The organism is Microbacterium sp. FG3 (genome assembly GCF_057809335.1).
In genome coordinates this window covers 1-54,752 of sequence record NZ_JBMDJT010000016.1, presented here as the reverse complement: position 1 = coordinate 54,752, position 54,752 = coordinate 1, and the positions used below count along the sequence as shown (strand labels likewise).

General features: G+C 70.3%; 58 protein-coding genes and 2 pseudogenes (1 of these 60 running past the window's edge). 27 read left to right on the top strand and 33 right to left on the bottom strand.

Annotated features, from left to right (window positions below; genetic code table 11):
- Together ACODR5_RS07445 and ACODR5_RS07440 are read left to right on the top strand one after the other, a co-directional pair.
- A pseudogene (locus tag ACODR5_RS07445) lies at nt 1–310 on the top strand (protein kinase domain-containing protein); its annotated part reaches 50 nt to the left of the window's first position; the annotation flags it as partial.
- Between the two features lie 285 nt (nt 311–595).
- A complete protein-coding gene (locus ACODR5_RS07440; RefSeq protein ID WP_488983211.1) occupies nt 596–1,768 on the top strand; it encodes a hypothetical protein in 1,173 nt (390 codons plus the stop codon).
- A 97-nt stretch (nt 1,769–1,865) separates the two neighbouring features.
- On the opposite strand, the gene ACODR5_RS07435 is transcribed toward ACODR5_RS07440, so the two are convergent.
- The 3 genes from ACODR5_RS07435 to leuS all read right to left on the bottom strand — a co-directional run bounded on the left by ACODR5_RS07435 (nt 1,866) and on the right by leuS (nt 6,012).
- Nucleotides 1,866–2,627, bottom strand: coding sequence for a hypothetical protein (locus ACODR5_RS07435; RefSeq protein ID WP_488983210.1), 762 nt, complete (start codon nt 2,625–2,627; stop codon nt 1,866–1,868).
- An 89-nt stretch (nt 2,628–2,716) separates the two neighbouring features.
- Nucleotides 2,717–3,361, bottom strand: coding sequence for a ComEA family DNA-binding protein (locus ACODR5_RS07430; protein WP_488983209.1), 645 nt, complete (start codon nt 3,359–3,361; stop codon nt 2,717–2,719).
- 101 nt (nt 3,362–3,462) lie between these two features.
- Nucleotides 3,463–6,012, bottom strand: a complete 2,550-nt coding sequence (gene leuS / locus ACODR5_RS07425) for a leucine--tRNA ligase (protein WP_488983208.1) — start codon at nt 6,010–6,012, stop codon at nt 3,463–3,465.
- Between the two features lie 153 nt (nt 6,013–6,165).
- On the opposite strand from leuS, the gene ACODR5_RS07420 reads away from it, so the two are divergent.
- The 5 genes from ACODR5_RS07420 (at nt 6,166) to ACODR5_RS07400 (ending at nt 10,670) form a co-directional block, all read left to right on the top strand.
- A complete protein-coding gene (locus tag ACODR5_RS07420; protein ID WP_460818200.1) occupies nt 6,166–6,846 on the top strand; it encodes a DedA family protein in 681 nt (226 codons plus the stop codon).
- Nucleotides 6,847–6,896: 50 nt separating this feature from the next.
- Nucleotides 6,897–7,928, top strand: a complete 1,032-nt coding sequence (locus ACODR5_RS07415) for an App1 family protein phosphatidate phosphatase (RefSeq protein ID WP_488983207.1) — start codon at nt 6,897–6,899, stop codon at nt 7,926–7,928.
- A 66-nt stretch (nt 7,929–7,994) separates the two neighbouring features.
- A complete protein-coding gene (locus ACODR5_RS07410; protein ID WP_488983206.1) occupies nt 7,995–9,275 on the top strand; it encodes a M18 family aminopeptidase in 1,281 nt (426 codons plus the stop codon).
- A gap of 4 nt (nt 9,276–9,279) precedes the next feature.
- Complete coding sequence (locus ACODR5_RS07405) at nt 9,280–10,170, top strand: 3-methyladenine DNA glycosylase (protein WP_488983205.1); 891 nt, start codon at nt 9,280–9,282, stop codon at nt 10,168–10,170.
- Nucleotides 10,167–10,670, top strand: coding sequence for a helix-turn-helix domain-containing protein (locus ACODR5_RS07400; RefSeq protein ID WP_488983204.1), 504 nt, complete (start codon nt 10,167–10,169; stop codon nt 10,668–10,670). Before ACODR5_RS07405 ends, ACODR5_RS07400 begins: the two co-directional genes overlap by 4 nt.
- A gap of 49 nt (nt 10,671–10,719) precedes the next feature.
- On the opposite strand, the gene ACODR5_RS07395 is transcribed toward ACODR5_RS07400, so the two are convergent.
- The 10 genes from ACODR5_RS07395 to ACODR5_RS07350 all read right to left on the bottom strand — a co-directional run bounded on the left by ACODR5_RS07395 (nt 10,720) and on the right by ACODR5_RS07350 (nt 20,282).
- Nucleotides 10,720–11,394 (bottom strand): copper resistance CopC family protein, encoded by a 675-nt coding sequence (locus ACODR5_RS07395; protein ID WP_449853667.1) that lies wholly within the window; start codon nt 11,392–11,394, stop codon nt 10,720–10,722.
- Nucleotides 11,395–11,456: 62 nt separating this feature from the next.
- Nucleotides 11,457–12,059 carry a hypothetical protein gene (locus ACODR5_RS07390; protein ID WP_449853668.1) on the bottom strand — a complete coding sequence of 201 codons (603 nt, stop codon included), beginning with the start codon at nt 12,057–12,059 and terminating at the stop codon, nt 11,457–11,459.
- Between the two features lie 20 nt (nt 12,060–12,079).
- Entirely contained in the window at nt 12,080–13,912 is a 1,833-nt protein-coding gene (locus ACODR5_RS07385; RefSeq protein ID WP_449853669.1) for a bifunctional copper resistance protein CopD/cytochrome c oxidase assembly protein, read from the bottom strand.
- Complete coding sequence (locus ACODR5_RS07380) at nt 13,909–14,394, bottom strand: DUF3515 family protein (protein ID WP_449853670.1); 486 nt, start codon at nt 14,392–14,394, stop codon at nt 13,909–13,911. Before ACODR5_RS07380 ends, ACODR5_RS07385 begins: the two co-directional genes overlap by 4 nt.
- Before the next feature lie 4 nt (nt 14,395–14,398).
- The gene (lnt, locus tag ACODR5_RS07375; protein ID WP_488983203.1) at nt 14,399–15,868 is read right to left on the bottom strand and encodes an apolipoprotein N-acyltransferase; all 1,470 of its coding nucleotides are present in this window, start codon (nt 15,866–15,868) and stop codon (nt 14,399–14,401) included.
- 85 nt (nt 15,869–15,953) lie between these two features.
- Nucleotides 15,954–16,634: a DsbA family protein gene (locus tag ACODR5_RS07370; protein WP_449853672.1), complete on the bottom strand. Its 681-nt coding sequence runs from the start codon at nt 16,632–16,634 to the stop codon at nt 15,954–15,956.
- Entirely contained in the window at nt 16,631–18,361 is a 1,731-nt protein-coding gene (resB, locus tag ACODR5_RS07365) for a cytochrome c biogenesis protein ResB (protein ID WP_449853673.1), read from the bottom strand. The genes ACODR5_RS07370 and resB overlap by 4 nt, the downstream gene beginning before the upstream one ends.
- The gene (locus tag ACODR5_RS07360; RefSeq protein ID WP_488983202.1) at nt 18,342–19,082 is read right to left on the bottom strand and encodes a cytochrome c biogenesis CcdA family protein; all 741 of its coding nucleotides are present in this window, start codon (nt 19,080–19,082) and stop codon (nt 18,342–18,344) included. Before ACODR5_RS07360 ends, resB begins: the two co-directional genes overlap by 20 nt.
- A 1-nt stretch (nt 19,083) precedes the next feature.
- Nucleotides 19,084–19,698 carry a TlpA family protein disulfide reductase gene (locus ACODR5_RS07355; RefSeq protein WP_488983201.1) on the bottom strand — a complete coding sequence of 205 codons (615 nt, stop codon included), beginning with the start codon at nt 19,696–19,698 and terminating at the stop codon, nt 19,084–19,086.
- 143 nt (nt 19,699–19,841) lie between these two features.
- Nucleotides 19,842–20,282, bottom strand: a complete 441-nt coding sequence (locus ACODR5_RS07350; protein ID WP_488983200.1) for a hypothetical protein — start codon at nt 20,280–20,282, stop codon at nt 19,842–19,844.
- Between the two features lie 492 nt (nt 20,283–20,774).
- Between ACODR5_RS07350 and cmtR (ACODR5_RS07345) the strand changes: the two genes are divergently transcribed.
- Genes cmtR (ACODR5_RS07345) through ACODR5_RS07330 form a run of 4 tightly spaced genes read left to right on the top strand, consistent with a single transcriptional unit; the run spans nt 20,775 to nt 23,927 of the window.
- Entirely contained in the window at nt 20,775–21,134 is a 360-nt protein-coding gene (gene cmtR, locus ACODR5_RS07345; protein ID WP_342336443.1) for a Cd(II)/Pb(II)-sensing metalloregulatory transcriptional regulator CmtR, read from the top strand.
- Nucleotides 21,131–23,041 carry a heavy metal translocating P-type ATPase gene (locus ACODR5_RS07340; protein ID WP_488983199.1) on the top strand — a complete coding sequence of 637 codons (1,911 nt, stop codon included), beginning with the start codon at nt 21,131–21,133 and terminating at the stop codon, nt 23,039–23,041. The genes cmtR (ACODR5_RS07345) and ACODR5_RS07340 overlap by 4 nt, the downstream gene beginning before the upstream one ends.
- Before the next feature lie 2 nt (nt 23,042–23,043).
- The gene (lspA, locus tag ACODR5_RS07335; RefSeq protein ID WP_488983198.1) at nt 23,044–23,625 is read left to right on the top strand and encodes a signal peptidase II; all 582 of its coding nucleotides are present in this window, start codon (nt 23,044–23,046) and stop codon (nt 23,623–23,625) included.
- Nucleotides 23,622–23,927, top strand: a complete 306-nt coding sequence (locus ACODR5_RS07330) for a thioredoxin family protein (RefSeq protein WP_488983197.1) — start codon at nt 23,622–23,624, stop codon at nt 23,925–23,927. Before lspA ends, ACODR5_RS07330 begins: the two co-directional genes overlap by 4 nt.
- 50 nt (nt 23,928–23,977) lie before the next feature.
- Here ACODR5_RS07330 and ACODR5_RS07325 read toward each other — a convergent pair whose 3' ends face one another.
- The 5 genes from ACODR5_RS07325 to ACODR5_RS07305 all read right to left on the bottom strand — a co-directional run bounded on the left by ACODR5_RS07325 (nt 23,978) and on the right by ACODR5_RS07305 (nt 28,147).
- The gene (locus tag ACODR5_RS07325; protein WP_488983196.1) at nt 23,978–24,922 is read right to left on the bottom strand and encodes a cytochrome c oxidase assembly protein; all 945 of its coding nucleotides are present in this window, start codon (nt 24,920–24,922) and stop codon (nt 23,978–23,980) included.
- A gap of 5 nt (nt 24,923–24,927) precedes the next feature.
- Nucleotides 24,928–25,263, bottom strand: coding sequence for a DUF6804 family protein (locus tag ACODR5_RS07320; RefSeq protein ID WP_488983195.1), 336 nt, complete (start codon nt 25,261–25,263; stop codon nt 24,928–24,930).
- Nucleotides 25,264–25,266: 3 nt separating this feature from the next.
- Nucleotides 25,267–25,797 carry a signal peptidase II gene (locus tag ACODR5_RS07315; protein ID WP_488983194.1) on the bottom strand — a complete coding sequence of 177 codons (531 nt, stop codon included), beginning with the start codon at nt 25,795–25,797 and terminating at the stop codon, nt 25,267–25,269.
- Nucleotides 25,798–26,180: 383 nt separating this feature from the next.
- Nucleotides 26,181–27,086 (bottom strand): cation diffusion facilitator family transporter, encoded by a 906-nt coding sequence (locus tag ACODR5_RS07310; RefSeq protein WP_488983193.1) that lies wholly within the window; start codon nt 27,084–27,086, stop codon nt 26,181–26,183.
- Nucleotides 27,087–27,115: 29 nt separating this feature from the next.
- The gene (locus ACODR5_RS07305) at nt 27,116–28,147 is read right to left on the bottom strand and encodes an NAD(P)-binding domain-containing protein (RefSeq protein ID WP_488983192.1); all 1,032 of its coding nucleotides are present in this window, start codon (nt 28,145–28,147) and stop codon (nt 27,116–27,118) included.
- A gap of 749 nt (nt 28,148–28,896) precedes the next feature.
- Between ACODR5_RS07305 and cmtR (ACODR5_RS07300) the strand changes: the two genes are divergently transcribed.
- The 4 genes from cmtR (ACODR5_RS07300) to ACODR5_RS07285 all read left to right on the top strand — a co-directional run bounded on the left by cmtR (ACODR5_RS07300) (nt 28,897) and on the right by ACODR5_RS07285 (nt 31,039).
- Complete coding sequence (cmtR, locus tag ACODR5_RS07300) at nt 28,897–29,256, top strand: Cd(II)/Pb(II)-sensing metalloregulatory transcriptional regulator CmtR (RefSeq protein WP_488983191.1); 360 nt, start codon at nt 28,897–28,899, stop codon at nt 29,254–29,256.
- On the top strand, nt 29,253–29,924 hold the full coding sequence (locus ACODR5_RS07295; RefSeq protein WP_488983190.1) for a cation diffusion facilitator family transporter: 672 nt from the start codon (nt 29,253–29,255) through the stop codon (nt 29,922–29,924). Before cmtR (ACODR5_RS07300) ends, ACODR5_RS07295 begins: the two co-directional genes overlap by 4 nt.
- Nucleotides 29,921–30,241 (top strand): hypothetical protein, encoded by a 321-nt coding sequence (locus tag ACODR5_RS07290; RefSeq protein ID WP_488983189.1) that lies wholly within the window; start codon nt 29,921–29,923, stop codon nt 30,239–30,241. The genes ACODR5_RS07295 and ACODR5_RS07290 overlap by 4 nt, the downstream gene beginning before the upstream one ends.
- A gap of 507 nt (nt 30,242–30,748) precedes the next feature.
- Nucleotides 30,749–31,039 carry a CPBP family glutamic-type intramembrane protease gene (locus ACODR5_RS07285; RefSeq protein ID WP_488983188.1) on the top strand — a complete coding sequence of 97 codons (291 nt, stop codon included), beginning with the start codon at nt 30,749–30,751 and terminating at the stop codon, nt 31,037–31,039.
- A gap of 4 nt (nt 31,040–31,043) precedes the next feature.
- Here the strand turns inward: ACODR5_RS07285 and ACODR5_RS07280 are convergent, their stop codons facing one another.
- Entirely contained in the window at nt 31,044–31,412 is a 369-nt protein-coding gene (locus ACODR5_RS07280) for a hypothetical protein (RefSeq protein WP_488983187.1), read from the bottom strand.
- Between the two features lie 228 nt (nt 31,413–31,640).
- On the opposite strand from ACODR5_RS07280, the gene ACODR5_RS07275 reads away from it, so the two are divergent.
- The 5 genes from ACODR5_RS07275 to ACODR5_RS07255 all read left to right on the top strand — a co-directional run bounded on the left by ACODR5_RS07275 (nt 31,641) and on the right by ACODR5_RS07255 (nt 34,500).
- The gene (locus ACODR5_RS07275; protein ID WP_488983186.1) at nt 31,641–31,814 is read left to right on the top strand and encodes a hypothetical protein; all 174 of its coding nucleotides are present in this window, start codon (nt 31,641–31,643) and stop codon (nt 31,812–31,814) included.
- Between the two features lie 78 nt (nt 31,815–31,892).
- Nucleotides 31,893–32,624: a hypothetical protein gene (locus ACODR5_RS07270; RefSeq protein WP_488983185.1), complete on the top strand. Its 732-nt coding sequence runs from the start codon at nt 31,893–31,895 to the stop codon at nt 32,622–32,624.
- A 56-nt stretch (nt 32,625–32,680) separates the two neighbouring features.
- The gene (locus tag ACODR5_RS07265) at nt 32,681–33,139 is read left to right on the top strand and encodes a helix-turn-helix domain-containing protein (RefSeq protein ID WP_488983184.1); all 459 of its coding nucleotides are present in this window, start codon (nt 32,681–32,683) and stop codon (nt 33,137–33,139) included.
- The gene (locus ACODR5_RS07260; protein WP_488983183.1) at nt 33,139–34,251 is read left to right on the top strand and encodes a zeta toxin family protein; all 1,113 of its coding nucleotides are present in this window, start codon (nt 33,139–33,141) and stop codon (nt 34,249–34,251) included. The genes ACODR5_RS07265 and ACODR5_RS07260 overlap by 1 nt, the downstream gene beginning before the upstream one ends.
- 3 nt (nt 34,252–34,254) lie before the next feature.
- The gene (locus tag ACODR5_RS07255) at nt 34,255–34,500 is read left to right on the top strand and encodes a hypothetical protein (RefSeq protein ID WP_488983182.1); all 246 of its coding nucleotides are present in this window, start codon (nt 34,255–34,257) and stop codon (nt 34,498–34,500) included.
- 14 nt (nt 34,501–34,514) lie between these two features.
- Here ACODR5_RS07255 and ACODR5_RS07250 read toward each other — a convergent pair whose 3' ends face one another.
- On the bottom strand, nt 34,515–34,901 hold the full coding sequence (locus ACODR5_RS07250; protein WP_488983181.1) for a hypothetical protein: 387 nt from the start codon (nt 34,899–34,901) through the stop codon (nt 34,515–34,517).
- A gap of 551 nt (nt 34,902–35,452) precedes the next feature.
- Here ACODR5_RS07250 and ACODR5_RS07245 point away from each other — a divergent pair.
- Nucleotides 35,453–35,752, top strand: a complete 300-nt coding sequence (locus ACODR5_RS07245; RefSeq protein WP_344005162.1) for a hypothetical protein — start codon at nt 35,453–35,455, stop codon at nt 35,750–35,752.
- An 884-nt stretch (nt 35,753–36,636) separates the two neighbouring features.
- On the opposite strand, the gene ACODR5_RS07240 is transcribed toward ACODR5_RS07245, so the two are convergent.
- A complete protein-coding gene (locus ACODR5_RS07240) occupies nt 36,637–37,860 on the bottom strand; it encodes a glycoside hydrolase family 3 N-terminal domain-containing protein (RefSeq protein WP_488983180.1) in 1,224 nt (407 codons plus the stop codon).
- A gap of 56 nt (nt 37,861–37,916) precedes the next feature.
- Here ACODR5_RS07240 and ACODR5_RS07235 point away from each other — a divergent pair, with 56 nt between their 5' ends.
- Complete coding sequence (locus tag ACODR5_RS07235; RefSeq protein ID WP_449854247.1) at nt 37,917–38,597, top strand: NUDIX hydrolase; 681 nt, start codon at nt 37,917–37,919, stop codon at nt 38,595–38,597.
- A 27-nt stretch (nt 38,598–38,624) separates the two neighbouring features.
- Here ACODR5_RS07235 and ACODR5_RS07230 read toward each other — a convergent pair whose 3' ends face one another.
- From ACODR5_RS07230 to ACODR5_RS07210, 5 genes are all read right to left on the bottom strand, one after another.
- Nucleotides 38,625–39,872 carry a DUF6716 putative glycosyltransferase gene (locus ACODR5_RS07230; protein ID WP_488983179.1) on the bottom strand — a complete coding sequence of 416 codons (1,248 nt, stop codon included), beginning with the start codon at nt 39,870–39,872 and terminating at the stop codon, nt 38,625–38,627.
- The gene (locus tag ACODR5_RS07225; protein ID WP_488983178.1) at nt 39,869–40,741 is read right to left on the bottom strand and encodes an N-acetylneuraminate synthase family protein; all 873 of its coding nucleotides are present in this window, start codon (nt 40,739–40,741) and stop codon (nt 39,869–39,871) included. Before ACODR5_RS07225 ends, ACODR5_RS07230 begins: the two co-directional genes overlap by 4 nt.
- Entirely contained in the window at nt 40,738–41,949 is a 1,212-nt protein-coding gene (locus ACODR5_RS07220) for a cytidylyltransferase domain-containing protein (protein ID WP_488983177.1), read from the bottom strand. Before ACODR5_RS07220 ends, ACODR5_RS07225 begins: the two co-directional genes overlap by 4 nt.
- On the bottom strand, nt 41,946–42,878 hold the full coding sequence (locus ACODR5_RS07215; RefSeq protein WP_488983176.1) for a hypothetical protein: 933 nt from the start codon (nt 42,876–42,878) through the stop codon (nt 41,946–41,948). Before ACODR5_RS07215 ends, ACODR5_RS07220 begins: the two co-directional genes overlap by 4 nt.
- 97 nt (nt 42,879–42,975) lie before the next feature.
- On the bottom strand, nt 42,976–43,731 hold the full coding sequence (locus ACODR5_RS07210) for a lytic murein transglycosylase (RefSeq protein ID WP_488983175.1): 756 nt from the start codon (nt 43,729–43,731) through the stop codon (nt 42,976–42,978).
- A gap of 220 nt (nt 43,732–43,951) precedes the next feature.
- Between ACODR5_RS07210 and ACODR5_RS07205 the strand changes: the two genes are divergently transcribed.
- Both ACODR5_RS07205 and ACODR5_RS07200 read left to right on the top strand, forming a co-directional pair.
- Nucleotides 43,952–45,331 carry a serine/threonine-protein kinase gene (locus ACODR5_RS07205; RefSeq protein WP_488983174.1) on the top strand — a complete coding sequence of 460 codons (1,380 nt, stop codon included), beginning with the start codon at nt 43,952–43,954 and terminating at the stop codon, nt 45,329–45,331.
- Between the two features lie 15 nt (nt 45,332–45,346).
- Nucleotides 45,347–46,420: an FUSC family protein gene (locus tag ACODR5_RS07200; protein ID WP_449854268.1), complete on the top strand. Its 1,074-nt coding sequence runs from the start codon at nt 45,347–45,349 to the stop codon at nt 46,418–46,420.
- Nucleotides 46,421–46,453: 33 nt separating this feature from the next.
- Here ACODR5_RS07200 and ACODR5_RS07195 read toward each other — a convergent pair whose 3' ends face one another.
- Nucleotides 46,454–46,594, bottom strand: a complete 141-nt coding sequence (locus tag ACODR5_RS07195; protein WP_488983173.1) for a hypothetical protein — start codon at nt 46,592–46,594, stop codon at nt 46,454–46,456.
- A 42-nt stretch (nt 46,595–46,636) separates the two neighbouring features.
- Nucleotides 46,637–47,478: pseudogene (locus tag ACODR5_RS07190) on the bottom strand (cbb3-type cytochrome c oxidase subunit I).
- Between the two features lie 187 nt (nt 47,479–47,665).
- Here ACODR5_RS07190 and ACODR5_RS07185 point away from each other — a divergent pair.
- Nucleotides 47,666–48,193 (top strand): hypothetical protein, encoded by a 528-nt coding sequence (locus ACODR5_RS07185; protein ID WP_488983172.1) that lies wholly within the window; start codon nt 47,666–47,668, stop codon nt 48,191–48,193.
- A 28-nt stretch (nt 48,194–48,221) separates the two neighbouring features.
- Here the strand turns inward: ACODR5_RS07185 and ACODR5_RS07180 are convergent, their stop codons facing one another.
- Nucleotides 48,222–49,106 (bottom strand): helix-turn-helix transcriptional regulator, encoded by an 885-nt coding sequence (locus tag ACODR5_RS07180; RefSeq protein WP_488983171.1) that lies wholly within the window; start codon nt 49,104–49,106, stop codon nt 48,222–48,224.
- 198 nt (nt 49,107–49,304) lie between these two features.
- Between ACODR5_RS07180 and ACODR5_RS07175 the strand changes: the two genes are divergently transcribed.
- Nucleotides 49,305–50,330: a zinc-dependent alcohol dehydrogenase family protein gene (locus tag ACODR5_RS07175; protein ID WP_488983170.1), complete on the top strand. Its 1,026-nt coding sequence runs from the start codon at nt 49,305–49,307 to the stop codon at nt 50,328–50,330.
- Between the two features lie 108 nt (nt 50,331–50,438).
- Entirely contained in the window at nt 50,439–50,756 is a 318-nt protein-coding gene (locus ACODR5_RS07170; protein ID WP_449854258.1) for a GNAT family N-acetyltransferase, read from the top strand.
- Nucleotides 50,757–50,880: 124 nt separating this feature from the next.
- Here ACODR5_RS07170 and ACODR5_RS07165 read toward each other — a convergent pair whose 3' ends face one another.
- The 4 genes from ACODR5_RS07165 to ACODR5_RS07150 all read right to left on the bottom strand — a co-directional run bounded on the left by ACODR5_RS07165 (nt 50,881) and on the right by ACODR5_RS07150 (nt 54,710).
- Complete coding sequence (locus ACODR5_RS07165) at nt 50,881–51,789, bottom strand: NADP-dependent oxidoreductase (protein WP_449854259.1); 909 nt, start codon at nt 51,787–51,789, stop codon at nt 50,881–50,883.
- 64 nt (nt 51,790–51,853) lie between these two features.
- On the bottom strand, nt 51,854–52,279 hold the full coding sequence (locus tag ACODR5_RS07160; protein WP_449854260.1) for a cupin domain-containing protein: 426 nt from the start codon (nt 52,277–52,279) through the stop codon (nt 51,854–51,856).
- Nucleotides 52,280–52,405: 126 nt separating this feature from the next.
- Nucleotides 52,406–54,406: a heavy metal translocating P-type ATPase gene (locus tag ACODR5_RS07155; RefSeq protein ID WP_488983169.1), complete on the bottom strand. Its 2,001-nt coding sequence runs from the start codon at nt 54,404–54,406 to the stop codon at nt 52,406–52,408.
- A gap of 88 nt (nt 54,407–54,494) precedes the next feature.
- Entirely contained in the window at nt 54,495–54,710 is a 216-nt protein-coding gene (locus ACODR5_RS07150; RefSeq protein ID WP_488983213.1) for a heavy-metal-associated domain-containing protein, read from the bottom strand.
- Nucleotides 54,711–54,752: the final 42 nt, after the last annotated feature.

Genomic DNA, 54,752 nt, shown 5'->3' with positions numbered 1-54,752 from the left:
CGGCGGGGCACTGTCAGTGCGACTTTCCGACTTCGGCCTGGTGAAGGTGCCGGATTCGGAGATGACCCGGACCGGTACGGACCTGAAGGGGGTGTTCCGCGACCCGACGCTCGGAAGCTTCAAGGATTACGCGCTCACAAACGAGATCTACGCCATCGGCTGCGTGCTCTCCTACCTATTCACGGGCCGCAAAGGCCTTGGCGTCGCCACAGGTGACGTTGCCCGCATCATCGAGCGGTGCACGACCACGCGCGTTTCGGAGCGCTACTCGACGACTCGCGATATACACGCGGCGGTCGAGCGCCTCTAGAGTGGCGCGCTGGGATCGCAACATCCGGCGGCGTGGGGAAACCGTGGGCGACAGAACGCTCCCGCCAGGCGGCGCGCCGCCATACTGCGAGCCCGATCGCCACCAGGACTACGGCACCGATTGCCACGCCGAGAGCGATCGCTGGCACGATCACGCTCAGCAGCGCGGCGCACCAGCAGGCCACCACGACAACGACTATGCGCAGATCCCGCGGCGCTGCGCCTGCAGGCATCTGCTCGGCGTTCAAGGCGCACGCGGCCCTGAGCTCGCTGGCAGGATCTGAGTATGGACACACTACCCAACGCGGCTGAATTGGGGCATCGACTTCGTACCACCGTGTTGCGGGATTTCCAGCGGCTAGAGCCATCAGACTTCAAAGCGCCATCGGGTGCAGTCACCAGGACCGACATCGGACGCGAGGAGTGCCCGATCCCGGCAGTGATGGGGTTCGCCCTCCAGCTCGCGGGGCTAGAGCGTTTTGGCCCGGAGGAGAAGGTCGCGTGGTGGGTTCCGTTCGTGCGTGAAGGGGTGCGCTACGAGGTCGCACACCAGAAGTTCGGCTTGAGGCTGCGCATCGCCAGCGACGGCCTGAGTGAAGCCGAGGTCGACTCGCGCCTCATGTTGACGAAGAAGAAGCTCATCTCGGCGACGAAGGTGGTGGAGAAGGGCATCAACAAGGTCACCGATCAGCTGGTCGACTCCGGCGACGCAACAGTGGTCAATCAGCACAACCGGCTGCAACGGGCGTACGACTACTTCCGCGACCGTGCACTCAACCCGACGATCGTGGAGGACGAACGCACGCTGATTGAGCCAGGAGGCGAACTCCACATCTCCGGCTGGACGTTCAGGAGCGGTGCTGCCGTGATGCAAGTCAACGCGACGCACGACGTGGTCGCAGCGATAAGCGCCTTCCTGAGCCGGCTCGAGCACGACCTCGTCCTTGCGTTGCCGTTCGCGGGATTCGACCCAGCGAAGGACCATCTCCTCGACTTCATCGGTCAGCGGTGGGGACTCAAGTACGAACGCGTCTTCGGGAAGACTGGTCAAGCAAAGGTCTACCTCGACAAGCTGATCGACGTGGTCGAACGCTGGCGGAACACCTACACGCACGGTGGCTTCGAGAAGGGGAACGAGACGACCGTGTACGCGCACGTACCGGGCGTCGGCGCGTTGCCCATCGGGCTGAGCTCGATGCGTGAGCGATCGTTCCTTTCGCTACCGAATGCGAGCGACGTGACGATCCGGGACGTGTTCGCGCTCTTCGATGAGTTCGACGAGTGGTTCGTAACCGCCGCTCCGCAAGCGAGCGCGTGGATCCAGTCGGGGCTGAGCGTGCGTTTCGATGCGGCCTTCCGCAGTCTTGTTCACTCGCTCGCGGACGACCCAGATGGGCTCCAGCGCTACATCGACTACGTGTCGTACGAGGAGGACAGGGCGGTCAATATGGACTTCTAGCTCGGGGCCAGGCCACCGCGAGTCGTTGAAACCGATGCATGCGAGAGGCGCCAGACGCCCGAACGGGTGACCCCTCGGCGCTCAAGAGGACAGCAGGCTATTCGGCCGGGACGCGAACGGACGGCGTTTCGGCGAGATTCCGGGGTTTGGGGAGGCCCAGTTCGATCAAACCGATCACCTCGCCCAACTCACCCCGGCTTGCAATAGTCTCTCCCGAGACGGCCGTGAGGTGCGACAGCGAGGATGCCTTCATCGCCGCGTCCAGGTCGTCGGAGACGGCGCGCGTGTCGCCCACGGCGATGCCCGGCAGCAGCTGGCCGCCGCCTCCCGGGAGCTGGGCGGCTCTCTCGACGAACGCGTCGCGCAGCCACGCGGCCGCGCCGAGCACGTGCGGCGGATCGCGCACCGGCTCGGCGGTGCGGGGGAAGATCACGAGCGCCTCGGCCGAGCCCGCCTCGCCCGCCTCCGCCCCGCCGCGCACGTCGACGACGGAGCCGAGGTCCAGCCGGTCCGCCGCGGGCGAAGCCCGGTCGATCGCGACGCGGACGGGCACGACGGCCGGCGCCCGACCGTCGACCCCATCGAGCGTCTGCGCGACGCCGCCGAACCACACGCGCGCGCCGTGGGGCTCGACCTTGGTGGTGATCTCCACGCGGGCGCGCACCTCGCCCGTGGCGGAGATATCGACCGCGTCCGCCCGCGCCGGCGCGAGAACCGCGACGTGGGCGGCCGCTCCCCCGGCGGTCGCCAGGGCGACGGCCGCGAGGATGAGCGCCGTGCACCGCACCGGCAGGCGGACCGCCAGCGCGACGAGAGCGCCCGCGGCAATCAGTCCCGCCACGGCAAGCACCCAGGCCACCCCCGGCATCATCACCGCGCCGAACGCGCCCGCCCACGCGGCCGCTGCCGCGGGGATCAGGCGCAGGTCCGCGCGCCGCGACCCGCCGCTCACACCGTCACCAGGTCGCGCAGCGCGGCAAGGGTCTTCTCACCGATCCCCTCGACCGCCATCAGGTCGTCCACGGACGCGAACGGCCCGTTCTCCTCGCGCCACGCGATGATCCGCTCGGCGATCGCCGGCCCGATGCGCGGCAGGGTGTCGAGGGCGGCGGCGTCGGCCGTGTTGACGTTGATCTTGCCACCGGCCGCACTCCCGGTTCCTGCGGCACCCGGGGGAACCGGCGCGCCGTCGCCCGTGGGCTGCTCGGGCGCCGCGAGCTGATCGCGGGTCGGCACGGCCAGCTGCTCACCGTCCGAGAGCGGGCGCGCGAGATTGACGCCCTCGATCGCCGCGTCGTCGGTCGCCCCGCCCGCGGCGGCGATCGCGTCCACCACCCGCGCATCCGCCGGCAGCACGTACAGCCCCGGGGCGTTCACGGCCCCGAACACGTGCACGTACAGCTCCCCCGTCGCCACGGTCGCGCCGGGCGTGGGCGCGACCTGTGCCTCGTCGATGCGCTCCACGGGCGCGGCGGCCCCGCGCCACACCGCGAACCCGATCGCGACGGCCGCCACGGCGAGCACGAGGACGATCGCCGCGCCGATGCCCAGCCGTGCCCGCGGCGGGGCGCGGTACGCATCGAGATCGTCCATGCCGCGACGCTATGCGCGCGGCGCCGCCGCCGTCCTGCGATCCACAGTCCCGCTCGCCGCCGGTGTGCGAATCCGCCGCTGTGAGCGAACCGGGCGCCGCCTTACTTGACGACGAGGCTGACGATCTTCGGTGCGCGGACGATCGCCTTCACGATCTGGCCGTCGCCCACGGCGCGCTGCACGCGCTCGTCGGCGCGCGCCAGCTGCTCGAGCGACTCCGTGTCGATCTTCGCCGGCACCTGCAGCTGCGCGCGCACCTTGCCGTTCACCTGCACGACCGCCGTCACCTGCTCCTCCACGAGCAGCGCCGGGTCGGCGGCGCGCCACGGCACGAGACCGATCGAGGGCTCGTAGCCCAGGCGCTGCCACATCTCCTCCGCGGTGTGCGGGGCGAACAGATCCAGGATCATCGCGGTCGCCTCGGTGGCCTCGCGCACGGCCGGGTCGCCCGCGCCCGCTCCGGAGTCGATCGTCTTGCGGATCGCGTTGACGAGCTCCATGAGGCGCGCGACGACCACGTTGAACTTCGTCTGCTCCACGAGCGAGGGCGCGTCGGCCAGCAGGCGGTGCGTCGCGCGGCGCAGCACCTGGTCACCCTCCGCCCACACGACGTCGGTGTCGCTCGAGACCTCGTCGGCGATGCGCAGCGCGCGCGCCAGGAACTTCTGGGCGCCCGTCGTGGAGACGTCCTTCCAGTCCTTGTCGTCCTCCACCGGGCCGGCGAACGCCAGCGCCACGCGCAGCGCGTCGGCGCCGTGCTGGGCCAGCTCGTCGCTGAAGAGCACGAGGTTGCCCTTCGACTTCGACATCTTCGCGCCGTCCAGGATCACCATGCCCTGGTTGATGAGGCTCGAGAACGGCTCGGTGAAGTCCACCAGGCCGAGGTCGAACAGCACCTTCGTGATGAAGCGCGCGTACAGCAGGTGCAGGATCGCGTGCTCGACGCCGCCGACGTACGTGTCGACGGGCGCCCAGCGCCGCGCGTCCTTCGGGTCGAAGGCCACCGCGTCGTTCCCCGGGGTGAGGAAGCGCAGGAAGTACCACGAGCTGTCGACGAACGTGTCCATCGTGTCCGGATCGCGCAGCGCGGGCTCGCCGGTCTCGGGATCGGTCGTCTCCACCCAGCCGGCCGCCGCGCCCAGCGGCGAGGAGCCCTTGGGCTTCAGGTCGATGTCCTTCGCCTCGGGCAGTCGCACGGGCAGCTGGTCCTCGGGGACGGGGACGATGCGGCCGTCCTGCGTGTGGATCATGGGGATCGGCGTGCCCCAGAAGCGCTGGCGCGAGATGAGCCAGTCGCGCAGCCGGTACTGCTTGGCGGCGCGGCCGGTGCCGGCGGCCTGCAGCTGCTCGATGACCCGCGCGATCGCGTTGCGCTTGCTGAGGCCGTCGAGCGGACCGGAGTTGATCATCCGGCCGTCGCCCGTCAGCGCCTCGCCCGTCTCGACGGGGCTGGGCAGCGGCACGTCGATCGGCACGCCGTCCTCGTCCACCTCGATCACGGGGATCGCGCCCGTGATCGGCGCGGTCGTGTCGACGACCACCTTGACCGGCAGGTCGTACGTGCGCGCGAAGTCCAGGTCGCGCTGGTCGTGCGCGGGCACGGCCATGACCGCGCCGTGGCCATAGTCGGCCAGCACGTAGTCGGCGGCCCAGATGGGCAGCCGCTCGCCCGTGAGCGGGTGGATCGCGTAACGCTCGAGGAACACGCCCGTCTTCTCGCGGTCGGCCGACTGGCGCTCGATGTCGGTCTGCTTCTGCGTCTGCTCCAGGTAGTCCTGGAAGCGCATGCGCACCTCGGCCGGCGCGCCGGCCACCAGCTCGGCCGCGAGGTCGCTGTCCGGGGCGACCACCATGAACGTGGCGCCGTAGAGCGTGTCGGGCCGCGTCGAGAACACCGTGACCTTCTCGTCACGACCCTCGATCGCGAAGTCGATGTCGGCGCCGACGGAGCGGCCGATCCAGTTGCGCTGCATCTGCAGCACCTTGTGCGGCCAGAACCCCTCGAGCTGGTTCAGGTCGTCGAGCAGCCGGTCGGCGTAGTCGGTGATCTTGAAGTACCACTGCGTGAGCTTCTTCTTCACCACGGTCGCGCCGCAGCGCTCGCACGCGCCGTCGACGACCTGCTCGTTCGCGAGCACCGTCTGGTCGTTGGGGCACCAGTTGACGGGGCTCTCCTTGCGGTACGCCAGCCCGCGCTCGTGCAACTGCTGGAACAGCCACTGGTTCCACCGGTAGTACTCGGGGTCGCTCGTGTGCAGCACGCGCGACCAGTCGAACGAGACGCCGTAGGTCTTCAGGCTCTCGCGCTGCTGCGCGATGTTGTCGTACGTCCACTCCCGCGGGTCGGCGCCGCGCTGGATCGCCGCGTTCTCGGCGGGCAGGCCGAACGAGTCCCAGCCGATGGGGTTGAGCACGTTGTAGCCGCGGTGCCGCCAGAACCGCGCCACGATGTCGCTGTAGAGGTAGTTCTCGGCGTGACCCATGTGCAGGTCGCCCGACGGGTACGGGAACATCGCCAGCACGTACTTGCGGGGGCGCGCGTCGTCGTCGCCGCCCGCGAGGAACGTGCCGTTCTCCGCCCAGTACGCCTGCCACTTCGCCTGGATGGCGTGCGGGTCGTGAGCGGTTTCGGTGACGGAGGTCTGCGACACGTTGCGAAAGGCCAATCGGATCGGTTCGGGAGCGGACGCCCGATGCGCGTGCACGCGCGGAATCACGGGAGTTTCCAGGTTACTCCACCATTTCGGGCGGCTTTCCCGAGCGTTTCGCACGACCGCCTCTCCTAGGCTGAGCGGGTGGGCTGGCTGAACGACGCGCTGAGCGCCATCCTCGACGCCGTGCAGGGCGTCGACCCCGTGCTGCGGACCCTCCTGGCCGGGCTCGCGATCGCGCTCGAGACGAGCGTGCTCGTCGGCCTCATCGTGCCGGGCGACACGGTCGTGATCGTCGCCGCGACCGGCGTCGCCGACGTGCCGCAGGCCATACTGCTCGGCGTCGCGGTGATCCTGGGCGCCCTGCTCGGCGAGACCGTCGGCTACGCGCTGGGGCGGTGGCTCGGCCCGCGGATCCGGCACTCGTGGCTGGGAAGGCGGATCGGCGAGCGCAACTGGGAGCGCTCGGAGCGCTACCTGCGCCGCCGCGGCGGCCTGGCCATCTTCCTGTCGCGCTTCCTGCCCGTGCTGCACTCGCTCGTGCCGCTCACCGTCGGCATGAGCGGCTACCCGTACCGCCGGTTCCTCGCTTGGACGCTGCCGGCGTGCACCCTGTGGACCGCGATCTACATCTCCATCGCCGCGGCCGCTGCCGGCTCGTATCGGGATCTGGCCGACCGCGCGCACTGGGCCGGGTACGTCTTCGTTGGCGTGATCGCGGTGTTCCTGCTCGTGGCCTGGCTCGTGAAGCACCTGCTGCAGCGCGCCGAGCGGCGCCACATGGACGAGGATCACGCGGCCGACGCGGCAGAGGGCGACGCGCCCGTCGCGTGAGCGCGCAGCCGGGCCCGCGCCGGTCGCCCGCGCATGAAAGACTGGGCGCGATGCCCGATCCGCAGACCCGCGACAAGATCCATTGGATCGCGAAGCTCGAGGGACGATTCCACGGCTGGCGCGAACGCCTCGCGCGACGCCGCGGCCGTCGTCCCTCCATCGTGCCCTTCGCGGGATACGGGGGTGACGGCTGGGTGCGCGTGCTCGGCCGGGTGCTCATCGTGCCGCCCCGCAAGGACACGCCCTCCGGCGAGCCGGCGAGCGTGCGCGGCTGGCGCGCGTTCCTGGGGATCCCGGTGGGGTACGCGCCCGTCACGATCACGGTCGGTGGACGCACCCACGAGGTCGTCGCCGACCGCGGCGGCGTCGTCGACACCGTCATCGACGCGGATCTGGCGCCCGGGTGGCAGACGCTGCATCTCTCGGTCGAGGGCGGCGAGTCGGTCGAGGCCCGCGTGTTCGTGGTCGCACCCGAGGTGGGCTTCGGCGTCGTGTGCGACGTCGACGACACCGTCATGGTCACCGCGCTGCCGCGCCCGCTGCTGGCGGCCTGGAACTCGTTCGTGCTCGACGAGCACGCGCGCCAGCCCGTGCCCGGCATGGCCGTGCTGCTCGAGCGTCTCGCGCGCTCGCACCCCGGCGCGCCCGTCATCTACCTGTCGACGGGCGCCTGGAACGTCGCACCCACGCTCACGCGCTTCCTCGAGCGGCACCTGTTCCCCTCGGGGTCCATGCTGCTCACGGACTGGGGCCCCACCCACGACCGCTGGTTCCGCAGCGGCAAGGATCACAAGCTCACGAACCTGCGCCGGCTCGCCGAGGAGTTCCCGCGCGTGGAGTGGCTGCTCATCGGCGACGACGGGCAGCACGACGACGAGATCTACACGACGTTCACGCGCGAGTACCCCTCCTCCGTCGCCGGCGTGGCGATCCGGCGCCTCTCCCCCGCCCAGGCGGTGCTGGCCGGCGGCCGCACGGCGGTGGACGACCACACCGCCGCGGGGGTGCCCTGGGTGACGGAGGACGACGGCGCGGGCCTGGCCGACCGGCTCGAGGCCGTCGGCCTGCTCCCCGAGGGCTGAGCCGATCCGCCTCCTCCCTGTGGAGCGGCGGGAGGATCGGGAGCGGCGGGCGGGGATAATCGGAGGATGACCGTGCCTGCCGACGCCCGCGCCCACATCGACGACCTCGCCGCCTTCGTCGCGGCGTCGCCCTCGTCCTACCACGCGGCCGCCGAGGCGGCCCGCCGCCTCACGGCCTCGGGCTTCACGGCGCTGGACGAGGCCGCGGCGTGGGAGATCGCGCCCGGCGGTCGCTACGTCGTGGTGCGCGACGGATCGGTCATCGCGTTCGCGGTGCCGGAGGGCGCCGGCGCGCTCACGCCCTTCGCGATCGTCGGTGCGCACACCGACTCCCCCGGGTTCAAGCTGAAGCCGAAGCCCACGGTGATCGGGCCCGGCGGCTGGTGGCAGCTCGGCTGGGAGGTGTACGGCGGGCCACTGCTGAACTCGTGGCTCGACCGCGAGCTCGAGCTCGCGGGCCGGCTCGTCACGCTCGACGGCACCGAGCACCTCGTGCGCACCGGGCCGCTGCTGCGCATCCCCCAGCTGGCCATCCACCTCGACCGCGGCGTGAACAGCGGGCTCGAGCTCGACAAGCAGCGCCACACGGCGCCCGTGTGGGGGCTGGGCGACGCCGAGAGCGCCGACATCCTCGCCGCCCTCGCGGCCGAGGCCGGCGTGGCGGTCGACGAGATCGGCGGCTACGACATCGTCGCCGCCGACACGCAGGAGCCGCGCGTCTTCGGCGCCGGGAGCGAGCTGTTCGCCTCCGGCCGCCTCGACAACCTGCTCTCGACGCACGCCGCGCTCGTCGCCATCCGCGACGCCCGGCCGGCCGACGCGATCGCGATGTTCGCGGCCTTCGACCATGAGGAGATCGGCAGCGCCTCGCGCTCCGGCGCCGCCGGGCCGTTCCTCGAGGAGACCCTGCGCCGCATCGGCGCCGCCCTGGGCGCGGGCGCCGACGACCAGGCGCGCGCGTTCGCCGCGTCGCTGCACGTCTCCAGCGACGTCGGGCACTCGGTCCACCCCAACTACGCCGACAAGCACGATCCGGAGAACCGGCCCGTGGCCGGCGGCGGCCCCATCCTCAAGATCAATGCCAACCAGCGCTACGCCACCGACGCGCACGGCGCCGCGGCGTGGATGGCGGCGTGCGCCGCGGCGGGCGTGCCCTCACAGGAGTTCGTCTCGAACAACACCGTGCCGTGCGGATCGACGATCGGCCCGATCTCGGCGACGCGGATCGGCATCCGCACGGTCGACGTGGGCGCGCCGATCCTGTCGATGCACTCCGCCCGCGAGCTCACCGCCGTCGTCGACCCCTGGTACCTCTCCCGCGCGATGGGCGCGATCCTCGCCCGCTGATCCCATGACCGCCCCCGCCCTTCCCGCCCCGCCCGCCGTCGCGATCCGCCTGGAGCGCGACGAGTGGTGCGAGCGGGAGGCCGCGCACGAGGCCCGCGCCGACGCGCTCACGGCCGCGCATCGCGCCCGCGCGGCGCGTGGCGAGAAGCACCCCGTGTGGGACTTCCTGTTCACCTACTACGCGTACAAGCCCGCGCTGCTGCGCCGGTGGCATCCCGGCGCGGGCGTCGAGCTGGCCGGCGCGGCCGACACAGCCCGCGCCGGATGGCGCTGGTACCGCTCGGGATCGACGCCCGACGCCGTCGTGCCCGACGCGGCGGCGTTCGCGGCCGAGAAGCCGCACCTGGCGGCGCTCATCGAGCGGATCCTGCGCGCCACGGCGGCGCGGCCGGGCCGGTTCGGCTGCTTCGGCCTGCACGAGTGGGCCATGGTCTACCGGCAGCGCGAGCACCGGCATCCCCAGCCCCTGCGGCTCGGGCAGGACGGCACCGACCGGGTCGTCGAGACGCACGAGCTGCGCTGCACGCACATCGACGCGTTCCGCTTCTTCACGCCCGAGGCGGCCCCGCGCAACGCCCTGACGCCCACGCGCGAGACCCAGACGGCGCTCGAGCAGCCCGGGTGCCTGCACGCGGGCATGGACGTGTACAAGTGGGCGGTCAAGCTCGGCCCGCTCGTGCCGGGCGAGCTGCTGCTCGACGCCTTCGAGCTCGCGCGCGACATCCGCCTGCTCGACATGGAGGCCGCGCCGTACGACCTGCGCGAGTGGGGCGTCGAGCCGGTGCGCATCGAGACGCCCGAGGGCAAGGCGGAGTACGTGCGGCGCCAGCGGGCCTTCGCGGATCGCGCGAACGACCTGCGGGCGCGGATCCTGCGCGCCTGGCTCAGTTCGTGACGACCGAGGAAGCCGCGAGACGGCTGGGCGTCTCCACGCGCCGCGTCGTCGACATGCTCACGAGCAAGCAACTCGCAGGGCAGAAGGTGCATCGCAGCTGGCTCGTGTCCGCTGCGGCCATCGACGAGCGTGAGCGACTGCAGCACAGCCACGGCCGGCCGGTGAAGGCGGCCACCGCGCGCGCGGTGATCGGCGCGCTGTCCGAACGCACCGCGCTTCCGGTGCGGCAGCAGGCGATCGTGCGACACCGCGCGGCCGAGCAGCTCGCCGCGGCGCTGGGCCGCTCGGTGAGAGTCGAGCGGTTCGCGACCCGAAGCCCCGAGCTCGCAACGGAGCATCTGCACTTCACGGGAGAGAACGCGCTCGCGCAGATCGTCGACCACGCTGGCGACGCTCTCGCCGGGCAGGCTTGGCAGATGCACGGGTACCTGAAGGGCATGGCCTACGAGGAGCTCGTCGACCACGCCATGCTCGTGCGCGACGACGAGAACCCGGCGTGAGGCCGCGGCGGCGAGGAGCGCTCATCACGGCCTCACGCAGCCGAGCGTGCTATTGCTTACGGCGTGCGCGGGCGCGAACCACCCAGAGAGTTGCGGCTCCCACAGCGGCGAGGAGGAAGACACCGGCGGCGATCACTAGGACAATCGCGCCCTCAGCTGCCGTGTCAGCCGCGGGCGCAGCCGTGTCGCTCTTGATGGGTTCGGAGTTCGGCGTCATCGTCTCCTCGTCCTCAGCTGTCACTGTCGGTTCCGGCGTCGGCTCGGCGCCCGGCTGTACGCGCGTCTCCTCGTTGCGGCAGGCGGGCTGGTCCCAGCCGAGCGCGGGCTCGGCGTCAGCCGCGGGCGCGTATTGGAAGTCGTACGACTCTGAGATGGGGTGTCCGTCGCTGGAGACCGCGTTCCAGACGATCGTGTACGTGCCGGCTTCGCCGAGGGCGACCGGGGTGGTGAGAATGTTGAGGTCGATGGTCGAGCAGGATGTCTCGTAGTAGAGACCGTCGGGCCCCTGAACCTGCGCATAGCTGGTCTGCTCGAAGTCGATCAGCTCGCCGCTGAAAGTGAGCGTGACCGCGTCGAGGGCCGTGACGGTCTCTCCCGCGGCAGGGCTCGAGTCGAGCAGATTGTCGTGAGCTGCAGCGGGCGAGGACGCCAGCAGAGTGGCCGCTGCTGCGGCCACGAGGGCGAGCGACGCGCGCCGGGTAGTACGTGTGAATGTCTGTGACATGGTTCTGGATCTTTCTGTGGGCGCACGGGAGCATCCTCCCGGCGCGGGATGAGAGGGGGAGGTCACGCCCGGACGGGCGGACCTCGCCTCCTTGCTCCTCCGAGAGTTTCCACGTGCCGCGCCAGATCCAGGGTGTGGAAGCGTGTGCGCAGTCGCTGCACGCGCGCCGCTTCGAGGAACATGGCGAACCGCCGTGCACGGCGCCCCGTGACGATACCCAGCAGCATGAGCAGCAGCCGTTCGCCGAATGCGAGCACCAGGGTGGTCACAACGGCTGCTACGACATGAGAGAACCACATCCGCGTATCCATGTGAGCCGACACGCTCAGCGGCGCGTCCGGCATCGTCATGGCCGCCCCATGCATTACGTGTCCGGCCGGTGTGGGAACCTGGCTGGTGACGGTATCCCACCCTGTGGAGAGCATGAGGTGGAACAACGCCTGACTTGCGGTCACTGCTGCCGCCAATCGCGGCAACGACAGGCGCCGCCCGACGAGCACGGTCGCGATCGGCACGGCGAACGCGGCCGCCGCCGAGATACTCATCAGCGGGGCGGCATGGCCTTGTGCGGCACCATGAAAGGTCGCCGCCAGCAGCGTCGAGACTAGCGCGGCCGCGAGACCGCGGACCACGCGCGCGCTCCGGTGCTGGCGGGGGACGCTCACCCCTGGAGTGTACGCAGGTGTCACACTCGTCCTCTCGGATGGAGGATCACGACGGCGGCGAGGATCGGGATCGCCCCGAGTGCGGCGATCACGCCCGCCACACGTTGGTCACCCATCGGCTCAAGACCCCAGACGCGTCCCATGGCGCCGAACCAGTCGGCGATCATGAGCCCCGGCTGCAGGAGCACCCAGGCGCCGAGTGCGAGCGGTGTCAGGATGGCGAGCCCGGCGACCACGCTCCGCATCGCCCGCGGCAGCGTCGACGAGCGCAGCGACCGAATCAGGAGCACTCCGCTCGCGAGCGTCAGCACCACGCGCAGCTCGTGCGCGAGCGGGTCGGCCAGCGCCCAGCGCAGCGCTCCGGTGGCCGAGGTGCCCCACAGGATCAGGACGAACAGACCGACGCCTGCGAGCGGATGACCGAGCATTCGCGCGACGGTCGATCGTGTGAACGCATGAATCCACTCGCGGCAACCGCGACTGTCGTCGGTGCGAATCAGGATCGCGTCGTCCGCGAGACGCAAGGGGGCACCGAGGACGAGCAGCAGAGGGACGACGGTTGCAAGCAACAGGCGGCCGAGCATGTCGATGCTGTGGAGGTAGTCGGCGTAGGCGGCGATCGGCCCGCCTGTCACCCACATGAGCAGCAGCAGGCCACCCAGCCATGCCCCTGTGCGCCAGGAGGCCCAGTCCTCACCGCGCCCGCGCAGCCGCCGGACTCCGGCAACATAGAAGAACGCCGCGAAGCCGGCGACGACGGCCCAGAGGAGGTCGAGGTCCCAGGTCGTGAGCCAGCGGCTCAGGGTCAGCTCGGGCGGGAGGGGCGCTTCGGTGAGGATCTCGGCCGCCGTGGTCAGTGCTGGTGCCGTGGCATCGGCAGGAGACGGCGTGCGCGCCAGTGCGGCGGCGGCACCGCTGGCCAACCCCATGACGGCGAACTCGATCAGAACGAACACCCAGAACACGCCGGTTCCGGTCGCGCTTCTGGCTATGAACCGCCGCCGATGTGCCGCCCCGATGGCGCCGAGCAGCACCAGTGCCCCGACCTTTATCGCGAGTACGGCCCCGTAGGCGCTAAGCAGGTCACGCCACCCACTGAGCGAGGTCATGGTGCGGGCGATGCCGGACACGGTCACGACGATGAACGCGACGAGCGCCAGCGTCGAATACCGTTCCACGAGCACCCGCAGGCGGTGCTCCCGGAGGATTGGGCGCAGAAATACCAATGTGAGAAGCCCGCCGAGCCACACGGATGCCCCGACGACGTGCAGTACGAGAGCCATCACCGCGGCATCGTGGTTGGCGAGGCTGCCGGAGTGCCCCTGAGTGGCCATCGGCACCAGTGTCGCGACCGAAAGGACGCCGGTCAGCAAGGTCGCCGCCCACCCCCGCACCGCGAACGCGAGCATGGTGATGGTTGCCGCGGCGATCGTGGTGATCAGCCAGACCCGTCCGAGTTCGGTTTCGGTGAGGAACCGGCCCAGCTGCTGACCGAACTCCGCCTCGATTGAGAGCTGCGGATTGAACGACGACAGGAACGTCAGAAACCCGGTGATTCCGCTCGCCACGGTCAGCACGGCCGCGCCGATCGATGCCGTATCCAGCGCCGTGTCGAACTCGCGTTCGCCGGCCCGCAGCCCGAACAGCGCGAGCACGAGAGCGCCGACCATCGCCGCGGCAGCGAGGTTGACGAGCAGCTTCGCCGCCGGCAGTCCCCACCTTACGAGCGCACCCGGGTCGCTGGTCAGGCGCGGTGAGGCACCCCCGCCGATGACCAGGGCGACGACGACTGCGAGCATTGCTGCCAGGAGCAGGATCGCCGGTCCTGCAAGACGCAGGCTCTGGGGCTTCACGGAGCGTCCTCCCCTTGTGGTGTGTCGCTGTCCGGAGCGGTGCACGCTCCCGTCGTGGGAAGTTGCTGGACGGCTCCGGCGAGGGCACCGAGCACCTGGTCGGCTGAGATGACGGTGGTGTCGACGTAGGCCTGCGCGGCGGGCTGGCGGCCGTAAGTGGTCAGCCGCAGGTTCGGCGTGTCGGTCTCGTCGACGATCCAGTCGACGCCGCCGATGGTGACGCACTGAAGAGTGGTCGGCGCGGGAGGTTCGAGTCCGCAGCTGAACACCACCGCGGTCGGGTCACCCCATGCGGCGGTCGCCTGTGCATCGGTCCAGCGACGCGGCAAGTCGTCGATGGTGTCCGGTACGCGCACCGACACGTCGGCGCAGCGTGGGTCGTTCGCACTTGCCGCGGGCTGCACCGTGACAGTGGCGGCGCAACCGGCCAAGGCGACCGACAGCGTGAACGCCGCGCCGAGGGTACTGAGTCGTCGGATCATGAGGCTATCCATTCGCGGTCGCGGCGGGCAAGCACCGCCGGAAGGCGGGAATCAGTGGGAGCAGGAGCAGCGTTGCGACGCTGCCCGCGGCGGCGACGCCGGTGATCCAGGGGCCGAGCAGCATGCCGGCGGTGACCCCGGTGTGCAGCGGCACGGTCGTGATGCGCGCCGCAGCCTCGGCGGCCGGGACCTCATCGATAACGCGCCCGTCGGCCCCGATGACCTGGCTGGTACCGGTCGTGGAGACGTTGACGACGGTCCGTCCGGTCTCGATCGCGCGCATCCGCGCGATGGCGAGCTGCTGGAGGTTCTCATCGGTGCCGCGAAAGTCGGCGTTATTCGTCTGGAACACGTACGCCTGTGCACCGCCCAACGCCCCGGCGCGGATGACGTCGTCATAGATGACGTCGAAGCAGATCGCGAGTCCGAGCGTGCGGTCGTCGAGGGTCACGACGGGTGCGTTGTTTCCCGGCGCGTACTCGCGCTGGATCAGCCCGATCAGATCGGGGGCGATCGTCTCGTAGAGCCAACGGTCGGGCACGTACTCGCCGAACGGCACGGGGTTCGCCTTGTCGTGCAGCTGCGGTGCCTTCTTCCCGGTCCACAGCAGTGAGGTGTTGTAGGTGCTGCCGTGACGGTCCGTGGCGGCGTTCACGAGCAGGGGCGCGCCGGCGCGGCGCACCGTCTCATCGAGGATCGCGGCCGTAGCGGGGGCGTTCAACGGGTCGCTGTCGACGGATCCCTCCGGCCAGACCAGCAGATCCATCGGCGCACCGAGTAGCGGCTCGGTGGCGGCCAGCTGCGCGCGGAGGATATCGCCGGCTGCGCGGTTGTCGAAGTATGCCGAGGGGCCGTTCGCCTGCACCCATCCGATCCGCAAACTGCCGGACGGCGTCGTCGGGAACGGTGGCACCAGCACGAGCGCTGCGAGCACGCCGGCGAGGGAGGCGCTCGTCCAGAGGGAGCGGAGCGCCCCGTCACGTGCCGCTTCGATCACGGCCGCGCACAGTCCGACGATCAGCAGGGACAATCCGCCGATGCCCACCCAAGACGCCAGGTCCGCGAGTGGCCCGCTTGCCTGGCTCAGTCCGATTCGCGCCCACGGGAACCCCGTGTACGGCCAGGATCCCATGGCGATCTCTCGCAGGGTCCACGCGCCGCCGACGAGAAGCGCCGTGAGCGCCCACCGACTGCGACGTGGGCACCGGTGCGCCCACCGGTACGCCAGCGCGATCGGCACCGACCCCGCCGCGAACAGCGCCGCCTGCAGCCCGGACAGCGCGACCCACGGCAGCGGCCCCAGGAACTCCGCCACCCAGACCAGATGCAGCGGGAAGAAAGCCGCACCGAACACGAGACCGACCCCGAGGGCACCGCACGCGCTGCGGCCGATCAGCGACAGGAGCGCCAGGGCAATGGCGATGAAGGCCGCCGGCCACCAGCCGACCGACGGGTACGCGAGGTCGAGGATCACCCCGCCGAGCAACGCGGCAAGCAGCGCGAAGCGGAGCGGCAGCAGCGGGCGAGCCGCCGGCGCCCGCTCAACGGGATGCGCTTTCTCAGTCGGCGATGGCGCGGTCGAGGGCATCGGTGAGGTCGGTAAGGGAGTTGAGCTCGAGCTTCTCGCCGTCGAGGAAGAACGTCGGTGTACCGGTCACGCCCATCTCCTGCCCTGCCAGGAAGTCCTCCTCCACGCGCTCCTGGGTGGCGGGATCCGCGACCGCTTGGTCGTACGCGTCCATGTCGAGACCCAGTTCCTCGGCGTACCCGCGGAACCGGTCGGCTTCCGAGCTGGAGCCCTCGCCCCACTCGATCTGCGTCTCGAACATCCGGGCGTACATCTCCTCGAACCGGCTCTGCTGAGACGCTGCTTCGACGGCGATCGCGGCGTTCATCGAATTGAAGTGGCTCGAGATCGGGAAGTACCGCACGACGTAGTTGATCTCTCCGGCGTACTGTTCACGGATCTCTTCGATATACGGGTAGAAGGCGCCGCACGCCTCGCACTCGAAGTCGAGGAACTCCACGAGCGTGGGCGCGTCTGGACCGGCGTCGTCGAGTATGTGGGAGTTGCTGCGAGTGCCGGGTAGCGCACCGTCGTCGGGTGCGACGGGCGCGGGACGGGTGACGTTCACGTAGACGATCGCGGCGAGCACCAGGGCGATGACGACGGCGATGGCGATGAGCGTCGCTTTCACCGGGGTCGACAGCCTCTTGTCGGCTGGGGTGGGCGTGGTCATGGGTTCTCCTTCGATGGGGACGGGGAGTTGGGGTCGTCGGTGACGGCGGGGAGGTGGTCGTCGCGGAGTCGGGTCACGGCCTGGGCGAGCTGGGGGTCCTCGCCCCGCGCGAGCCCGGCGTACTCCAGCCGCAGCCGCGGCGCACCTTCGCCGTCGCCCGGCTGCAACGTGGCCTTCACCCAAAGACGCCGTCGGGGTACGAGGAGGGCGGTGATGAGACCGGCGGTTGCCAGGGAGGCGAACGCGAGCACCCAGCCGGCGCCGCCGTCTCGCTGGATCTGCAGCGAGGCGAAGCGCTTGACCGAGGAGAGGGGATCGTCTGTTCCGGACACGTCCTCGAAGGTGATCGTTCCCCAGCCGTTGGGCAGGTCGGCGGTCTGTCCGGGCGTGAGCTCGATGGATTCCAGGCCGGTGTCGCCGCCGGTGACCTGCGTCATCCCGGAGGTGTCCAGCGTGTACACGGAGCGGGGCGTGCCGTCGTCGATGCCGAGACTGCCGGAGAACACGTTGAAGGTGACGACGGGGTTGACCAGGTCCGGGTACACGGACGTGTATGCGCCGGTCGGAAGCGTCCCCTGGGTCGGGTAGAAGAACCCGACCAGGCCGATCTGCTCGGGCAGCCCGTCGGGGACCTTGATGATGCCGAGGGAGGTCATCATGCCGTCCTGGGGCAGAAACGGCTGGGGCTCGCTGTAGATGACCTCGCCCGCCGCATTGCGGATCGTGATCGTCGGCGCGTACCCGTTGCCGAGCAGGTAGATGCGGTCGCCGGCGACGTCGATCGGATCGTTCACTCGCACCACGTCCCTGCGACCTTCCGGGTCACCGGGAGCGCGGATCGTCAGGCGTGCGGCGAAGTTCCCGGCCTGTCCGGCACCGGGCGCGCCCGGCAGCTCATAGGTGACATCGAACCGGTCGAGCGTCAGCGAGTACGGTTCGAGCGCGGTGTTGTCGACGAAACGGCCGGGTGTGAACGAGGAGTAGTCGCTGAGGCTGTTGACGAACGTGGAGTCCTCGACGATGACCCGCTGTCCGGTGTACGCGAAGCCACCGGTGACGAGCACAGTGACGAGCACGCCGACGAGGGAGGCGTGGAAGACGAGATTGCCCGTCTCGCGGAGGTAGCCGCGTTCGGCCGACACCGACCAGGTGCCGGCCGCGTCATAGCGCTCGGTGCGGTACCCCTGACGGCGCAGCAGTCGTTCGGCGACAGCGATCGCGGCCGGCGCCTCGACGTCGGCAACCAACCCTCGGGGCACGTGAACGTCCTCGATCAGGTGGTCCTCGAGACGTCCCAGGCGCGCCGGAGTGCGCGGTGGTCGCGAGCGCAGCGCCTTCGCGTGGTGCCGGATTCGGGGGATGATGCAGCCGACGAGCGAGACGAACAGCAGCAAGTACACCGACGAGAACCACACCGACCCGTACAGGTCGAACAGCTGGAGTGCGTCGAGCACGGGCGCGAGGTCGGGGTTATCGCGGAAGTACTGCGTGACGCCGTTCGGATTGGCCATCCGCTGCGGGAAGATCGACCCCGGTACCGCGATCAGTGCGAGCAGGAGCAGCAGCACCAGCGCCGTGCGCATGCTGGTCAGCTGCCGCCAGGCCCACCGCAGCCAGCCGGTCGCGCCGAGGGTCGGGCCTGTGATCCCGTCGTCGTCACCCCGGTCGATGTGATCGGCAGGGCGCATCGGGTCAGCTGAGACGGTGTCAGAACGGGAGGGTGACATTCACCATCACCCCCTGCAGCACGGACATGAGTCGACCCCAGGCGCCCGTGAGCATCAGCACGCCGAGCAGCACCAAGACGACGCCGCCGGCGATGTTGAACGCCCGGATGTGGCGGCGCATGAACGCGACGGAACGGGTTGCCCAGCCGAGGCCGAGCGCAAGCAGCAGGAAAGGCAGGCCCAGGCCGAGCGAGTACGCCAGGCCGAGGAGTCCTGCCCGCCACGGGTCGCCGATGTTCCACGACACCGACATGATCGCCGCAAGCGTGGGACCAATGCATGGTGTCCAGCCGATCCCGAGCGCGATGCCCAGCAGAGGCGCTCCGACAAGACCGAGGTCGCGCCCGAGACGGATCCGGACTGTGCGCTGAGCGGTGCGGAAGACGCCGATAAAGACCAGCCCCATCGCGATCACGAGCACACCGAGTACCCGGGTGAGCAGATTCGAGTGCTGCAGGAAGAACATCCCGAACATGCCACCAAGGATCGTGACGGCCATGAACACAACGGTGAACCCGCCGATGAAGAGCCCCACTCCGATGAGCAGCCGGCGCCTCGCGGTCGACCCACCCTCCTCGGGCGATACGACCGTGGATCCGAGATAGCCGAAGTAGCCGGGCACCAGCGGTAACACACATGGCGAGGCGAATGAGATGAGCCCGGCGAGCGTCGCTATCAGGACTGCCAGCCACAGCGATCCGTCGACGATGACCGCACCCATCTCAGTGCACCTCGGCGAGCACGTCGTCGATGAGCGTCGACAAGATCGATGCCGACGGCAGCTGCCCGATGATGCGCGCGGCGACCCGGCCCTGCCGATCCATCACGAGCGTCGTCGGGGTCGCCTGGATAGGCGTCGCCGCGGCGAACGCCAGCTTCACCTGACCATCGTTCGCGTCGATCACGCTCGGATACGTGACCCCGTTGTCTGCGGCGAACGCACGGGCGGACGCCGGCTGGTCGTAGATGTTGATGCCGAGGAACCCGACATCCTGTTGCTGGTACTTCTGCCAGACCTCCTCGAGCATGGGAGCTTCGACGATGCACGGTCCGCACGCTGCGTACCAGAAGTTCACGACGTACACGCGACCGGCGAAGTCATCGCTGGAGGCGGGCTCGTCGTACTCCGTGACGCCGTCGAACACGACCGGGTCACCGCGCTCGGCGACCGGGATCTGCTCGACGCGGAAGTCACCGGATTCGTAGGTCTGCACGCCGGAGTCGTATCCGGCTGCCACGCCGTCCTGCGGTGTGCAGCCGACGAGCGCGACGAGTAGCGCTGCGGCAGCGAGCAGGCTTACGGCCGTGCGAGGGCTCGGCCGGGGATGGGATGTCATGGGTCTCCTCGTGATCGGCAGTCCGACGCACGCCGGAGCGCGCTCAGCGCGCGGGCACGACGGTTGCGTGCGCCACGTCAGCCGATGGACGCCTCACGGCATGCGGGCGACGTCCCCGGCGGGCGACGTCGCAATGACCGCGATCAGGTCCGGGAGATCCCCAGCAGAGCAGGCGTCAGTACCGGCGTGAAGGTGGGAACCGGACGAGGAACGGAGAACAGCAGCACGCCGATCGGAACCCTCGCGAGCAGTCGCGGGCGGTGCATGAGTGACCGGGCGGCGGCGATCGCGAGCAGAACACAGCAGAGCGCGCCGAGCAGGCACAATGCCGTCTCCTCCGCGCCTGCTCCCTCGGGAGCGAGCACCACTACGACCTCGGCGTCGGACACGGCAGAGTCCGACGGGGCTCTGTCCCCGCCGATGCTCACGGTCGCCGTGGCAGCGGAGCGTTCGATGCTGTCGTGCGCCGACGTCGTCCACAGGCCTAGCAGCAGCAGGGCAACCGCCCCAAGGACCAGCACGATCCATGCGACGGCACCTCGTCGGCTCCCCGAGGGGGTACCGTCGACGGCGGTCAGGCGCATGTCCTTCAGCATAAGTGTTCGCTGCTGACAGTTCCGCCCCCCTGATGAGACCGACGCCGCGGCCCGCGGACCGGTGACGCCCAGGGCGATCCCGACGATGGCGGGCGCGTCGTTGATGAGCGGTGCGGTCCTCTTCACCGGTCAGCATGACGACGTCGATGTCCTGCTTCCGCCACAATCGGGTGGTCTCGACTGATTCGTGCCGCAGCTCGTCGCGCACCTCGAGCACTCCTGCGATTTGCCGGTCGAGTTCAACGATGACCACGGCCATACCGGTCGCAGCCGTGTCCTCGGTGGCTTCCCGCGAGCGCGCGCGACGTTAGCCAGCGGTACTAGAGTCCCGGCACGGTCGACCGCACCGGCCGGCACCGAGTCACCCGTCCGATATCTACGGGGATCGACTCGGCAGTAGCAGTGATTCTGAGGTTCTGCAGTCGCGTACTCGGCGCCCTGACGATCAAGAATAGTCAGCACCTGCTGTATAGTCAGCATATGCTGACTGTTGCTTCTCGCCTCGACGTCATGAATCGGCTCGGCCGGGCCATGGCGGACGCGACGCGCTCCCGGATCCTGATGACCCTGCTGGACGGCCCGAGCTACCCCGCCGTGCTCTCGCGCGAACTCGAGCTGACCCGATCGAACGTGTCGAACCATCTGACCTGTCTTCGTGACTGCGGGATTGTGGTCGCCGAGCCCGAGGGGCGCCAGACCCGCTACGAGATCGCCGATCCGCACCTCGCGGCGGCGCTCACGGCGCTGGTGGACGTGACGCTGGCCGTGGACGAGCACGCGCCGTGCGTGGACGCCGAGTGCACGGTGCCGGGCTGCTGCGGGACGGGAGCGGGCGCGTGAGCGCGGCGTGCGGCTGCGACGAGCCGGAGACCCGGGTCGGTGAGGAGGCCGAGGAAGAGCGGGAGCGTCCGTGGTGGCGGGACCGCGGGGTCATGGTCCCGGTGTTCTCCGGCGTCGCCTTCGGCACCGGTCTGGTCCTGGAATGGGCAGGGGCGGAGATCCCGGCACTGGTGGCGTTCTGGATCGGCCTGCTGCTGGGCGCGTCGACGTTCACCCCGGGCGCGATCCGCAAGCTGTTCAAGGGCAAGCTGGGCATCGGGCTGCTGATGACGATCAGTGCGGTCGGCGCGGTCATCCTCGGCTACGTCGAGGAGGCCGCGGCGTTGGCGTTCTTGTACTCGATCGCCGAGGCGCTGGAGGACAAGGCGATGGACCGCGCCCGCGGCGGGCTGCGGGCGCTGCTCAAGCTGGTCCCGGAGACCGCGACCATCCGGCGGGATGGCGCGTCTGTGGAGGTCGCCGCAAAGGACCTGGCCGTTGGTCAGCTGATGCTGGTGCGTCCGGGTGAGCGGATCGCGACCGACGGGATCGTCCGCAAGGGCCGGTCGAGCCTGGACACCTCCGCGATCACCGGCGAGTCCATCCCCGTCGAGGTCGAGCCCGGCGATGCGGTGTCGGCCGGGGCGATCAACACCGCCGGTGCCCTGGAGATCGAGACGACTGCGGCAGGCACCGACAACTCGCTGACCACGATCGTGGAGCTGGTCGAGCAGGCGCAGGCCGAGAAGGGCGACCGCGCCCGCTTGGCCGACCGCATCGCTCGCCCTCTCGTGCCCGGCGTGCTGATCCTCGCCGTCCTGGTGGCGGTCATCGGGTCGCTGCTGGGCGACCCGGAGCTGTGGATCACCCGCGCCCTCGTGGTGCTCGTCGCCGCGTCCCCGTGCGCGCTGGCGATCTCCGTTCCGCTGACCGTGGTCGCCGCGATCGGCTCGGCGAGCAAGTTCGGCGTGATCATCAAGTCCGGTGCCGTGTTCGAACGGTTCGGCGTGATTCGCCACGTCGCCGTCGACAAAACCGGCACCCTCACCCGCAACGAGCCCGCCGTCACCGCCGTCCTCACCGCCGACGGGGTGGACGAGGCGCAGGCATTGGCGTGGGCGGCGGCGCTGGAGCAGCACAGCACCCACCCGCTGGCCGCCGCGATCACCGCCGCCTCGCCCGGGGCCCCCGCCGCCTTGGACGTGACCGAGCAGGCCGGGCACGGGATCGAGGGCATCCTCGACGGGGCCCGGGTCACCGTCGGCAGCCCTCGCTGGCTCGACGCCGGGACGCTCAAGGACCGGGTCGCGGGCCTGGAGGAGCAGGGAATGACCGTCGTGATCGTGCACCGCGACGACGTCCCGGTCGCCGCGATCGGGGTCCGCGACGAGCTGCGCCCCGAAGTCCCCGAGGTGGTCCGCACCCTCGACGCGCAGGGCGTCGGGGTGACCATGCTCACCGGCGACAACGCCCGCACCGCCCGCGCGCTGGCCGCGCAGGCCGGGATCGAGGACGTGCGCGCCGAGCTGCGCCCGGAGGACAAGGCCGCCGCGATCAGCGAGCTGGGCAGGCACGGCTCGGTCGCGATGATCGGCGACGGCATCAACGACGCCCCCGCCCTGGCCGCCGCCGACATCGGCATCGCGATGGGCGCGACCGGCTCCGACGCCGCTATAGAGTCGGCCGACGTTGCCTTCACGGGCCACGATCTTCGTCTGCTCCCGCGCGCGTTCGACCACGCCCGCCGGGGACGGCACATCATCAACCAGAACATCATCTTGTCCCTGCTGATCATCACCGCTCTGCTCCCGCTAGCCCTGTTCGGCATCCTCGGCCTCGCAGCGGTGGTGCTCGTGCACGAGATCGCCGAGGTCATCGTCATCCTCAACGGGCTCCGCGCGGCTCGGACGAGGAAGACCGCCTTGTGAACGTGCCGGGTGCCGTCGAGACGGCCGACGCCGGTGTCGCGGACGAGAAGGCCTCGCCTCCCACCCGGCGGGCGGTCGGCGCGGCTCTCGCCGTCGGCGCGCTCGGCGTCGCTCTGGACCAGGGGACGAAGGCCCTCGCGGCCGCGCGGCTGACGCCGGGCGAACGGGTCCCGCTGCTCGGTGACTTGTACGGCCTGTCCCTGGTCCACAACCCCGGGGCCGCGTTCTCGCTCGGCGCGGGGTCGACGTGGATCTTCACGACCGCCGGCGTACTCGCTTCGGTGGCGGTGGTCGTGTTCGCCGTGCGGCGACGGGGCCTGCGGTGGGGTCTCGCCCTCGGCATGGTCCTCGGCGGTGCGGTCGGCAACCTCGTCGACCGGCTCGGTAACCCGCCCGGGATCGGTCAGGGACACGTCACGGACTTCCTCGCCTACGGGAACCTCTTCGTCGGGAACATCGCGGACGTCCTCGTCGTCGTCGGCGTCGGCTTGGTCTGCCGGAACCTGCTCCGAGGGGATAAGCGGGGCCTGCCTAGAGCGCAGTCCAAAGCTCGTCACGGTCGTGTGGGGGCGAGGGTTCGGTGAAGATCACGCTGCAGTACTTCGACGAGTGTCCCAATTGGGTCGCGCTCGAGCGGAGCGTCCTCGAGATCATCGAAGGGCGGCAGGACGTGACGGTCACACGTCAAGCTGTTCGCACGGAGGAGGAGGCGGTCAAGATCCAGTTTCACGGCTCGCCAACACTGCTGATCGACGGCATTGATCCGTTCGCTGACGCGAAGCCACCCGTCGGGCTTGCCTGCCGCGTGTTCCGGACTCCTGTGGGACTGGCCGGGACGCCGACGGCGGATCAACTTCGCGCCGTCATCCTGGATGCGCTTGGATGACCCCCTCGTGCCCCGCAGTCATGCAGGATCCGCGCTCGCGTGTACACCGGTCACTGACCAGTCCTGGATCGCTGTTCGAGACGTGCCAGGTAGTCGTTGTAGCGGTTGAGGTCGTCATCGCCGTGCACGTCGGCGTAGCGGTCATGAGCACGCGCGCGGGCTGAGTCCTCGCGGAACCAGCGGTGCATGACGTACAGCACCATGATCAGCGTGGGCGCCTCGCCGTATGACCAGGCCAGCGCGCCGGCGACCTGCTGGTCATCGAGGGGATCGAGACCCAGTGCGAGCGTGCTCTCAGCGAAAGTGCTGATCATCAGCGTGGTGCTCATCATGATGAACACACCGAAGAACGCGTGGAGGGCGGCCTCGACGAACAGGTCGATGGCGCGGGCGCCGTAGCTCATCCGCACCGGCAGCGGATCCTCGGCGAGGACCGGGATCGTGAACAGCATTCCAACGACGAAGAACCCGATCTCAAGCGCCTGATGGCCCCATGGCAGCCGAAGCAGCGGGTCGGCGAGGTTGCCGAGGTAGAGCCCGTAGTACGCCAGCAGGTACAACGGCACCGCGAGGGCTGGGCTCAGCATCCAGCGGGCAGCGCGGCTGCGCAGCGCCCCGTGCGCGACACGCAGCACCCTACGCCCGAGGCCGCGATGCGGCGTGGCGCGCAGCAGCAGTGTGCCGGGCGAGCCGAGCACGAGCAGCGGCGGGATTGCCATCATCAGGGTGAGCTGCTGGAACATGAACACGGAGAATTGCACGTAACCGTAGCTCTCCACGCCCAGCCCCATCGTCACGACGAGGGCGAGGCAGCCGGCAAGGAAGCAGATCGTGCGGGCTACCGACCACCGGCGTCGCAGCTGCCACAGGCGGATCGCGCCGGCCAGGTAGGCGACCGCGAGCAGCAGACCCAGTGCAGCGAGCGGCGAGGGCGGATACGGGCCGGGCGCGAAGTACTCCAGCAGGCCCGGGGGTGGAAGCGACACGTCGTCCACGGCGCTCAGGGGCGCTCGATCTTGATGAGCGCTCCAGCGACGAGGAAGACCACGGCCGCGACGGGCTGCGCCGCCATCCACACCGGCCCCTCGAACGGCATCGGCCACGCCGGGTTCCACAGCACACAGATCGCGGCGAACACGGGGAGCCACCACCACTGGCGCGCCTGGACCGCAAACCATCCGATGATGATCGCGAAGATCGACACGACGTACAGGACGAGCATCGCCCACTCGCCTGCCAGCAGGAGCGGCGCGAGGAACAGCACCGGCGCGGCGAGGAGGCTCGGCGCGAGCGCGTTGCGCTGGTAAGTGGACGGGGTCCGCTTGGTCTTGCTCATGAGTTATCCGTTCTTCGCTGCGCCGACTGTGGCCGCGGTGTCCGAGGGTGCCGTGGTGAGGAATGCCCGCGTGCGCGGGAGGTCGATGGCGAGGATGATCGCCCCGATCGCGAGGGCAACGTCCGCGAGATTGCCGATGAACAGCTCTCCGTACGCGAGGAAATCAATGACATGGCCCTGACCGAACGCGGGCGGAGCGAAGAGCCGGTCGACCAGGTTCCCGAAGGCGCCTCCGAGGATGAACCCCAGTGCGAGCGAACGCATCGTGGTCGCCGAACGGACCAGAGCAACGCACAGGACTGCAGTGAGAACCGACGTCAGGATCGTGATCAGCCAGGTCTGATCCCCACCGAACGACAGTGCGATCCCCGGGTTGAACGCCAGCTGCAAGCCGAGCAGGTCGCCCAGCAGCGGGATCCGGTCGCGTCCGCCCAGCGAGGACACAGCGATCGCCTTGGTCACCTGATCGATCGTCAGCACAGCGGCGGCAACCGTGCACCCGATGGCGAACCGTACCGCGCGGTCAGTTCTCATCGGAACTCCGAACAGCGCGACTTCCGCGCTCTCTACGCCGTCGTTCCTGTCGCATCATGAGCACGATTCCGACGAGCGGCCCCACGAGCACGATCGGGAACATGATGCCCACAAACGCCATCAAGCCGTCCGCGCCTCGCTGAGCTGGCTTCGTCTCGTACCCGCTGGACGTCTCGCCCGGGTGCGGAGTAGGCGCGTCGTCCGGCTCGACAGTCGGCGCGCCTGTCGAGTCGGGCGAGTTCGGCATCCCGGCGACAATGTTCGTGTATCCGTCACGGGAGAAGGTTCCTTCGAGGGCGTTGGCTCCTGCGCCGAGAGGGGCGGTTACGGCCAGGCCCAGACCGACGATGATGCCGATAGCGGTTCGCCATGGCCGTGGATGTTCACGCATGGGCGGTGTCCTCTCCGGAGTGTGATTCGGGCTCCAGCTGGAAAGTCGAGTGCTCGATGGACACCTCGAAGTGCTCGGCCACGCACTCCTGCAATGAGCTGAGGAGAGCCGCGGTGTCGGCACTGTCCCGGACGACCACGTGCGCAGTCAGGATCGGCAGGTCGGATGACACGAGCGATGCATGCAGATCGTGAACCGCCACGACACCAGGCATCTCGAGAATGTGACGCCGGACGCTGCCCAGATCGAGCCCAGGAGGCGTCGACTCGAGCAGCACCCGCCCGGAAGCGCGCAGCAGGATGATCGTGCGCGGGACGATCAGCGCAGCGATCACGATGCCCGCGATCGCGTCGGCCTGGTACCACCCGAATGCCCAGATGGCAACGGCGCTCAGAATCACACCGACCGAGCCGAGGGCGTCGTTCATCACCTCGAGGAACGCGGCGCGCAGGTTGAGGTTCTGCTTGCGGCCCCCCATCAAGACGAGAAGCGAGACGATGTTGGCGATCAGCCCGACGACGCCGAAGAACAGCAGGCTTCCGGATGCGATCTCCGGAGGTTCGAACAGGCGCCGGATGCCCTCGACGAGCGCGAACAGGCCCACGGCGAGGAGCAGAGCGGCCTGTGCCAGCGCGCCGAGGACCTCCGCGCGGCGCAATCCCCACGTGTGCGTCTCGGTCGGCGGTCGGTTCATGAGCTGCGCGGCTGTGACAGCCATGGCGAGCCCGATCACGTCCGTGAGCATGTGCGTCGCATCCACCAGCAGCGCCAAGCTGCCGGTGATGATCGATCCGACCACCTCGATCAGAAAGAACGAGAGCGTGATCGAGAATGCGATCAGAAGCCGGCTGCGCGGTGTCCGCCCCGCATCGCCGGCGTGGTCATGTCCGGTTCCCATGGTGGTGCCTCCTTACCGTTCCCAGCCATTCATGGCCGCTGGATGATGTGGCGGGCGACACGGGCCGCGTCCCGCAGCACGCCCTGGATCGTGTCCCCGCCGGGATACCCGTACCGGGGCAGCCCGGCGGTGAACAGCCCAGGCATTGATGTGCGGCCCCGCTTGCCCGGGTGAGCGCGCACGTCGTCCGGCAGCCACTCGTCGCCGGGCCGATAGCCGGTGGCGAAGACCACGGACGTCGGACAGAGTTGCCGTCCATCCGAGAGCATCACGTCTGCGCCGATCGCTCCGACCGCCGCGGGTGCGATGTCGACTCCGGCCTCGCGCAGTTCCGCGTAGCTATCGGTGAACAGCGGCTCGGGCACCCGCTCTCCGGTGAAGCGCCGCTGCCGGTCGCCAGACATGGCGGGATACGCGGCCGCTGGTCGTCGACGTCGAGGGGTGCGGGTGGCCAGCGTGACGCGGTGGCTCGCAAGGAGTTCTCGGGCGAGCTGGACCCCCGCGTTCCCGCCGCCGACGATGAGGACATCCCCGGCGGGGATCTGCCGTGGGTACTGATACTGGCTGCTGTGCAGCACCGTGCCTGGCACCGTGAGGTCAGAGGACCACGCGGGGACGTGGGGACGGGCATGCGCGCCGGTGGCGCACACGACGTTCCGGGTCTGCACGTCGCCCGCGTGCGTGCGCAACTCGAGCGTCATGCCGTTGCCGACCCGCCTCACCCCGGTCACCTGCAGGCCCCAGCACGGAGTCAGGCCGATGTGCTTCTCGAACGCGGTGAGATAAGACGCCATCTCGTTAACGCGTGGATGCCGACGAGGGTCACCAGGGAACGGGAGCGGCAAGAGCGCGCTGTGCCGCGCCTCGCTCAGCAACCTCATCGAGTGCCATCGCGATGCCCAGCTCCGCGTCCCCGGGGCCCGGTCGATGACGACGAAGTCGCGTTGCGGAATCAGTCCGCGGAGAACGAGCTCGGCGGACACGGCCAACCCCGCCTGTCCCGCTCCGACAATAATCGCGCGTCGATGTGACAGCTCTAGCTTCTCACCTCGGACGTTCATGCGATCAGGAAGATCACGGCGACGAACGACCAGATCAACGCAATCGCGAGGCACACCACCAGCGCAGCCGCCAGCACCAACGCAACCTTGTTCCAGGCTTTCACGGACAACAACTCCCCACACAGATTCATGGCACAGGACAGCGTCCGGTCAACGACCGGCGGTGACGCGCCGCCCAAGGGGCGGCAGGCCGCGAATCAGGTTCGGGAGATGGAGAGCTGAGTCAAGGTGGGGGGTTTGGGCGCGTGTCCCGTCACTGGGGACCGCTGGCTCGTGTGGGCGCGGCTGGTCGAGAGGATCGGTGGCTCGCGATCGCGTAGCAGCCTGAGGAAGAACACGGCCAAGGCAAGCCCGCAAAGCGCGCCGAGCAAGCACGCGGTGAGTCCGAGTCCGGCTCCACTGCTGTTGCCCGCGAGAACTACCGACCCCGCTGACGCAAGTTCGCCAGTCTCTGGAGCGGTAGTGACTATTGTCTGGTCAGTGGCTGTGACCGAAGAGGCGAGCACCAGAGCATCTGGTTCTGCGTGGGACGCGGTCCACGCCCCGATGACCATGAGCAGCGACAAGATCGTGCTCGTAATGATCTTCGTTATCGCGTTGCCCTCAGTCCATCCCACGCCTGCGTGGTCGAATCGGAGCGAGCCCATCGGGGATCAGCATAGATCCCTGCGCCCCCGTCGGAGCTGAGTCCACAGCCGTGCCTCCATCCCGGGCCCGCAATAGGTCATCTCGCGCTGTATAGTCATCTTGTGCTGACTATTGCTTCCCGTCTTGATGTGATGAATCGGCTCGGCCGCGCGATGGCCGACCCGACCCGCTCCCGGATTCTGATGTCGCTGCTTCAGGGGCCGTCGTATCCGGCTGTGCTGTCCCGCTCACTCGAGCTGTCGCGCTCGAATGTGTCGAACCACCTCACGTGCCTGCGCGACTGCGGCATCGTCGTCGCCGAGCCCGAAGGTCGGCAGACGCGGTATGAGATCGCGGACCCGCACCTCACGGCGGCGCTCACGGCGCTGGTCGATGTGACGCTCGCCGTCGACGAGAACGCACCGTGTCTGGATGCGGCGTGCACGGTGCCCGGCTGCTGCGGAACGGAGGCGCGGGCATGAGCGCCGCGTTGACAACCGCGCGTCGCACGACGCTGCACCGCCGGGTCCGGTTCATCGTCGGCTTCACAATCACCTACAACGTCATCGAAGCCATCGTCGCTGTCTGGGCCGGCATCCTCGCCTCCTCCGCGGCGCTGATCGGATTCGGCCTCGACTCGGTCGTGGAAGTGCTCTCGGCCGCCGCGATCGCGTGGCAGTTCACCCGCAAGGACCCCGAGCGGTGGGAGAAGGTCACCGTCAAGGCGATCGGCATCGCGTTCTTCGCCCTCGCCGCCTATGTCACCGTTGACGCGGTTTTGAGCCTGATCCAGGCGGAAGGGCCCGACCACAGCCCCTTCGGTCTCGGCATCACCGCACTGAGCCTGCTCATCATGCCGCTACTGGCCTGGTTCGAGGTCCGCACCGGACGCGAGCTGGACTCCAAGAGTGTGATGGCCGATGCCAAGCAGCTCATCCTCTGCGTCTACCTCTCCGGAGCGGTGTTCATCGGTCTCATGCTCAACAGCCTGTTCGGCTGGTGGTGGGCCGACTCCGTCGCAGCGCTCGTCGTCGCGGTTCTCGCGATCCGCGAGGGCATCGAAGCGTGGCGCGGCGATGTGGAATCCCCGTTCGAGGTCCTCGAAGGCTTGGCAGTTGACGATGACGACGCAGAGGAGAAGATCCGATGACACAGGGCCCCATTCAGAGCGTCCCGATCGCGTGCAGGCTCCCCACAATCGCGGAGGCCAAGGCGCAGGTGGAGAAGTGGCAGGCGTTCGACGCCGACTACGCGCTCTCCTCGGAACGCAGCGACTCCGAGCTCGTCATCCACTACGCGAAGGTCGATGACTCGATCAGCCGGCTACGAGACCTCGTCGAGGTCGAGCAACGCTGTTGCGCATTCGTGCAATGGGACATCGACGAGAGCGGCAAAGACCTGCGTCTGATCGCACGCGGCTCCGAGGAACAACTCGCGGCCCTCAACGTGCCGATCCCGCAGCACTGATCCCACCGCAGGGCGCATCAATGATGCATCTACTCCAATACTCACGAGGTGAGTTCTGGACATGGCGGCGCGACCGCTCTTCGGTTGCTCGGGAACGTGCGTCCGCTGGACGAGAAGCAATTCGTCTATGACGCCATGCTCGCGGGATGGAGCGATCAACAGTCCAGCCGAGGTCTTGTGCCTTCGACGATCCAAGGCAGGATTCTCACATCAACACAGCGATACGCCACTCGGCAAACACCGGTGCCGGCTGGGGAACGTACCCAGAGCCGAGAAGGCATGAGAGCGAACTCGACGCGCGAACGAATAATGCTGATTGCCAGTAGCACCTGACGGTGCGTCTGCTGCGGGACGTGCTCGGCTGGGCGTTGATCAGCTGGCGCCGACTGCTGGCCGCGCTCGTCGCGGGAGTGGCCGGGGCTGGTGAGCGTGGCGATCGGGGGCGCCCTGCTCCTGGTCCCGGCTCTTGCCGAGTCCGTCCCTGCCTCTGATGCACGGTTCGACCCCGTGGCCGGCACGACACCCTGGGTGCCGCCGGCGTTCTTCGCGATCTATGCGGCCGCGCCCGGGGAGATCATCTACCGGGGCGTCCTCCTCGGCGTCCTCGCGCTGAGCGTCGCGACGATCAGGAGCCGTTGGTCTCGAGTCGTGGTGGTGTCCGGGGCATTGCTCATCGTGAGCGCGGTCACCGCCGGGGTGACGGGCGCGGTCTACGGCATCGTCGCGATCGCCACCCGAAGCCTCTGGGCCGCGATCATCGCGCACATGCTCTACAACGCGCTGATCTTCGTGGTGTGAGATATCAGAGCGGAGCGCCCCAGTAGTCCTCGGCGTTCACCTCGGACGCAAGGCGGATCGTCTCGACCTCGTCCTCGCTCGCACCGGGGAGGGCCTGGGGAAGGGAGCGCAGAACCGCCGCCAGCGGGATCGGGGCCTTGCCGTCGTGGTCGAGGTGCCGGTTGATCGACGCGAGGTACTCGACGACGACGACCATCGCGTCGTGCGATCCGAGGCTGCGCAGCGCGGCCAGCGCCAGGCGTCCGGTGTCGTCGCCGATGTGGTGGTGCTCGCGGTCGAAGTTGCCCTGCTCGAACGCCGTGGTGCCGCAGTCGCGGGCGGCGCCGTAGAGGGCGTTGCGGAGCGTGTAGTCGTCGATCGTCACGTCGGCCACGGTGGGTCGCCTTCCTACCGGCGGCCGCCGGCGACCGTCGATGCGAGAAGGGTAGTCGTCCGCGACGACATCGCCGGTCAGAACCCGGCCCGGCCGAGATCTCCTGCCCCGACGCCTCCCTGGCTGAGGAGCGACGTCGACGCAGGGAGGCCGGCATCCCCGAGCAGGCCCCACGGGGTTCCGGCCGAACCCGTGCGCGACCACGTGCGCGCGCTGATGGCTGCCGGCATGGCGCTGTACACGATCGCAGCGACGGCGGAGGTGTCGATGTCCGGACTCAAGACGCTGCTCTACGGGCGCAGCGGAGCACGCAAGGGGGAGTACCCGGCGACGATCGAGCAGCGGAAAGCCGAGCGAGTCCTGGCGCTGGCCCTCCCGCGCGGCCGAGCGAAGACGGCGTAGCCGCCGGCCCCTGTCAGACCGGCAGCTCTCCGATCACCTATACGCGCAACAGACCGGCGATCCGAAAGGGGATGGGCGATGGGGTACAGCGTCTACGAAGACCGTGACGCGCACGATCATGGCGTGAGCCGGTGGGCCGGCTATGGCGTGCCAGCCGTGTGCGACTGGCCCACCTGCAGCACGGAGATCAACCGCGGCCTCGGGTTCAAGTGCGAGCGCCGCTACATCGAGACCGAGGACGGCGAGGAGATCGAAGAAGACGGCTGCGGCCTGTACTTCTGCATCGAGCACCTCGCCCTCGGCTGTGCCCCTGAGCACGACGGCTTCACGCCCAAGCCCGACACCGCGGAGTGGGAGCAGTGGATGCTCACGGACGAGTCCTGGGAGCCCTGGCGGCAGGAGAACCCGGAGGTCGTCGCGCAGCTGCGGCAGCGCCACGACCTGGAGAAGGGCATCATGAGCCCCATCGTCTGCACCGGCGCCGTCCAGCACCGCTCCTTCCGCGATCGCGTGGACCACATCCTCGCTCGCGCGATCCGAGGCCTGTTCTCCGGTTTCGTCCCGCTGATCCTGATGGCCTGGCTCTTCCTCGCCATCGCCGCGCTCAATATCGTCGTGCTCGCCCTCTTCGCCGTCGTATCGCTCTTCACGATGGGCGTCACCGGGCAATGGGACGGACTGGGGAACCTCGGGGTGCTGCTTCTCGTCGGCCTCGTCCGAACGCTGCTGGTGCTCGCGATCACCGCAGCGCTGCTGTGGGTCAACGACCTGTCCGGCCGCCTCGCTGCTCCGCGTCCGCGACGCCACTAAGCCATATGCATATCTGCATATGGCTGGTAGCCTGGAAGTGAAGGAGGTGGATCATCATGAAGACCCTGGACAAGGACCAGGAGCTGCGTGAACTGCAGTTCCTGCAGCGCCGTACGACGCTGAGCGCGCGCGACCTCGCCGCTCGGCTGCTCGCGCTGAACAAGCGGGGCATCCACCAGGACGAGCTCGCCGAGGCGATCGGCAAGAGCCAGTCGCAGGTGTCGCGTCTGATCCGCGATGCCGCCAAGCAGCACCCCGCCGATGGCGAGGAGAAGCCGGCCGCGACCGCGATGGAGCTCGTGCGCCGTCGCGCGCGAGGCGAGATCGCGCACGACCAGTTCGTCGAGCTCCTCAAGACGTGGGACTACGACCCGTCGTACAAGACCGAGGGGCTGCACGACGATTGGGAGTTCGTCGACAACAGCTTCGACGCGGTCTCGGACGCGTGGATGAACTACGACCTGCTGACCGACGAGGAGTTCGAGGAGATCTTCGCCGCGGTCAAGGGCAGGTAGTGGACGCCGCTGCACGCGCGCGGCATCTCGACGCGCTCCGGGCGCTGACCGCGCCTGGTGGGAGCATCGACCCCGAAGCGCCCACCGCCACGCATCAGCGCCCGGAGAACTACGTCGACGGCACGTGGACCATGCGGCGGCAGAAGCTGCACAAGCAGATCCTCGACGAGTACTTCGCCGAGAACCCTCACGTGGCGCGGGACAACCGCGCCATCATCATGAGCGGCCCACCGGGTGCCGGCAAGAGCTCGGCCCTGAAAGAGAAGGTGCCGGACGAAGAGAAACACCTGTGGCGGACGATCGACGCCGACGAGTTCAAGAAGCGACTGGTGTCGAAGCTGCGCCAGACGGGCGAGTTCGAGGCGATCATCCCGCCAGATGTCCAGGCGCGCATCGACGCCGGCGAGACGTTCACGCCGGGGGAGTTCGCATCCCTCGTGCACGAGGAGTCTTCCTGGCTGGCCGCCCGCGCTGCGCGCCGCTCGCTGCAGCGCGGTGAACGGGTCGTGCTCGACGGCGTCAACGGCTCCAAGGGGAAGCTGATCAGCCGCCTCGAGGGGCTGCAGGCGAGCGGATACGTCCACGCCGAGATCATCGCCGTCGACGGACCGCGAGACGTCACCCGAGCACGCGTGGAGCACCGCTGGTACGAGGCGTACGCCAAGTACGTCGACGAGGGCGACGAGGACGCCGGCTACGACGCCCGGTACGTGCCCGAGGAGGTCACGAACGTCCTCTACGTCGAGACCGACCGGTTCTCCGCCTGCTCACGAGCTGTCGGCGACCTGGTCAAGGACGGCCCCGTGCAGGGCCTCGTCGTGAACGCGCAGATGTACTACGTCGACGAGCCGGCCGGAAAGCCGCAGCTGTGGCGAACCTTCCAGCAGGACGGCGATCGCTTCATCGTCACCAAGCACCGACGCATCGACAACCCGAGCTCCAGCGGCGCCGCGGCGCCGATGACCACAGAGCAGCCGGGGAGCTCGAGCGACAGGCAGGCAGCAGACAACCCCGCGGCCGCGGGGGAGATCGTCGTCCCCGGCTATGTGAGGAAGGACGGCACGGTCGTCCGCTCACACACGAAGAAGCGCCCCACCCGCCGACAGGGCTGACCGATGGCCGACGTCGACGTGCTGATCCGCGAAGTGGAGATCCCCGCCGTCGACGACCACGCGGGACTGCGCAGCGTGCGTGTGCAGCTGATCTGGGAATGCCCCACCTGCGGTCAGCGCCGCGGTGAGGTGTTCCGGACGATCAGCTACGACGGATCCCGTCGGCTCGCCTGCGACGGATGGCGCGACCCCTGCGGCCACGTCGACCACTACGGTGCTGTGCGCCGCGAGGCTCTCGGGCGCCCCTGACCTGGCGCTGGCCGTCAGGCGGCTTCGTCGCTGTCAGGCTCCGGCGCTGGCACGTCCGGGTAGCGGATGCGAGCAGAAGGCACCTCAGCGAGCACACGCGCCGCGACAGCACGATGGAACGAGGCCGGCAGCTCGTCGGGGGAGTCCTCGTCGATCCTCGGCACCACGGTCACACGGCGGCGCGGATCGTCGTCGAACTCCGCCAGCCGGAACACCTCGTCCTCGACGGCACGGTTGAAGCGATCGCGCAGCTCGAACAGCCACGCGGCCGCGGGAATCGGCACCGGCCCTCGGTCCTCCCAGTTGCGCACAGTCCGCACCGCGACACCTCGCTGCTCGGCCACCCACGGCGCCGTCAGCCCGAGCTGCTCGCGCAGCACCTTGAACTCGGCCGAGGACATCGGCGGCACACCGCCGCGCAAGTGGGTCTCACTGCCGACGACAACCAGAACCGGAGGGCGAGGAGCTCGAACCATGCCCCGAATCTACTTCACTACCACTGAAATCTGACTTCACTACCAGTGAAACCAGCGCCCCACAGAGGCCCGAATCTCGCTTCACTACCAGTGAAATTTCGCGGCCCAGCAGCGCCCGCCGCGCCCTCTCGGAGGGGTCAGAACGGCCGATTTCGTTTCACTACTAGTGCAATTTGCGCCCTGGGATGCCCCACTTACACCTAGGGGCACCGCCAGGGTGTAAGGCATTTTTTCGCCTCTGATCTGGGGTCTTACACCCCTTGCACTCCTTACACCTTCCGGAACATCACTGTTATAGGCGCAGGGGAAGCTCGATGCAGGATCGCTGAGAAGATTTCTGGGGTCCTGTGTCAGATCCGGTGCCGACCGAGCACCTACCTGGGTATGAGCAGCTCGTGGCCGATCGTCGCCGCACCGACACGCCGACACGCTGACCAGATCTCGATCCAGGATCCGCATCGCGTTACTGTGTCCCCATGCCCACGCCGAGCCGAGGTGATCGCAAGTCGATCCACGTGCGTCCCCCGATGGACCAGCACCGGTTCTACGCGGAGCGCGCGGCCGAGCTCGGCATCGCTGTCGGCTCGTACGCCGCGATGCGCCTCGCGCAAGCCGATGGCCTTCCGGTGCCCGACTTCGTCGTCGACGAGCTCGAGAAGGCACGGCGCCAGCGCGCAGAAGATGCAGCTTCTCGACGGGCTGAGCAGCTCTCGATCCTCGAAGAGGACGAGTCCGACCCTGTGCGGAGGGGGATGCCTCTGGCACGGTCTGCTTAACGAGGAAGACCTCCTCGAGTTGGCGCTCGAGAAGGTCTTCGAAGTGTGTGAGGCCCGATCCTTGCTTGCCGGCGAAATCGGAGCCGTTCAGTTGTAGGAGCCCCTTGGCGGGGGCGTTTCGCATACCTGTGAGGAGGTGTACGTACGCGATGGTAGCGCAGAACTCTGTCTTTTTCACGAAACTGTTCCAGTTTCAGATTCGCGTCGTGCGTCTCCTCCGCCGTGCGGGGGAGGGCTGACACGTGCGTGGCCTGACCCTTCTGCAGCTGGTCGCTCCGTGCCGCCTCGATGATCGAGGGGGTGCGCTGTGAGCCTTCCTGACGACCGGCGCCGCTCGATCGATCGCGTCTGGGACGCCCTCGACGCCCGCGGTTTCAAGCCGGCGCCGCTGCGCGGCAACCACTTCCTGGCGCTGTGCCCGGTGCACGACGACAAGAAGCGGTCGCTGCACGTGTCGTACGACGCGGCCGATGAGAAGACCCTGATCCGCTGCTACGCGGACTGCGACAACCGCGACATCGTCGCCGCGCTGGATCTGACCTTCTCCGACCTGTTCGACAAGCCGATGGAGCGCAAGGACGGAGACCGGAAGGCGCAGAAGCCCCGCGCCCCGCGGGTGAAGCTGCCCGAGCGGATCACCAAGGACGACACGGCCGACGACGGCCAGCTCGAGGACCTCTCCAAGGCGAAGTGGGAGCGGGTCCGCACCTACGAGTACGCCCGCCCTGACGGTGTCGTGGTGCAGAAGGTTCACCGCGAGGAGACCACCCTCGACGGTCGCCGGCACAAGCGGTTCACGCAGCAGTTCCTCAGCGCCGCGGGCCGGTTCGTGTCCCGCAAGCCCAAGGGCTTCGAGCCCACCCTGTCGGCGACGGCGGGCCGGATCAGTCGGCGGGCAGCAGCACCGTCTGAGCGCCGAGCCGCAGGCGCAGCGCCAGCACGCGCTCCGCCGCCTCGCGCAGCCTGTCCTCGGGGAGCGTGCCGTCGGCCACGGCGCGGGCGATGCCGTCGGCGAGTCTGCCCGCCGTCTCGGGCCCCGATCCGACGACGTGCACGACGAGATCGGCGCCGGACGCCACCGCCGCGACCGCGTTCGCCACCGGGTCGGCGTAGCGCGGGTCGCCGCCGGCCAGCAGCATACCGAGGTCGTCGGTGACCACCACCCCGCCGAAGCCGAGCTCCTCGCGCAGGATGCGGTGCCATGCGGGAGAGAGCGACGCGGGTGCGTCGTCGACGTCGGGGTACACGAGGTGACCCGTCATCACGAGCGGCGCGCCCGCGTCGATGCCCGCCTCGAACGGCCGCGCGGTCGATTCGCGCCAGTCGGCGTACGACTGGTCGGCCACGGGGATCGTGTGGTGCGAGTCGGCCGCGACCTGCCCGTGACCCGGGAAGTGCTTGAGCGTGGTGAGCGCGAAGGGCGCCTCCCCCGCCGTCGCCGCCGCGACCCGTTCGGCCGCGGCCCGCGGCTCCGAGCCGAGCACGCGCGGCGCGATGAACGACGAGGCGTCGCCGGTCACATCGGACACGACCCCGAAGTTCACGCCCGCGCCCGCCCGCGCCACGAGCGCGCCGCGCGCCGCGAACGCCGTCTCGGTGGCGCGCGGATCCGCCGCGGCGAGCTCGCCGCCGGCCGGGAAGTCGTCCCACGGCAGCCGCGTCACCACGCCGCCCTCCTCGTCGATCGCGAGCAGCGGAGGCGCGGCGCCCTCGCCGCGCAGCGCGGCCGTCAGCGCCCGCAGCGCCGTCTCGTCCGCCGGCACGTTGGCGCCCATCAGCAGGAACGCGCCGATCCCGTTGGCGTCGAGGTAGCGCGCCGCCGCGGCCGGGTCCTGCGTGCCCACGTGACCCATCACGACGGTGCCGGCCAGCTCGCGCGCGTCCATGCCCGCGGCCATGTCGGCGGCTGCGGCGGAGACGTCCCCCGGCGCGGCGGCGACGACGGCGACCGGATCGTCGGCGGGCGGCGCGGCGGAGGCCGGTGCCGGAGCGGGCCCGCCGGGCGCGACCCCGAGGGCTGCCGCCGTGACGGCGAGAGCGAGCGCCGTCGCCCCGCGGGTGACGGTGCCGGGCGTCGCCCGATCCGTGCCGCTCGCCGTCCGCCTCACCCCTTCAGGGTACGCACCCGCCTCGGGCGCCGGCCGGTGGCGTAACGTCGGAGGTGATGACGCACCGGCCGGCCTCCGCGCGCGAGCAGCTGCGCGCCCTCGTCGGCGACGCCGGCCTCGCGGAGCGCTGGGCGGAGTTCGCGTTCGAGGACCACTTCCGCCCCGCCGCCGTGCTCGTGCTGTTCGGCGTGCTCGATGCCGCGCCCTCGGTGCGCGAGGCCGATGCCGTCTCGCGCGACCTCGACGTGCTGCTGCTGGCGCGCGCCACGACGCTGCGCAGCCACGCGGGCGAGGTCGCCTTCCCCGGCGGGCGCATCGACCCGGGCGACGCCGGCCCCGTCGAGGCCGCCCTGCGCGAGGCCGTCGAGGAGACCGGGCTCGATCCCACGGGGGTCGAGGTGCTCGGCACCCTGCCCGAGGTGCCGCTGCCGCCCTCCGCGCACCGGGTCACGCCCGTGCTGGGCTGGTGGGCGCGCCCGACGCCCGTGCGCGTGGTCGACGACGGCGAGTCCTCGTCGGTCTTCCGCGCCCCGGTCGCCGACCTCGTCGATCCGGCCAACCGCTGGACGACCCGCCTGCGCCGTGGGGAGCTCGTCTTCTCCGGGCCCGCCTGGCGGCTGCGGATCGACGGGCGCGATCACCTCGTCTGGGGGTTCACGGCGAACATCCTCGACGCGATGCTGGAGCGCCTCGGCTGGGGCGAGCCGTGGGATCGGGATCGCATCATCGATCTCTGACGCCGAGGCGACGGCGGCCACCGGCGCTCACATCGCCGCCGAGGCCGATCCCCTCTCGCGGGCGCGGCGCCCGCCGGTCCAGCGCCGCACCGCGCGCAGCACGCGCCGCGCCGGCACGCCCACGGCGTACGCCAGGGTGCCGCTGAGCGAGCGGTCGCGATCGCCCAGGGCGAGCTTGCGCTCCCACGCGTCGCGCGCGCGTCCGCCCAGCCGGCGCGGCGCCCGGTGCGGGGCGAGCAGGCCCGCGCGACGGCGGGCGACGAGCTCGGCCGTGCGCGCGAGCCAGTCGTCCTCGGCCGGATCGTGGAAGTAGTTCTCGTCCAGCCACTCGGGCGCCGGTCGGTGGAACCGGCGCGCCACGACGTCCTCATCCCCCGCCAACAGCCCGCTGCCCTCGAAGACGAGGTTGATGAGCCGCCGCGACACGCCGAACGTGTCGAGCGCGATCACGGGCACGCCCTGCGCCGCCGCCTCGATCGCCGCCGTGGAGCTGACGGTGACGAGCCCCTCGGCCGTCTCGAGCGCCTCGCGCATCGGGGCCGTCGAGATGACGAGGTTCGGCGGTGTCTCGCCCAGCTCCGCCAGCAGCTCCGGATACGACACGAGCTCGCGATGCGTCTCGGCCTCGCCCGGCCGCGCGCGCAGCTTCAGCACGACGCGGCGATCGGGCTGCGCGCGCGCGGCGCGCACCAGCAGGCGCGCCACGTGCTCGCGATGCTCGCGCAGGCGCGGCACGATCGCCTGCGCCGCGAAGACGAGATCCGTGCCCTCCCGCTCCACGCGCTCCGCGGAGCGCGCGAACGGCAGCGTCGCGAGGCCGAAGCGCTGCGGGATGCCGCGCTCGGCCGCCAGGGCCGAGAACTCCCGCACCTCGCGGCGCGAGTGCAGCACGAACAGGTCGCAGCCGCGGCGGAAGTGCAGGGCCAGCCAGGTGGCGGGGATCGAGATGCCCGGCAGCCCCGTGAGGATCACGGGTGCCGGATCGAGCCCCGCCGCCAGCCGCGCGAGCACCCGCACGAGCGGCCCGCGCGCGGCCAGCAGCACGGCGTTCGCCCCCGCGAGCAGCGCGGGCAGCTCGTCGTACGTCGCGCGCCGCACGCGCTCGAGCCCGCTGCCCGCCAGCGCCGCGCGCTGCTGCGCGGGGCTGACGACCAGCTCGGTCTCGAGCACGATCAGCTCGGCCCCCGGCACCGGCGCCAGCAGGGCCGCGGCCCACTTGACGTAGGAGTCGGAGTCGGCGACCGCGATGATCCGCGGGATCTGCGCGTCCGTCACGCCGTGACGCGACGCAGCTTCGCCATCGGGGCCTCCTCGCCGGGGAACACGCGCTTCACGCCGTCGCCGAAGGCGCTCTCGATGATGCGGATGTCCCTGACGAGGTTCTTCAGACCCGTCGGCTCGAGCGAGGCCGCGTGGTCCGATCCCCACATGGTGCGGTCGAGCGTGATGTGGCGCTCCACGGCCTGGGCGCCCATCGCGACCGCCGCGAGCGAGATCTGCAGGCCGCGCTCGTGACCCGAGTAGCCCACCGGCACGCCGGGGTAGCGGTCGCTGAGCACGCGGATCATGCGCAGGTTCGCCTCGTCAGGCTCCATCGGGTAGGTCGACGTCGCGTGCATGAGCACGAGGTTCTCCGTGCCGAGGATGCCGATGGCGCGATCGATCTGCTCCATCGTCGACATGCCCGTGGAGAGGATGATCGGCTTGCCCGACGCGCGCAGCGCTTCGAGCAGCTCACCGTCGGTGAGGCAGGCCGAGGCGACCTTGTGCGCCACGACGTTGAGGTCCTCGAGGAACTCCACGCTCGGCACGTCCCACGGCGACGCGAACCAGTCGAGCCCGCGCAGCGTGGCGTAGTCGCCGATCGCCACGTACTCCTCGCGCCCGAACTCCACGCGGTGGCGGTACTCCAGGTAGGTCATCGTGCCCCACGGCGTCTCGCGCGGCATGTCGCGCATGTGCTCCGGGGTGGCGATCTCGGGCGTGCGCTTCTGGAACTTGACGGCGTCGGCTCCGGCCTCCGCGGCCACGTCGATGAGCTGCTTCGCGAGCTCCACGTCGCCGTTGTGGTTGAGGCCGATCTCGGCGATCACGTACGCGGGGTGGCCCCCGCCGATCACGCGCGATCCGATGCGGACGGTCATGTGTTCTCCCTGGTTGGTGCTGAGGCGGCCTCGAGATGCCGCCCGGTTCGGTGGTCGCGTGCCCGCAGCACGCGATCGGCGAGGTCGCGCACGGCGCCGCCCCCGCCCGGTCGGTCGAGCACGACGCGCGCGGCGGCGAGGACGAGCGGATGCGCCTCCGGCACTGCCACGGGCCAGCCGACGATCTCGAGCGCCGGCAGGTCGTTCACGTCGTTGCCGAGGTACGCCACGCGCGACAGCGGGATGCCGCGCTCCTCGGCCCAGCGCCGCAGCGCCGCCGCCTTGTCGTCCTGCGCCTGCAGCACGTCGACGCGCAGCTTGCGCGCGCGCGCCGTGACGACGGGGTGGGTCTCGGTCGACAGGATCAGGATGGGGATGCCGGCCTTGCGCAGCAGGCTCACGCCCATGCCGTCGGAGCGGCTGACGCGGACCTGCTCGCCGCCGTCGCCCGACACCGACACGGTGTCGTCGGTGTGCACGCCGTCGAAGTCGGTGACGACCGCGTCGACGTCGATCCGGTCGCCGGTGCTCTCGCCCGCGCTCACCGCGATCGCGCGCGCCAGCTCGAGCTGCTCGAGCGTGTCGATCTCGAGAGCGGTGCGCTCGGGCACCTCGACGAGCGAGACGCGGCCGAAGAACCGGTGACGCGCGCTCCGGAAGCCCGCGGCGTCCATCACGTAGAACGCGCCGGTCTCGAGGTAGTGGGGCTCGCGATCCTGCCGCCGCGGGCGGTGCGCCGCGTCGTGGTTCACGCCCTCGGCGCTCTCCGCCGTGCGCCGCCACAGGAAGCCGTAGGTCTCCACGGCCGACAGGGTGCTGTCGGCCTCGCCCTCGCGCACCCGGCGCACGGCCTCCGCGAGCGCCGCGGCGTCGATGAACGGCGACGTCGCCTGCAGGAACGCGAGCGCGCCGACCTCGACGCCGCGCGATGCGAGCTCGTCGAGCGCGTGCAGCAGCGCGCTCTCCGAGCTGGCGCCGTCGCCCGCGAGCTCGGCGGGGCGGCGCACGATCTCGGCGCCCCACTCGGCCGCGAGCGATGCGATGTCGTCGTCGTCGGTCGTGACGACCACCCGGTCGATGCCGGCCGCCGCGCGCGCGGCCGCGATGGCGCGCGCCACGAGCGGCACACCGCCCACGGTGCGCAGGTTCTTGCCCGGGACTCCCTTGGAACCGCCGCGCGCGGGGATGATCGCGACGGCCTCGCTCACGACGAGGACCCCATCCGGTTGCGCGATGGCGCGCTGGTGGCCTCGACGATCGTGCTGCCCGTGCCCGCGAGCACGATCGGCAGCGTCGTCAGGGTGCTCGACAGCAGCGTGCGCACCTCGATCGGGCGCCCCAGGCCCGCCAGCGCGACCTCCACCGGCAGTCCCAGGCGCACGACCCGCACGCGCGGGATGCGGGCGACGGCCTCGAGCAGCTCGTCGGGCTCGCGCCGATGCGGCAGGTAGGTGACGGGTCCGGCGGATGCCTCGCGCGCGACCCACGCGAGGTGCTCCGAGCGGCGCATGTGCCCGTCGACCGAGCGCGCCGTGCCGAGCACGATCCGATCTCCGTCGATCGTCGAGGCGACGGCGTCGCTGGGCGCGGATGCGCGCAGCCACTCGAACGCGTGCCGCTGCACCCGCAGGGCGTAGTCGGCCACCGCCTTCTCGCGCGCGCCGCCGAGCGGGAAGGCCGTGAACAGGTCGGCGTCGCCGGCGAGCGAGCGGCGGCGCACGTGATCGAGGGCCAGCGGCGCGATGCGCGTCGTGAGGCCGCGCTCGGCGACGCCGGGGCGGCGATAGGGCCGCGTGCCGGCGAGGGCGTCGGCGAAGGCCAGCGTGTTGAGCCCGTCGTCCAGGAAGGTGACGCGCCGGGGACGCAGCACGGCCGCGGCCATCCGGAACTGGCCGGAGAAGCCGTCGCCCACGAGCCAGTGGCTGTGAGAGGCGAGCATGCGCCACGGGATGCCGAAGTACGGCTGCTTGTCGGCGAAGGCGGCGCCGCGCCGGATCAGCTCGTCGGCCGTCTCGGGCACCTGGGGCGTGACGCGCGCGGCGAGGTCGACCGTGCGACCGTGCGCGGCCGCCCACTCCGCCGCACCGACGAGCTGCAGCGGCGATTCCACCCACGCGAGCACCGATTCGCCCACCATGTGTTCACCCTGCGCCCCCACGGTGAACGAATCGGCCGACGAAGGTTACGCGCAGGCAACGCGTTCGGGAACGGTAGTGGTCCGCGTCCCGGCGGGCTCAGTCGGCGGACGCGTATCGGACGGCGGCGCGCGCCACCTGCGTCTGGTAGTCGAGCGTGTCGTTGTACGACCGCACGGCGCGGATCCACGCGTCGGCATCCTCGAGCGTGCTGTCGAGGCGGCACAGGTAGCGGGCGGCCGTGGCCGCCGCGTCGTCGATGCTGTGCGGGCTCGCCGTGCCGTCGCCGTCGGCGTCGACCGCCCACCTCCCCCACGTCTCCGGGATGAACTGCAGCGGCCCGACGGCGCGATCCCACTCGGTGTCGCCGTCGAGCGCGCCGCCATCCGTGTCGGGGATCGCGAGCGTGCGGTTCGTGCCGTCCAGCGGGATGCCGCGGATCTCCGGGCGCGCGACGCCGTCGGCATCCACCGCGCCGCCGTGGATCGTGCCGTGCCGGCTCTCGACCCAGCCGATGCCGGCCAGAGTGTTCCAGCCGGCCGCGCAGCCCTCGGCCCGCGCGCGGGCGTCGGCGGCGACGTACGCGCGCAGCGCGCGCTCGGGGATGCCGGTGGCCCATGCGGTCTCGGCCAACCAGATCGGATCCGCGGCCTCGCCCGCGGGCCCCGGCGCCTCGGCGGGGGCCGCCGAGAGCGGATCGGGCGGCGCGGGAGCCGAGGTCGCCGGCCGCCACGCCTGCGCCGGCCGGAATCCGCTCAGCGCGCCGACGAGCGTGACCACGCCCCACACGGCGAGGACGCCGACGAGCGCGACCACGCCCACGACCGTCCCGACCCCGCGCCTTCTGGATGCCACCCCCCGATCCTGACGCAGGCGGCTGGAGGTTGGCCTCGCGGCCCGCGCGGGAGAATGGGCGGATGACGCCCGCACTCGCTGTCCCGCCGGCGAGGCGGCCGCTCCCCGGCGGGGACGTTGCACGCGTTCCGGCATTCGTCAAGACCCCCGCGGCTCCTCGCCGCCCCTCTCTATCGTCGGGTGCAGGGAAGCCGTCCCGGCCGGGTCCGAGGAGGACGAGTTGAGTTCACCGTCGATGGAGAGCACCGCGCCCCTGCTCGAGGGCCGCTACCAGCTCAGCGAATGCGTCGGCGCCGGCGGCATGGCCACCGTCTACCGCGCGCACGACACGGCGCTCGGCCGCACCGTCGCCGTGAAGATGATGCGCACCGGACTCGAGGCGGCGGGCGCCCGATCGGCGCGCAGCGAGTCGATCGCCCTCGCCTCCCTCAGCCACCCGGGCCTGGTCACCCTCTTCGACGCCCGGTTCTCGCCGGGCGGGCCCGAGTACCTCGTGATGGAGTACGTCGACGGGCCCACGCTGAGCGATCGCATGCGGCGCGGGCCCCTGCCGGCCGCCGACGTGGCGGAGCTCGGCGCCGAGCTGGCCGAGGCGCTTCACGCCGTCCACTCCGCCGGCGTGGTACATCGCGACGTCAAGCCGTCGAACGTGCTGCTCGCTCCCTCCGGCACGCCGGGGCGCGTCTACCGCGCGAAGCTCGCGGACTTCGGGATCGCCTACCTGCTCGGCGAGGCGCGGCTCACCTCGCCCGGCGTCGTGATCGGCACGCTGTCGTACCTGGCGCCCGAGCAGCTGCGCGGCGCGGAGCCGTCGCCGGCCGCCGACATCTACTCGCTGGGCCTCGTGCTGCTCGAGGCGCTCACCGGGGAGCGTGCGTTCCCGGCCTCGGCGCCCAACGAGGCCCTCGCCGCCCGGCACGCCCTCACGGTCGAGCTGCCCGACGCCCTGCCGTCGGGTTGGGCGGCGCTGCTGCGCCGGATGACGGCCGACGATCCCGCCGCGCGCCCCTCGGCGATCGAGGTGGCGCTCGAGGCGCGCGCCATCGCTCCCCCGCGCGCGAGCGCGACCGCGACGCAGCCCACGCTCCCGATGCCCGCGGACGAGACCACGCCCGCCGCGACGAGCGTGCTGCCGCATACCGCGCCGCTCGCCGCGCCCGCCGTCGCCGCGCGTCCTCCTCGCCGCCGCCGGCTCGCCGCGGGGTTGGCGCTCGCCGCGGCGGCGGTCGCGGTCGGCGGGGCCTTCGCCCTCGACGCCTTCACGCCCACCGCGGCCCCCGTCGTCACCGAGGAGTCCGTCGAGCCCGAGGCCCCCGCCGTCGTGCCGCCGGCTCCGGCCGACGACGACGCGACCGAGCCCGCCCACTCCGGCTCCGGCACCGGCTCCGAGACCGTGCAGAACGGACCGCAGGGCGGGCCGGACGAGGCGGCGAAGGGCGCCGAGGAGGAGCGCAAGCGCGCCGAGGAGGCCCAGAAGAGGGCCGAGGAGGCGCAGAAGAAGGCCGACGAGCAGGCGCGCAAGGACGCCGAAGAGGCCCAGAAGCAGGCCGAGGAGGCCCAGAAGAAGGCGGACGAACAGCGCGAGAAGGGCGGGGACTGAGCGGCCGGCGTGACCATGGCTCGTGACATCCGCGGCGCGGCGGTCGCCGTGGCGCGCGACCTCGGCGACCAGCCGCGCCTTCTGCTCGCCGCCAAGACGGCGGTCGCCGCCGCGATCGCCTGGTACGTCGCCCCGCTGATCCCCTTCACCGCCGACGAGTACTCGTACTACGCGCCGCTCGGCGTGCTCGTGAGCATGTATCCCACGCTCGCGCGCTCGCTCCGCTCCGGCGCGCTCGCGCTCCTCGGACTGGCGCTGGGCATCGGCGTGGGCATCGCGGCGCTGCTGCTCGTGTGGGCCGATGTCCCCGGCATCGTAGCCGTGGCGCTCGTGGTCGGCGTCGGCGTCGCGCTCGGCGGCATCCGGGCGCTCGGCGCCGGCCGCGAGTGGATCGCGATGGCGGGCCTGTTCACCCTGCTGCTCGGCGGGCGCAGCATCGAGGAGTTCTCCGTCTCCTACCTCGTGACCATGGCGTTCGGCGTGGTCGTCGGCGTCGCCGTGAACCTGCTGGTGTTCCCGCCGCTGTACCTGCGCCGCGCGAGCGAGCGGCTCTCCGCGCTGCGCTCGGTCGCGGCGGCGCAGCTGCGTGCGGTGGCCGACGCCGTCGCCGCCGGCGAGGCCGAGCCGGACGAGATCGAGAGCGGCCTGCGCGAGCTGAGCGCCACGGCCGCGGCCGTCGCGGACGAGGTGCGCGAGGCCGACGAGAGCCGCGTCGCCAACCCCCGCGCGCGGGGGCGGCAGCAGGTGCAGGACCAGAACCTGCGCCGGATGCGCGCGCTCGAGCGCACCACGGCCGCGACGCGAGAGCTGGCCGAGACCCTGGTGAGCGCCGAGACCCGCGCGCTGCCCGAGGACCCCGACCTGCGCGATCGGCTGAGCGAGGCCATCACGCGCGCCGCGGATCTCGTCGAGGCTCCGCCCGACGAGCCGTCCGAGCGCGGCCGGCTGGATTCCGCCCAGCAGGCGGTGGATCGATTCCGCGAGACGGTGGACGCGCGCGTCGCGCCGCATCCTTCCTCCGCCGACCGCCTGCTGACCGCCGCGCTGTGCCTGCAGCGGATCATCGACGCGTCGGGCCCCGTGCTCTGACGACCCGGTCGCCGCTCCCCGGCGCCGGTCCGGTCAGCGGAACAGCCAGCCGATGCCCCCGACGATGAACATGAGCGCCGGCACCAGCACGAGTGCCGCGGCGACGAGCGCGCACCCCGCGCAGCCGACGGCCGTCAATGCCCGCGCGATCCTCGTCGGCTCTCCATCCGCCACCCTTCGATCCTGGCGGGAGCCTCCGACACCCGATCGGTCCGGCTATCTCGTCTTGCCGTCCTCCGCGTCGACCGCCGGCGCCTCGGGCGCATCCTTGGCCGGTCCGATGCCCACGGGCACCGGAGCCTCGGGGTGGTGCAGGTCGAAGGCGGGCCGCTCGCTGCGGATGCGCGGGATCGACGTGAAGTTGTGGCGCGGCGGCGGGCAGCTCGTGGCCCACTCGAGCGATCCGCCGTAGCCCCAGGGGTCGTCCACGGTCACCTTCGGCGCCCGGCGCGCGGTGATCCACACGTTCAGGAAGAACGGGATCATCGACGCGCCCAGCAGCACGGCCCCCACCGTGGAGAGCTGGTTCATCCAGCCGAACCGGTCCTCCTCGGCGTAGTCATCCAGAGGTTGCCGCCCACGCCGGGTGTGAAGGTGGCGTTGGCGAGCGGCTGATACGCCGTCCATCCGAACGAGGCCGCGCCCTGCGGGGTGAGGAAGCCGCCCAGCGCGATGAGCGAGCCGAAGAAGAACAGCCAGAACGAGAACGCATTCAGGCGCGGGAACGCCACGTCGGGCGCCCCGATCTGCAGGGGCATGATCGCGTTCGCGAACCCGGCGAACAGCGGCGTCGCGAACATCAGCAGCATCACGGTGCCGTGCATCGTGAACAGCTGGTTGTACTGCCCCTTCGTCGGCAGGATCTGCATGCCGGGCGCGAACAGCTCGGCGCGGATGATCAGCGCCATCACGCCGCCGAAGAGGAAGAAGATCAGCGACGCGATGAGGTACATGTACCCGACGGTCTTGTGGTCGGTGGAGGTGATCCACCGGACGAGGACGTTCCCCTTCTGCTCGGTGCGCCGCCTCGCGAGCAGCCGCGCCTGCGCGGCGGGCATCGGCGGGGCCTCGCGCCTGACCTGCTCTGTGCTCATGCGCGCTCCTGCGTCGCCGGACGGGGCTCCCGCGCGAACCGCGGGATCGCGTCGAGAGTACGGGCGCGATGCGCCGCGCCCCACGGGGTTGCCCGCCGCGGGCGGCGGCGGTATACGCCGCGTGTTGGCCGCGACGGAGTTGAATGGACGCATGAGCTACGCCGCAGAGGAGAGCACGATCGAGTACGCGGCCCGACGCATCCGGCTCGACACGAACGCCCAGTTCGACGCGCTCGTGGCCGCGTTCGAGCGGGCCGTGCCCGCGCTGCCCGACGCGGAGGCGGCGGCGCAGGCGGAGGGCGCGGAGTGGTCCGCCTTCGTCCGCGGCGTGCAGTGGGAGTCGCCGAGCGGATTCGTGCGCGTGTGGACCTCCCGCCCCGACGAGCTGCTGCGGCACGCCGGCGGCGACGCACGCAGCGCGGTGTGGCTCATCGCGCATCACGGCATCGCGGCCCGGCTGTTCCGCCACGACGCCGGGACCATGCTCTACTCCCCCATCCGCGTCGAGGCGCACGCCGCCCGCCGCCCCGGCACGGTGCTGAGCCTCGAGCTGCCGAGCGCGCCTCTGGCGGCATTCGGCATCAACAAGCTCACGCAGGCCGGTGCCGAGCTCGACCGCGCCCTCGGTGACCTGCTCGAGGACCTCGGCCTGCCCCGCCCCTCGGCCCTGCGCCGCTAGCGTGCGTCAGAACCGGTCATCGCCGGCCTCACAGGGCCGCCGCGTAGGCGGCGATCTGCGGGGCCGCCTCCGTGGCCGCCCAGGCCGACAGCAGCCGCAGCGACTGCTCCGTGGACGATCCCGGCGTCGCCAGGTACACGGTCATCGCCAGTCCCGGGTCCTGATCCAACTCGAGCGTCTGGTAGTGCAGCTCGAGCTCGCCGACGACCGGGTGCCGGAACGTCTTCTGGCCGGCGTAGTGGCGGCGCACATCGTGTGCCGCCCAGTACTCGCGGAACTCCAGGCTCTGCGTCGACAGCTCGCCGATCAGCGCGTGCAGGCGCTTGTCGTGGGGACTGCGCCCCGCCTCGCGCCGCAGGATCGTCACGTTCGTCCACGCCGCGCGATCCCAGTCCGGATAGAAATCGCGCGACGACGGATCGAGGAAGATGTGGCGCGAGAAGTTCGCGGGCCGCGCGGATCCGGCGAACATCGGCGCGTACATCGCATAGCCGAGCGTGTTGGCGGCGACGAGGTCCATGCGGTTGTTCTGCACGAACGCGGGCGCCGTCACGAGCGCGTCGAGGAAGTAGTGCAGCTCGGGCCGCACGGGCGTGTCGCCGTGGCCCCGCTGCGGGCGCACTCCCACAGGGTTGGCGTTCCGCGCCAGGTCGAAGAGGTGCTCGCGCTCGGCCTGGTCGAGCAGGAGGGCGCGCGCGATCGCCTCGAGCACGGAGTCCGAGACGCCGCGCAGATTGCCACGCTCGAGTCGGGTGTAGTAGTCCACGCTCATGCCGGCCAGCCGCGCGACCTCCTCGCGCCGCAGGCCGGGCACGCGCCGGCGATCGGCGAACGTCTCCACGCTCGCCCGCTGCGGCGACACGCGCGCGCGACGCGTCATGAGGAACTCGCGTACCTCGGATCGATTGTCCATGTCGTCCACGGTATGCCTCCGACGCGATGCGAGGGAGGGCCTGATGGAACCCGTCAGCGCGGCGCCCCGCACCTGCGTGAGGGGGTCTGCTGAGGCCTCTCATTCCGACGCGGAAGGGCGTTGACTTGTCTCTGAGACAGTCGCCGCATCGGCGGGGCGCCTCGTTCCGCACGAACGATCTCACGAAGGAGACCACGCATGCGTGGAGTCATGATGTACGCCCCCGGCGACGTCCGCGTCGAGGAGCGCGAGGACGCGTCGATCCAGGAGCCGACGGACGCCGTCATCCGGCTGGCCGCGAGCTGCATCTGCGGTTCCGACCTGTGGCCCTACCGCGGTGTCGAGGCGCTGGCGGCGACGCCGCAGGCCATGGGGCACGAGTACGTCGGCGTCGTCACCGAGATCGGCGCCGACGTGAAGAACGTGAAGGTGGGCGACTTCGTCGTCGGCTCGTTCGTCGCCTCCGACAACACGTGCGAGATCTGCCAGGCGGGCTACCAATCCCGTTGCGTCCACAACGTGATGATGGGCGCTGTCGGCACGCAGGCCGAGTACGCGCGGGTCCCGCTCGCCGACGGCACGCTCGTCGCGACGCCGGGCCAGCCCGATGCCGACCTCATCCCGTCGCTGCTCGCCGCCTCCGACGTCCTCGGCACGGGCTGGTTCGGTGCGGTGGCGGCCGAGGCCGGACCGGGCAAGACGATCGCGATCGTCGGCGACGGCGCCGTGGGTCTGTCGGCCGTGCTCGCCGCTCAGCACCTCGGCGCCGAGAGGATCATCGTGCTCAGCCGCCACCCGGAGCGGCAGGCGCTGGCGCGCCAGTTCGGGGCGACCGACATCATCGAGGAGCGCGGCGACGCCGGCGCCGCGAAGGTGAAGGAGCTGACGGGCGGCTACGGCGCGCACGGCACCGTCGAGGCCGTGGGCACCCAGGAGTCGATGTGGCAGGCGATCCACTCCACCCGCGCGGGCGGCTACGTCGGCTACGTCGGCGTCTCGCACGGCGTGCAGCTGGACGGGCTCGACCTGTTCTTCACGGGAGTGCACCTGCACGGCGGCCCCGCCCCCGTGCGCCGCTTCCTGCCCGAGCTGATCCAGCTCATCTGGGACCGGAAGATCGACCCCGGCAAGGTGTTCGACCTCACTCTCCCACTGGAGGCCGCTGCCGAGGGCTACCGCGCGATGGACGAGCGCCGCGCCACCAAGGTGCTGCTCACCCTCTGACCGCGGCCGCGGGCCCGCGCGCAACGGACGCGCGGGCCCGCGGGCGACTTGCCGACGCGCGCGACTCCGCGATGTACTGGCTCTGTGCAGCGCCACGAGAACGGACCGGTGTCGGCATCTCTCCCCGAAGGGTCACCGTCGCCCAGCGACGTCCTGATCCGCCCCGCGCTGCCGGCGGATGCCGAGGCGATCGCCGCGATCTGGCGGGTCGGGTGGCGCGACGCCCACCTCGGCCATGTGCCCGAAACCCTCGTCGCGGCGCGCACGCCCGAGTCCTTCGCGCGGCGGTCACGCGAGCGGATCGCCGACACGATCGTCGCGACCCGCGGGGACGAGGTCGTCGGCTTCACAATGACGCACGGCGACGGCGCTGGTCACGTCAGGTCGACCTTCCCGAGTTCGGCGAGTCCGCACCAGTGCGGCTGACATCATCACGTGCCAGGGACGAGGTTCGCGCCCTCGTCAGCGACGACGCAGATCGGGCCATGATGGACGCGTTGCGTAAGGGCATCCGCAGTACGCAACTCGCCCCCACGCCCGGCATGGCTGATCAGCCTTCGGGAACCACGACGACCTTGCCGCCGGCGTGCCCGGTCTCCACGGCTGCGATCGCCTGACCTGCGTCATTGAGGTCGTACTGGGTGTCCGCATGGGGGTCGACCAGCCCGTACTGGATCACCTCGGTGATCTTCCCCATGGCCTCAGTCGTACGTGCCAAGCCCCGGCCGCCCAGTTCGACCGCGGCGTCCGGATCGGCCGCGGAGATAATCCGCCCCGGATCGGCCACCAGATCGGCGACGGCACGCAGCGCGTCACCGCCGACAAGATCGACGATCAGGTCGACGCTGGAAGCGACTTCTCGCACGCGATCGGCCACGCCCGAACCGGATCCGATGAAGGCCGCACCGGTGGACTCGATCAGTTCCCGCTTGGCCACGTCGGCCACGCCGAGGACCGTGAACTCGTGTACCCGGCCGATCTGCGCGGCCATCAGCCCCACCCCGCCGCCAGCGCCCAACAAGAGCAGGGTCTGGCCTGGTTCCAGTTCGATTTGGTGGGTGGCGTCATAGGCGGTGGCTGCGGCCACCGGAATGGTGGCGGCGTCGATGAAGGAGATCTCCTCGGGCTTGGCCACAGTGGTGGAGGCGCTCAAGAGCGTGTGCTCGGCCAGTCCGCCCTGCCCGGGCGCCACCAGGCCGAGCACCTCATCGCCCACCGCGAAGCCTTCGGTCCCGCCGCCCACCGCGATGACCACGCCGGCGGCTTCACGGCCCATCGGCGCCGGCAACGACCAGGCACGACCCAGCCGGCCCTCGCGCATCTTCCAGTCGGCCGGATTCACACCGGCGGCCCGGACCTCGATGGCCAGTTCCCCGGGTCCAGGCTCCGGAATAGGCCGGTCGATCAGCTGCTGGGTTTCGGGTCCGCCGTAGTCGGTGAAGACGTAGACCTTGGACATGAATGCGATCTCCTTCTGATCTGAGCGGTGTGTCTTAGTGCCCTAGATAACGTGACGATGGGGGTCAGAGCCGAGGGGGTTCGTCCTCACCGGCGGCTTCGGCGGCGTCGGCTTCCTCCCGGGTCGCGAAGGCGGCGCCGGCAGCATGCTCCGGTGGGCTGTAGATGGTGTAGAGCAGCAGCGGCTCGTCGCCGGTGTTGCGGAAGTTGTGCCGGGCTCCGGCCGGTACCGCGCATTGGTCACCGGCATCGATGGGGTGGGTGTGGCCGTTGAGATCGGCTTCGCCGGTGCCGGAGACGAAGGTCAGGATCTGGTCGGTGTGCTCGTGGACCTCGTCGCCGATCTGGCCGCCGGGCGGGATGGTCATCACCACGATCTGGGCGTGTTCACCGGTCCACAGCACCTTCCGGAAGTCGGGGTTGTCCCGGGCCACGTCCGCGATGGTGAAATGCTCGACGTTGTCTCCCAGGGTGAAGTTCTTTCCGTTCATGATTGCTCTCCTCCAGTTGCGTTTTTCGTTTTCGGTGTTCGGGTCGTTGTTGTGAATTTGTCGGTGTGTCCCGCGCCGGGAGCGGTAGCGGCTGGGTACCTGTTTGCCGCTTACGCGGGTTCGATGTCAGGCGTGGACCTGTTGCGCCGCTGTTCCGGTGGTCCTCTCGCTCTTGGGCATCGTGGTGGAGCCGCGGGCGTTGCGCAGTAGTCGCATCGCGTTGGCGATGACCACCAGTACGGAGGCTTCGTGGACGAGCATGCCGATCGACATGGTCACTCCGCCGGCGAAGACGCCGGCCAGCAGCAGCACCACGGTGATCAGGGCGATCGCGATGTTCTGCCGCATGACGGACACGGTCCGCTTGGCCAATCCGATAGCTTCCGGCAGCTTGAGCAGGTTGTCGCCCATCAGGGCGATGTCCGCGGTCTCCACGGCTACGGCCGAGCCGGCCGCCCCCATCGCCACGCCGATGTTCGCGGTGGCCAGGGCCGGGGCGTCGTTGACGCCGTCGCCGACCATGGCGATCGTGTGGCCCTCTTGCTGCAGTTGCGCGACCACGTCCAGCTTGTCCTCGGGAAGCAGGGAGGCGTGGATCTCGTCGATCCCGGTCGCCTTCCCGACGGCCTCGGCCACCAGCCGGGTGTCACCGGTGAGCATGACCACCTTCTCCACGCCGGCCCGGTGCAGGCGGGCGACCATCTCGGGTGCATCCTGTCGGACCTGATCGGCGACGGCGACGACGCCGATCACCTTGTCATCGACCGCCACGATCATCGGCGTCTTGCCCTCGGCGGCCAGCGATTCCGCCGCCTGGGCGGCGCTGCCGTCATCGACAACGCCGTACTGGAGTAGTAGCGGCGGGTTACCGATCAGCACCCGCCAACCGTCGACATCGGACACGATGCCCTTGCCGGGGACCGGGGTGACCGTGCCGGGGATGCCGTGCGGGCCTACTCCCTCGGCCTGGGCGGTGTCCAGGATGGGACGGGCCAGCGGGTGTTCGGAGCCGGCCTCAGCGGCGGCAGCCCAGCGCAGCACCTCGCTGCGCTCCAACGCCGAGTCCAGGACGACGACGTCGGTCAGCTGCGGGCGTCCCTCGGTCAGGGTGCCGGTCTTGTCCACGGCGACCGCGGAGATCTTCGCCGAGGTCTCCAGGAATTCGCCGCCCTTGATCAGGATGCCGTTGCGGGCGGCGCGGCCGATGCCGGCCACGATCGCGACCGGGATGGAGATCACCAGGGCGCCGGGACAGCCGATGACCAGCAGAGTCAGGGCCAGCACCACGTCGCCGGAGATCAGTCCGGCCGCCAGGGCCAGCACCATCACCGCGGGGGTGTACCAGCCGGAGAAGCGGTCGATGAACGCCTGGGTGCGGGCCTTGGCGTCCTGGGCCTCCTCGACCCGGTGAATGATCCGGGCTAGGGTGGTATCGGCCCCGATGCCGGTGGCCAGCACCTGCAGGAAACCGCCGCGGGAGACGGTGCCGGCGAAGACCTGTCCGCCCTTGGATTTTTCCACCGGGATCGATTCGCCGGTGATCGAGGCCTCATCGATGGCGCCGGTGCCCGAGACGACTCGACCGTCGACGGGGACCTTCGCGCCGTTCTTGACCAGCACGATCTCGCCCATTCTCACTTGCGCGGCAGGGACCTCCTGTTGCTGACCGTCGCGCACGACGGTCGCGGAATCCGGGGCGACAGCGACCAGTTCGGCCAGTGCCGAGCGCGTCTTGTTCAAGGTGGCAGCTTCCAGGGCGTGGCCGATGGCGAACAGGAACGTCACCGCCGCGGCCTCCCAGAAGTTGCCGATGATGACAGCGCCGATGGCCGCGACCGACACCAGCAGGTCGATGCCGATGACCTTGGCGATCAGCGCGCGAACCGCCTTGAGTACGATCCCGTAGCCGGCGACGGCGGCCGCGGCGATCATGAAGACATCCCCGAGGGTGAAGGCCGCGCTGGCATGCGCGGCGTGGGTGCCGGCGTCCAGCCACCACTGCGGGCTGACGGCGAGGTTGGCGACACCTCCGCCCAGCCACTGGAGGGCGAACGAGATGATGATGAGCACGCCGGACACGACGGGAACGGACCAGTTTCCATAGACCCATTTCTGGAGCCTGTTCACTTTCGGGTACGACCTTTCTGCGTCTTGAGCCGGCGTACCGGCAGGATGAAGGGGGAAATGTGAGCGGGCCCTGTGGGGCCCGCTGGCGTTAGAAGGCCGCGGGCGTGGCCTTGTAGCCGGCCTTCACGACGGCGGCAACAAGGTCATCCACCGAAACGCGCTCGGCGTCGTGGTCGATCTCGATGCGGGCGGAGGCGAAGTGGACCTTCACGTTCTGGACACCCTTGAGGCGGCCGACCTGCTTCTCGATCTTGGCCACGCAGGGGCAGGAAAAACCTTCCGCGCGGAGGATGGGGTGTGACACTTCTTGTAGACGGTCGTTACCAGGAAGGAACGACAGGCAGAG

What these genes read in the sequence shown, in the direction of transcription:
- ACODR5_RS07440 (WP_488983211.1), top strand. Translation starts at nt 596, where the DNA reads ATGGACACACTACCCAACGCGGCTGAATTGGGGCATCGACTTCGTACC.
- ACODR5_RS07430 (WP_488983209.1), bottom strand. Translation starts at nt 3,361, where the DNA reads ATGGACGATCTCGATGCGTACCGCGCCCCGCCGCGGGCACGGCTGGGC.
- ACODR5_RS07415 (WP_488983207.1), top strand. Translation starts at nt 6,897, where the DNA reads ATGCCCGATCCGCAGACCCGCGACAAGATCCATTGGATCGCGAAGCTC.
- ACODR5_RS07410 (WP_488983206.1), top strand. Translation starts at nt 7,995, where the DNA reads ATGACCGTGCCTGCCGACGCCCGCGCCCACATCGACGACCTCGCCGCC.
- ACODR5_RS07405 (WP_488983205.1), top strand. Translation starts at nt 9,280, where the DNA reads ATGACCGCCCCCGCCCTTCCCGCCCCGCCCGCCGTCGCGATCCGCCTG.
- ACODR5_RS07395 (WP_449853667.1), bottom strand. Translation starts at nt 11,394, where the DNA reads ATGTCACAGACATTCACACGTACTACCCGGCGCGCGTCGCTCGCCCTC.
- ACODR5_RS07380 (WP_449853670.1), bottom strand. Translation starts at nt 14,394, where the DNA reads ATGATCCGACGACTCAGTACCCTCGGCGCGGCGTTCACGCTGTCGGTC.
- ACODR5_RS07370 (WP_449853672.1), bottom strand. Translation starts at nt 16,634, where the DNA reads ATGACCACGCCCACCCCAGCCGACAAGAGGCTGTCGACCCCGGTGAAA.
- resB (WP_449853673.1), bottom strand. Translation starts at nt 18,361, where the DNA reads ATGTCACCCTCCCGTTCTGACACCGTCTCAGCTGACCCGATGCGCCCT.
- ACODR5_RS07360 (WP_488983202.1), bottom strand. Translation starts at nt 19,082, where the DNA reads ATGGGTGCGGTCATCGTCGACGGATCGCTGTGGCTGGCAGTCCTGATA.
- ACODR5_RS07355 (WP_488983201.1), bottom strand. Translation starts at nt 19,698, where the DNA reads ATGACATCCCATCCCCGGCCGAGCCCTCGCACGGCCGTAAGCCTGCTC.
- ACODR5_RS07350 (WP_488983200.1), bottom strand. Translation starts at nt 20,282, where the DNA reads ATGCGCCTGACCGCCGTCGACGGTACCCCCTCGGGGAGCCGACGAGGT.
- cmtR (WP_342336443.1), top strand. Translation starts at nt 20,775, where the DNA reads ATGCTGACTGTTGCTTCTCGCCTCGACGTCATGAATCGGCTCGGCCGG.
- ACODR5_RS07320 (WP_488983195.1), bottom strand. Translation starts at nt 25,263, where the DNA reads ATGAGCAAGACCAAGCGGACCCCGTCCACTTACCAGCGCAACGCGCTC.
- ACODR5_RS07315 (WP_488983194.1), bottom strand. Translation starts at nt 25,797, where the DNA reads ATGAGAACTGACCGCGCGGTACGGTTCGCCATCGGGTGCACGGTTGCC.
- ACODR5_RS07310 (WP_488983193.1), bottom strand. Translation starts at nt 27,086, where the DNA reads ATGGGAACCGGACATGACCACGCCGGCGATGCGGGGCGGACACCGCGC.
- ACODR5_RS07305 (WP_488983192.1), bottom strand. Translation starts at nt 28,147, where the DNA reads ATGAACGTCCGAGGTGAGAAGCTAGAGCTGTCACATCGACGCGCGATT.
- ACODR5_RS07295 (WP_488983190.1), top strand. Translation starts at nt 29,253, where the DNA reads ATGAGCGCCGCGTTGACAACCGCGCGTCGCACGACGCTGCACCGCCGG.
- ACODR5_RS07290 (WP_488983189.1), top strand. Translation starts at nt 29,921, where the DNA reads ATGACACAGGGCCCCATTCAGAGCGTCCCGATCGCGTGCAGGCTCCCC.
- ACODR5_RS07275 (WP_488983186.1), top strand. Translation starts at nt 31,641, where the DNA reads ATGGCGCTGTACACGATCGCAGCGACGGCGGAGGTGTCGATGTCCGGA.
- ACODR5_RS07270 (WP_488983185.1), top strand. Translation starts at nt 31,893, where the DNA reads ATGGGGTACAGCGTCTACGAAGACCGTGACGCGCACGATCATGGCGTG.
- ACODR5_RS07265 (WP_488983184.1), top strand. Translation starts at nt 32,681, where the DNA reads ATGAAGACCCTGGACAAGGACCAGGAGCTGCGTGAACTGCAGTTCCTG.
- ACODR5_RS07255 (WP_488983182.1), top strand. Translation starts at nt 34,255, where the DNA reads ATGGCCGACGTCGACGTGCTGATCCGCGAAGTGGAGATCCCCGCCGTC.
- ACODR5_RS07250 (WP_488983181.1), bottom strand. Translation starts at nt 34,901, where the DNA reads ATGTCCTCGGCCGAGTTCAAGGTGCTGCGCGAGCAGCTCGGGCTGACG.
- ACODR5_RS07245 (WP_344005162.1), top strand. Translation starts at nt 35,453, where the DNA reads ATGCCCACGCCGAGCCGAGGTGATCGCAAGTCGATCCACGTGCGTCCC.
- ACODR5_RS07235 (WP_449854247.1), top strand. Translation starts at nt 37,917, where the DNA reads ATGACGCACCGGCCGGCCTCCGCGCGCGAGCAGCTGCGCGCCCTCGTC.
- ACODR5_RS07225 (WP_488983178.1), bottom strand. Translation starts at nt 40,741, where the DNA reads ATGACCGTCCGCATCGGATCGCGCGTGATCGGCGGGGGCCACCCCGCG.
- ACODR5_RS07215 (WP_488983176.1), bottom strand. Translation starts at nt 42,878, where the DNA reads ATGGTGGGCGAATCGGTGCTCGCGTGGGTGGAATCGCCGCTGCAGCTC.
- ACODR5_RS07200 (WP_449854268.1), top strand. Translation starts at nt 45,347, where the DNA reads ATGGCTCGTGACATCCGCGGCGCGGCGGTCGCCGTGGCGCGCGACCTC.
- ACODR5_RS07185 (WP_488983172.1), top strand. Translation starts at nt 47,666, where the DNA reads ATGAGCTACGCCGCAGAGGAGAGCACGATCGAGTACGCGGCCCGACGC.
- ACODR5_RS07180 (WP_488983171.1), bottom strand. Translation starts at nt 49,106, where the DNA reads ATGGACAATCGATCCGAGGTACGCGAGTTCCTCATGACGCGTCGCGCG.
- ACODR5_RS07175 (WP_488983170.1), top strand. Translation starts at nt 49,305, where the DNA reads ATGCGTGGAGTCATGATGTACGCCCCCGGCGACGTCCGCGTCGAGGAG.
- ACODR5_RS07165 (WP_449854259.1), bottom strand. Translation starts at nt 51,789, where the DNA reads ATGTCCAAGGTCTACGTCTTCACCGACTACGGCGGACCCGAAACCCAG.
- ACODR5_RS07160 (WP_449854260.1), bottom strand. Translation starts at nt 52,279, where the DNA reads ATGAACGGAAAGAACTTCACCCTGGGAGACAACGTCGAGCATTTCACC.